Origin of the sequence: Actinoplanes sp. NPDC024001 (assembly GCF_040638955.1) — a bacterium.
Taxonomy (GTDB): domain Bacteria; phylum Actinomycetota; class Actinomycetes; order Mycobacteriales; family Micromonosporaceae; genus Actinoplanes.
In genome coordinates this window covers 1-55,543 of the sequence record NZ_JBEZZB010000050.1, presented here as the reverse complement: position 1 = coordinate 55,543, position 55,543 = coordinate 1, and the positions used below count along the sequence as shown (strand labels likewise).

The window sequence follows — 55,543 nt, the reverse complement described above, 5'->3', positions numbered from 1 at the left end:
TCCGGGACGCGCACACCGTCACGGCCACCGCCGACGAGGACGCGGTCTTCGTCTCCAGCCGGACCGGGGACCACCTGATCCGGATCGACACCGGCACCGACAAGGTCGCCAAGGTGTGGTCCGCCGCGGACGGGCTGCACGCGTTCCACGGCGAGTTCGCCGCCGGCCGTACCCGCTGATGGCCGACGTCCGCGCCGACGAGCTGGTGATCCGGCACCACGACGACCGGGTCACCCGCTACTTCGGCGTGCGCTACTGCCTGTGGTCCGGTGGCGTCACCGTCTACCGCGACAACGCCGAGATCGGCCGGCACGAGGACGTGGTCGACGTGCAGGCGCTGACGCTCGCCGGGCGGTGTTAGTTTGGTGCGTGCTGATCGCCGTCGGGATCATGACGATCGTGCTGCTCACCGCCGCCACGGGATATTTCGTGGCGCAGGAGTTCGCCTACGTTGCCGTCGACCGCGAGCAGTTGCGGGCGCAGGCCGACCAGGGTGACGCCGCCGCGGAGCGGGCGCTGCGGGTCACCCAGAAGTTGTCGTTCGTGCTCTCCGGCGCCCAGGTCGGCATCACCGTCACCGCGCTGCTGGCCGGCTACGTCGCCGAGCCGTTCCTGGGGCGCGGCACCGCCGAGCTGCTCGGCGCGACCGGCCTGTCGCAGGCCGTCAGCACCTCGGTGTCGATGGTGTTCGCGCTGCTGTTCGCCACCGTCGTGCAGATGGTCCTGGGCGAGCTGGCCCCGAAGAACCTGGCCATCGCCAAGCCGGACACCCTGGCCCGGGCGCTGTCGCGGTCCACGCTGGTCTACCTGGCGGTGGCCGGGCCGGTGATCCGGGTGTTCGACGCCACCGCGACCCGGCTGCTGCGGGCCGTCGGGATCGAGCCGGTCGAGGAGCTGCCGCAGGGCGCCACCACCGAGGACCTGGACCGGATCATCGCCACCGCGAGCAGCGAGGGCGCCCTCGACGAACGGGCCGCCCGGCTGCTCGACCACGGGCTGGACTTCCGGATCCGCAGCGCCGCCGAGGCGATGCGCCCCCGGGTCGACGTCACCACCATCCGCGCCGGTGAGCCGGCCTCGCGGGTGGTCGAGCTGCTGGACACCGGTCACTCCCGGTTTCCGGTGATCGGCGACGACGTCGACGACGTGGTCGGTGTGGTGGCGATCGCCGACGTGGTCACGCTCGAGCCGGCGGCCCGCGCCAGCACCGCGGTGCGTGAGCTGGCCACCGCGCCGGTGGCGCTGCCCGAGTCGGCGCGGCTGCCCGAGGTGCTGGACCGGTTGAAGGAGAACCACCGGCAGATGGCGATCGTCGTCGACGAGTACGGCGGTTTCGCCGGCATCATCACCCTGGAGGACGTGGCCGAGGAACTGGTCGGCGAGATCCGCGACGAGGACGACCTGCCGGAGCCGGTGATCGAGCGGACCGGCGACTCGTCGTGGACGGTTCCGGGCCGGGCCCGGGTGGACGAGATCGCCGAGGCGACCGGGGTGCGGCTGCCCGACGACGACGCGTACGACACGGTCTCCGGGCTGATCCTGGAGCGCCTCGGCCGGCTGCCGGACGCCCGCGAGCAGGTCGACGTGGAGCTGCCGCCGCTGGTCGACGAGGACGGCGAGCTGCGTTCGCAGGGCGTCGCGCGGCTGACCGTGCTCGCGGTGCACCGGCACGTCCCCGAGCAAGTGGCGCTCACGGTGATCGAGGACGGGCAGGTTCCGGCATGAGTTACCCGTGGGCGCTGCTCGTCTCCGTACTGTTGCTGGTCTTCAACGCGTTCTTCGTGGCCGCCGAGTTCGCGCTGGTCGCCGCCAAGCGGCACCGCCTGGAGCAGGCGGCCGCGGACGGCTCGCGCGGCGCGCGGGCCGCGCTGGCCGGCACCCGCCGGCTGTCGATGATGCTGGCCGGCGCGCAGCTCGGCATCACGCTGTGCACGCTGGGCCTGGGCGCGGTCGCCAAACCGGCGGTGGCGCACCTGCTGGAGCCGGTGTTCACCGCGGCCGGCCTGCCCGGGGGCGCGGCGTACGTGGTGGCGTTCGTCCTGGCCGTCGCGCTGGTCGGGTTCCTGCACGTGGTGGTCGGCGAGATGGCGCCGAAATCGTGGGCGATCAGCCACCCGGAGACGTCGGCGCAGCTGCTGGCGATCCCGTTCGTCGGTTTCACCACCGTGCTGCGCCCGGTCCTGGCGGCGCTGAACGGGCTGGCCAACGCCTGCCTGCGCCTGGTCCGGGTGACCCCGCAGGACGAGCTGGCCCAGGTGCACAACCCCGAGCAGCTGCGCATGCTGCTGGAGACCTCCAAGGAGCACGGCACCATCGCCGACGCCGAGCACGAGCTGCTCACCGCGATGCTGGCGGTGCAGTCGACCACGGTGCGCGAGGTGATGGTGCCGGGTGACCGGATCGTCGCGGTGCGGGCCGGCGACGACGCCCGCGCGGTGGAGCTGCGCAGCATCGAGACCGGCCGGTCCCGGCTGACGGTCGCCGAGGCCGACGGCACGCTCGTCGGGGTGGTGCACGTCCGCGACGCGGCGAAGGCCACCAGCTGCGGTACGGACGCGACCGCTCGTACGCTGATGACCGCGCCGCTGCCGCTGCCCGCCGGGACCAGCGTGCTGGACGCGATCGCCGCGATGCGCCAGCAGCGCGTGCACCTCGCCCTGGTGACCGACGACGGCACGACGATCGGCCTGGTCACCCTGGAGGACCTGCTGGAGCAGGTGATCGGCCAGTTCGACGACGAGACCGACCCGGTGATCGACGCCGCCCGCCGGGCCGGGCGCACCACCGGCGGTACCCGGTAACCGCCGGTTCCTCAGGACGGCGGCGCGCCGGGCGATAGTGCCCTCGTGCGCTTGCCAGGGACGTCCGGACCGCGCCCCTCGGGGGTGACGGGCGGTTTCGTGCTGCTGGCGGCCGGTTTCGCGGTCGGTCACCTGACCGGTCCGCCGGTGGTCCGGCTGGCCCTGTTGCTCGCCTCCGGGCTGGTCGCCGCCGTCGCCGTGCTGGTCGGCGTGCACGTCAACCGGGTAGCCGACCGCCGCCCCTGGATCCTGGTGATCATCGCGCTGGTGTCGCTGAGCGTGGTGAACGCGGCCTGGCTGGCGACCGCGGTGCTGCCCATGCCGTGGCCGCAGCCGCCCGCCTGGCTGGTCGCGCCGCCGCAGATCGGCGGGTACGCCCTGCTGCTCGCCGCCAGCCTGATGATCGTGCTGCGGCACGCTCCGCGCGACGGCAGCGGCACCATCGACGCGGCGGTCGCCGGCATCGCGGTGGCCGCGCCGGTGTGGGAGTTCGTCTTCCGCCCGCGCCTGCTGCACGAGCACGCCGGCATCGGCCAGCAGCTGATCGTGCTCACCCAGATCCTGGTGCTGTTCGGCATCTGCGGCGCGCTGCTGCGGGTGGCCCGCACCTGCGGAGCGGGCCGGCCCTGCCTGGCCTACCTGTTCGCCGCGCTCGGCTGCACGGTGGCCGGGATCGCCGCGGTCAACGCCATGCCGTCGGCCGCCGAGCACCAGGCGACCGTGCCGGCGCTGTTCTTCGCCCTCGGCTATCTGTGCCTCGGCGCCGCCGGCCTGCACCCCAGCATCCTCGGGCTGATGGAGCCGAGCGTGCCGCCGGCCGGCCGTACGCCGCGCCTGCAGCTGGAGATGTTCGGCGCGGCCATGCTGGTCGTGCCGGTGGTCGGCGGCATCGGCCAGCTGCTGGGCGCGCCGCCGGACGGGCTCCTGCTCACCCTCGCGCCGATGCTGACCATCCCGCTGGTGCTGGTCCGGATCGGCCGGCTGAACGCGCAGCGCGCCCGCGACCAGCGGGCCCTGGCCCATCAGGCGGCGCACGACGAGCTGACCGGCCTGATCAACCGGCGCCGGCTGTTCGCGGTGATGGAACGGGCGATCGCCCGGCACGCCCGCGGCGAGGCCGGCGACCTGGCGCTGATCTACTGCGACCTCAACGACTTCAAACCGGTCAACGACCGGTACGGCCACGAGGCCGGCGACGAGATCCTGCGGGCCACCGCGACGCGGATCAGCGCGACGGTACGGACCAAAGACGTGGTCGCGCGGATCGGCGGCGACGAGTTCCTGGTCTTCTGCCCGGACACCGACGAGGCGGCCGCGACCGCGCTGGCCGCCCGGATCGCCGGCGCCGTGGCCGAGCCGCTGCCCTGGCACGGCCACGCGCTGCGGGTCACCGCCGCGGTGGGCACCACGCTCTGGGCCGAACGCCGCGCGGTCGCCCCGGACGTGCTGCTCGCCACCGCCGACGCCCGGATGTACGCGAACAAGCGAGCCCGCAAGAACCTCGCCGCGTGAACCCGGCGTGCGGTAGAACCTTGACCGTGACACTGACCCTCTGCACCGACCTCTCCCCCGCCGACTGGATCGCCGGCAGCGAGCTGCCCTGGAACGACCTGGTGACCTTCGGGCCCGCCGGCTTCGGCGCCTACGCGCGGCTGCGGTTCCTGCCCGATCCGGTGCGCTCCGGTCAGAACGAGAACGACGCCGAGGGGCAGGAGTGGCGCGACGAGCAGCTGCCCCGGCTGTTCGAGGTGCTGGCCACCGCGACGACGACCCCGGGCGACTGCTACTTCGCGGTCTGGGACGGCTTCGCCCGCGCGGTGCCCCGGGTCACCGTCGCGGAGGCCCCCAAGCTGGAGGTGCCGGCCCGCGACTACTGGCTGTTCCGCGGACCGCTGGCCGAGGCCGGCAACTGGGGCGCCGCCGCCGGCTGGCCCGGGCACTACGATCTCGACGACGAGGAGCCGGCGTTCGTCTGGCCGGCCGACCGGGCCTGGTGCGTGGCCAGGGACGTCGATCCGCACTGGGCCGGCATCGGCGGCGACGCGGCCCTGATCGAGCGGCTGGTCGCCGACCCGCGGCTCGACGTGGTCGCCACCGAGCACGGCGACGCGCCGCTGCCCTACCGGTGACGCGCCGGGCAGGCCGCCGGTTCCGGAACCGGCATCCATGGTGCACGATCCCCCGGCGGCGTTAGCGTGATCGGAACATGGACATCCGCCGGGCACGCATCGCCACCTCTCTGGTCTTCCTCCTGTTCGGAACGGCGCTCGGCGTGTGGACCGCGCGCATTCCGACGGTCAAGGAGAATCTCGGTCTCAGCGACGGGCGGCTGACGTTCGCCCTGCTGTCCTTCGCGGCCGGGTGCATCCTCGGCATGCTCGCGCTGGGCCGGCTGACCGACCGGTTCGGCAGCTCGCGGGTGCTGATCCCGGCGGCCTTCCTGGAAGGGCTGCTACTGATCGCGCCGGGGTTCAGCGGCGGCCTCGTCGCGCTGTCCATCGCGCTGTTCGCGTTCGGTGCGGCGCACGGCACGCTGAACATCGCGATGAACGCGAACGCGATCGAGGTGCAGCGCGCCTGGGGCCGCCCGATCATGTCGTCGTTCCACGCGATCTACAGCATCGGCGGGTTCCTCGGCGCGATCACCGGCAGCGTCTTCGCCCACCGGGGCGTCGGCGTCGGGACCACCTTCCTCGCGGTCGGCGCGGCGGTGCTGGTGCTGGCGGCCTGGGCGTCCCGCTGGCTGCTGCCGGGCGCGCCGGCCGCCGCCGGGGAGCCGGGCCCGGAGGTGGACGGCGCACGCCCGGGCGGGCGGTCGCTGATGCTGGTCTTCTTCGGTGTGCTGGTGCTGTGCACGCTGGTCGGCGAGGGCGCGGCGGCCGACTGGAGCGCCGTCTACCTGCGCGACAACCTGGGCGCGTCGACCGGGTTCGCGGCGTACGGCTACGCCGCCTTCTCGATCATGATGACGGCCGGCCGGCTCTTCGGGGACCGCCTGGTCACCGCCCTGGGCCCGGTGCTGCTGGTCCGGCTCAGCGGCGCGCTGGCCGCCCTCGGTCTCGGCACCGCGCTGGTGCTGGACCATCCGTGGGCGGGCGTGGCCGGTTTCGGGCTGCTCGGCGTGGGCCTGTCCTGCATCGCCCCGCAGGTCTTCTCGGCCGCCGGCAACCTGGACCCGCAGCGGGCCGGGCGCGCGTTGTCGCTGGTGGTGAGCATCGGCTACGCCGGTTTCCTGCTCGGCCCGATCCTGATCGGCGCGGTCGCCACGGTGGTCGGCCTGCCCGCGGCGCTGTGGATCCCGGTGGTGCTGGCCCTGTTCGTCGCCGCCAGCGCGGGTGCGATGCGGACGACGACGGCGGCCGATCATGGATCGCGTCCCGGCCGGTTCAGCCGGACGGGTGCTCCCGGCGCGCCAGGAAGCCGGCGATGACCTCGGGACTCTCCAGGTAGACCTCGTGGCTGCCGGCGCCCTTCACGGTCAGCGGCGGCCGCCCGGTCACCTCGGCGAGACGGTCACCGATGGCCTGGTGCAGCGGGTGGGGCGTCTCGCTCAGGGCGACGACGGCACGGCCGGCCGGGATCTCGCCGGCGCCGAAGGTGCGGGCCGTGATGAGCGGGCCGTCGTCACGCAGGATCGCCTCGGCGTTCGCCTCGGCCTGCCGGACCGTCGGCGAGTCGAGGTCCGCGGCACCCTGGGACAGGGTTCGCAGCAGCACGTGATAGGCCCCGCGCCAGTCGCCCGGATGCTCGCGCAGGTGCCGCTCGTAGGGCTCGTGCAGCGCCACCCGCAGCTGCTCGCCGTCGGGCAGCATGCCGACGGCCGGGGGCTCCCAGGCGATCACCTCGGCGACCAGGCCGGGGTGACGGGCGGCCAGGGCGAGAGCGACGATCCCGCCGGAGCTGAAGCCCAGCACCGTGGCGGGCGCCGCGTCCAGCTCACGCAGGAGCGCGGCGGCGTCGTCGGCGTGCTGGTCGGCGCCGGAGCCGGGCCAGTCGTCGCGGGTGCTGCCGCCGGTGCCCCTGCGGTCGTACCAGATCACCCGGCGACCGCGGGCGGCGATGGCCCGGGCCTGCCTGGTGAGCATGGTGGCGTCCTCGGCGCCGCCGTGGATGAGCAGAACCGACGGCCCGTCGCCCGCGGTCCGGTAGGCGAGACGCATGGTGGTGTCCTTTCGCTTCAGTCGAACTGAATCCAATGCAGGCTAGAGTAAGCGAATGACCGCGCCCCGCCGCTACGACGCCAGAAGCCGACAGTTGCAGGCTCGCCAGACCCGGGAGCGGATCCTGGAGGTCGCACGGCGGCTCTTCGTCGAGCAGGGCTATGCCGCCACCGCGATCGAGCAGATCGCCACCGCGGCCGGAGTCTCCGGGCGGACCGTCTTCGCCGGCTTCGGCTCCAAGATCAATCTGTTGAGGCAGGCAGTGGACACCGCGATCGCCGGTGACAGCGACGACGTCCCGCTCGCCCAGCGGCCGGCCATGCTGCTCGTGCACCAGGCGCCCACCGCGGCCGAGGCCTTCGAGCGGCTCGCCGACGCCTACGCCGAGGTCGTGCAGCGGGCCTACGGCATCTACTCGGTGGTGCACCGCGCCGCGGACGCCGATCCCGAGATCGCCGAGCTGGAGCGGCTGATCGAGGCGCAGCGCCTGACCGGCGCCGGGCAGCTCGCCGCCACGCTGGCCGGCCGGCTCGGCGTCACCGACCCGGAGGCGATCGCCTACATGCGAGACGTCCTGTGGACCGTCGGCTCACCGCTGCAGTACGGGCTGCTGGTCCACGGCCGCGGCTGGACCGTCGACCGCTACCGGGACTGGTCCGCCCGCGCGCTCGCCGCCCTGGTCCCGCCGTCAGGCGTCGCGGCGTAACCGCACCAGGCAGGTCGGCGCCACCACCATCAGCGCGCGGAACGTGCCGCTGATGACCTGCTGCCAGTTGCTGTTCACGTTGCCGACCTGGTTGATCAGGTCTGGATGACGCCGAGCAGCAGCACCCCGGCGACGGTGCCGGTCAGCAGGGTCCCGCAGAGCGGCCCGTCCGGAGAAGCCGGGGCGCCTCGACCGGGACCGCGGAACCAGCGCTTATATTCTAGTGCTAGAATAGCGCCGTGGAGCTGACATCCGCCGAGCTGACCGTGCTGGGGCTGATCATCGAGCGGCCGCAGCACGGCTATGACCTGGAGCGGGTCATCGAGCAGCGCGGCATCCGGCAGTGGACCGACATCGGCTTCTCGTCGATCTACTACCTGCTCGCCAAGCTGGAGAAACGCGGCCTGCTCCACACGCCGCACGGGCCGGCGACCGGGAAGTCCCGCCGGGTCTTCCACGCCACGCAGAGCGGGCGCGAGGTCGCGGCACGCACGGCCCTCGCCCTCGTCGCCGAGCCGATGCCGGTCGCCAACCCACTGCTGGTGGGTGTGGCCAACCTGCCGTTGCTGTCCGATCAGGACTATGCGCAGGCGCTGCGTGACCGACTCGGGAAGATCGAGGCGCGGATCGCCGCGGTGCGGGCGGCGCAGCACGTGCAGGGTCCCCTCCCGCGGGCGGCGCGTGAGGTGTTCTCGTTCTCGCTGAGCCTCCTGGAGGCAGAAAGGCAGTGGCTCGCCTCCCGAGTCCAGGTGCCCGATGACACTCAAGACCGACTTCAAGAAGGACCTCGACAGCTACCGGGCGCGACGGGGTGAGTTCCGGATCCTGGAGGTGCCCGCCCTGCGCTATCTGATGATCGACGGCCACGGCGATCCGAACACGTCGCCCGAGTTCACCCAGGCGGTCGAGGCGCTCTACCCGGTGGCGTACCGGATGAAGTTCGCCAGCAAGAACGACCTGGGCCGGGACTACACGGTCCCGCCGCTGGAGGGCCTGTGGTGGGCCGACGACATGGACTCGTTCACCACGGCGCGCGACAAGTCCCGGTGGGACTGGACCATGATGCTGATGGTGCCGGACTGGATCGACGACGCCATGGTCGCCGCCGCCGTCGAGCGCGCCGGGGCGAAGAACAGACCGGCACGGCTCGGCGACGTCCGGCTGGAGACCCTGTCCGAGGGCTGTTGCGTGCAGACGCTGCACGTCGGCTCCTTCGACGACGAGGCGGACGTGCTGCAGCGGCTGCACCACGATGTCATCCCCGGGCAGGGCCTGACGATGACCGGGAAGCATCACGAGATCTACCTCAGCGACTCTCGCAAGGTCGCGGCGGAGAAGCGGCGCACCATCCTCCGGCAGCCGGTGAAGGCAGCCGGCGAAGGCAGCCGATGAAGGCAGCCGGCGACTAGGTGATCCGGGCGGTGAAGCGCAGCCAGGCGGCGCGCACCGAAGCGGGTGAGTGGACGACGACGTCGGCGTCGAGGAAGGCCAGACCGGGCAGCAGCCACTGCCAGGCGTCGACCGTCACCACGGCGCGGGTGCGGTCGGCGGACAGTGCCGTCAGGTCGGCCTCGTGGTGGCGCAGGGCGTCGGCGACGGCGGTGAGCGGCGCGTGCACCGTCAGCACCACCCGCTGACTGTCCTTGCCGAGGCCCTGCCGCAGGTAGTCGAGACCGGTCCGGGCGGGCAGCGGCCGCTCGGCATAGGGATGGCCGGTGTCGACGGGGTCGGTGATCCGGTCGATGCGGAACACCCGCCAGTCGTCGCGCCCGGTGTCGAAGGCGAGCAGATACCAGCGCAGCCGCAGGTGCAACTGCCGGTACGGCTCCACCCGGCGCAGCTCGCCCGCGTACCGGAAAGTGATCTGATGCCGGTGGGCGATCGCCTCGGCGAGCAGGCTCATGGTGGCCGCGCTGGTGCTCGGCGCCGGCGTGCGGCCGGCCTCCAGGCCGGACCGCAGGGCGCTCACCCGGTGCCGCAGCCGCCGCGGCAGGAACTGGTCGAGTTTGCCGTAGGCGCGGGCCGCCGCGTCGTCGACGCTGCCGCTGCCGGCGCTGCCCGACGCCGCGAGCGTGGCCAGGCCGAGCATGGCCGCCACCGCCTCCTCGTCGTCGAGCAGCAGCGGCGGCATGACGGTGCCGCGGGACAGCCGGTAGTAGCCGCCGGGGCCGGGCTGGGTCTGGACCGGGTAGCCGTAGCCGCGCAGCTTCTCGATGTCGCGGCGCAGCGTGCGCGGACTGGTGCCGAGCCGGCCGGCGAGCTCGTCGCCGCTGAACGCCCGCCCGGTCTGCAGGGTGGCCAGCAGGGCGAGGACGCGTTGCGTGACGTCGGCCATTCCCGCAGTCTGCCGGTAATCGCGGTCATTTTCCGGCCACATCTGCTCGTAGCGTCGGCGCATGTCTTCCCCGCAGCGCACGATCAGCATCCGCCAGGCCCGGACCAACAACCTGAAGGCGCTCGACCTGGACGTGCCCCGCGGGCGGCTCGTGGTGTTCGCCGGCGTGTCCGGATCCGGCAAGTCGTCGCTGGTGTTCGACACCATCGCGGCGGAGGCGAGCCGCCAGCTGTCCGAGACGTTCCCGCCGTTCACCCGCAACCGGCTGCCGCGGTGGCGCCGGCCGGACGTGGCCCGCATCGACGGGCTGTCCCCGGTGGTGGTGATCGACCAGCGGCGGCTCGGCGGCAACGCCCGGTCCACGGTCGGGACGGTCACCGGCGCCTGGAGCCACCTGCGGCTGCTCTTCTCCCGGCTGAGCACCCCGCACGTCGGCGAGTCCCACCGGTTCTCCTTCAACGACCCGGCCGGCATGTGCCCGGTCTGCTCCGGCCTGGGCGAGACGGTGGTCACCGACGTGGACCGGGTTCTCGACCTGGACCGGTCGCTGCGCGACGGCGCGATCCGGCTGCCCGGCTTCGGCGACGGCGGCTACTGGCAGAGCAAGTACGCCGGCACCGGCAAGGACACCCCGCTGCGGGACTGGACACCGGAGCAGCGCGAGACTCTTCTCCAGGGTGTCGTTCAGCGGTTCGAGCGGATCTACCTGCACACCACCGCCGAGCTGTCCGACCGCAAACGCGACGTGATCGCCCGTTTCACCCGGTCCCAGTCGTGCCCGGAATGCCGCGGCGACCGGTTGAATCCGGCCGCCCGCACCGCCACGGTCGCCGGCCGTACCATCGCCGAGCTGGCCCGAACGGAGATCACCGAGCTGGTGGAATGGGTCGCCGGCATCCGCGACCCGGCGACGCTGCCGGTGGTCGAGTCGCTGCGGGAGCGGCTGGCCGCGATGGTCGCGATCGGTCTCGGCTACCTGCACCTGGGCCGGGCCACCGCCACCCTGTCCGGCGGCGAGTCGCAGCGGGTCAAGACCGTGAAGCATCTCGGCAGCAGCCTGATCGAGATGCTGTACGTGTTCGACGAGCCGACCGCCGGCCTGCATCCGGCCGATGTGGACGCGATGATCGCGCTGCTGCTCCGGCTGCGCGACGCCGGCAACACCGTGCTGGTGGTCGAGCACGACCCGGCGGTGATGGCGGTTGCCGACGAGATCGTCGAGATCGGGCCGGGCGCCGGCGAGAACGGCGGCGCCCTGGTCTTCCAGGGCACGTTCGCCGAGCTGACCCGGGCCGGCACACCGACCGGCGCCGCCCTGGCCCAGCCGCCGAACGGCGACCGCCGCCCCCGCTCGCCGCGCGGCACGATCCCGGTCACCGGCGCCAACCGCAACAACCTGCGCGACGTGAGTGTCGACCTGCCGGCGGGCGTGCTGACCGTGCTGACCGGGGTCGCCGGCTCCGGCAAGTCCAGCCTGGCCGCCGACCTCGTGGCCCGGCACGACGCCGTGGTGATCGACCAGCGGCCGGTCAGCACGAACAGCCGGTCGACGCCGATCACGTACACCGGCATCGCCGCCGCGATCCGCAGGCTGTTCGCCGCGCGCAACCGGGTGCCGGCCGCGCTGTTCAGTTCGAACTCGGCCGGCGCCTGCCCGGCCTGCGACGGCCGCGGCGTGATCGTGACCGACCTGGCGTTCCTGGCCGGCCAGGAGACGGTCTGCGAGGTGTGCGGCGGGCGCCGGTTCACCGCCGAGGTGCTGCGGCACCGGGTCGACGGGCTGTCCATAGCGGACGTCGACGAGATCACCATCGCCGAGGCCGTGCACCGGCTGCCGGATCCGGCGATCGCCCGGGCCCTGCGGCAGCTGGACGAGATCGGCCTCGGCTACCTGCGGCTGGGCCAGCGGATGAACACCCTCTCCGGCGGCGAGGCGCAGCGCGTGAAGATCGCCAAGGAGCTGCGCGACGCGGCCGGCCCCACCCTGTACGTGCTGGACGAGCCCACCACCGGCCTGCACCTGCACGACGTCGGCGTGCTGCTGCACGCGCTGGACCGGCTGGTCGGCGACGGGCACACGGTGGTCGTCATCGAGCACCATCGGGAGGTCGTCCGGCACGCCGACTGGCTGGTCGACCTCGGCCCGGGGCCGGGCCGGCACGGCGGCCGGGTGCTTTACGCCGGCCCGGTCGCCGGCATCCCGGACACCCTCACCGGCCGTGCCCTGCGGTGACGCCGGGCACCGCAATCGTCTGTCTTTTGTGGAATCGTGGGGCCATGGTCAAACTCGGTGTCAGCCTGCCCCAGTTCCAGCACTACACCCCCGGCAAGGACGTGGTCGCCGCCGCCCGCGCCCTGGAGGAGATCGGCTTCGACAGTCTGTGGGCCTTCGAGCGGGTCCTGGTTCCGGAGGACCAGAGCGGCCCGCACGGGCTCTACGGCGTGCCCGGCCTGCCCTGGCCGGACGTCTACCGCGGCGTCACCGACGCGCTGACCACCCTGGCCATGGCGGCCGCGGTGACCGAGCGGATCGAGCTGGGCACCGGCGTGCTGGTGGTGCCGCTGCACCTGCCGCTGCGGCTGGCGCGGCAGCTGGCGACGCTGGACTCGGCGAGTGGCGGCCGGGTGATCGCCGGCCTGGGCGCCGGCTGGTCGCCGGACGAGTTCGCCGCCACGACCGAGGTGCCGCTGCGCGAGCGGGGCCGGGCGCTGGACGACTTCCTGGACATCGCGGCCGAGGTGTGGGGGCCGAACCCGGTCAGCTTCAAGACCCGGCGCTACGAGGTGGCGCCCGCCGACATCGGCCCCAAGCCGGCCCGGCGCATCCCGGTGCTGCTGGCGGCGAGCTCCGACCGCGCCCTGGCCCGGGTGGCGCGGCGGGCCGACGGATGGCTGCCGACGGCCGTCCCGCCGGCGCAGGTGGGTGCGACGCTGCGCCGGCTGCGGGAGATGGCCGAGGAGAACGGCCGCGACCCGCGGGAGATCACCTGCACGGTGCAGATCGGCACGGGCGACCTGACCGAGTCGGCCGAGCAGCCCCGCCCGCCGTACGCGGGGAATGTCGCCCAGCTGGCCGAGGACGTGGCGGCGCTGGCCGAGGCCGGCGCCGACCATGTCTACGTGACGCTGCCGGCGGCGACCCGCGACGTGCACGAGCTGATCGACCGGGCCGCCGAGTTGCACGCGGCGGTGCGTCAGCAGAACGCCTGATCGAGCAGGGCGTCGACGGCGTCGTCCGGGTCACCGCGGAAGTTCGGCGTGATCGCCACGGTGACCTGGCGGCGCCGGTCCGCCGTGCCGTAGGACCAGGTCTGGTAGGTGAGGGCGTCGCCGTCGTTGCCGAACAGCTCGACGCCGCAGACGGTGACGTGCCGGGCCAGCCCGAGGCCGTGCCGGGAGCCCTCGACGCCCGGCTCGCGCATCTCGGCGAGCAGGTGGGCGGGCAGCAGGCGCCCGCCGAGCAGGGCGTCGAAGAACCGGCGCAGGTCCGCCGCCGTGGAGATCATCTCGCCGGCCGCGCCGAACAGCGACGGGTTCATCTCGGTGAGGTCGACCAGGCCGTCCGGGCCGGGCACGTAACCGCGCGAGTGCGGGCCGCGGATCCACGGCGACGTGCCCGGCATCGTGGTGCCGTGCAGCCGCAGCGGCCGGATGATGCGCCGTTCGATCTGGTCGCCGTAGGAGCCGCGGCCCGCCTTCTCGACGACCTGGCCGAGCAGCAGATATCCGGTGTTCGAGTACCGGTACGCGGAACCCGGCTTCGGGAAATCCGGTGGCTGGGTCAGGGCCCGCTGGATCAGCTCGGTGGCGGTCCAGGTGCGCCACCGGTTGGCGAAGAACTCCGCCGACGGCGGTTTCGGCACCACGGGCAGCACGTCGGGCAGCCCGCTGGTGTGGTTCAGCAGGTGCCGCAGCCTGATCGCGGAACCGTTCGGGACGACGCCGGGCAGCCAGTTCTCCACCGGGTCGTCCAGCCCCAGCTTCCGCTCGGCGGCGAGTTGCAGCACCACTGTCGCGAGGAACGTCTTGGTGATGCTGCCGGCCCGGAACCGCCCGTGCGCCGGGACCGGCCTGCTCGTGCCGAGGGCCGCGACACCACTGGTGCCGCGCCAGGTGCCGTGCTCGTCGCGTACCTCGAGGGAAGCGCCGACCGCGCCGGCCGCCACCACGTCGTCCAGCTCGCGCTGCAGGGGATGGTGCGGCGCGGCGGCGGCCGCGGCCGGCGCTGCCAGCACCGCCAGCGCCGTCGCCATGCTCAGGAATGCTCGTCTCATGGATCAAGCCAACCGCTCACCGTCGGCTGTGGACATCCGGGAGCGCCCGGAGGCGTCCCCCTCAGGGTTGCGGCTCGCCGATGGCGAGGTGATGTCTCGCACGCCACAGCGGTAAAGCTCAGACCCTTGACCGGGTTGCCGATCGGGTGCCCATGCGACTTCTCCGCCGCCTCGGGCCGGTTCTCGGCGCCCTCGTGGTCTGCGTCCTCGGCTTCCTTCTGCTGCGGCAGGTCGCCACGTCCGCCTTCGACGACCTGGAGGCTCGGCAGGTGGCGCAGGACGCCGACCGGATCCGGATCGGGCTGGACGGCCAGGCGCGCCTGCTCACCGTCTTCGGGGTCACCAACAGCATCTGGGACAACAGCCACCTCGACGTGGCGCGCGGCGACCGGGACGCGTTCGCCGCGGACTTCCCGCCGGCCTCCCAGCACACCGACAACGACCTGGACGGCATCCTCGGCGTCGGGCCGGACGGCACGCTGCGCGTCGGCGGGCTGACCAGCGGCGGGGACGAGTTCACCGCGGTACCGGCCGAGTTGTCCGACCCGGCCCTGCTCAAGCGTCTCTACGACGCGGACGCCCCGGCCGGCACCGCGGTCTGCGGGCTGCTCGCGGCCGGCGGCGGATATCTGTTCTGCGGACTCGGCGCGTTCCCGAGCAGCGGCGAGGGCGAGCCGTCCGGCGGGCTGATGCTGCTCAAGCAACTCTCCGCGGAACGCCTCGCCGCACTCGGCGCCGACCTGGGCCTGACCGTCACGGCCGTCGGCGGCACCCGGCCGGGCGCCACCGCGCAGCCGGCGCTGACCAGCCTGGCCGGCCCGGTGAACGTGCACACCGCGGTGCTCGGCGACGACCGGATCGCGGTCGACGCCGGCATCGCCACCGTCGACGGCGCGACCCTGACCCTGGAGGCGGTGCAGCCGCGCCCGATGTACCAGGCGGCGACCAGCACCGCGCAGCGCCTGTTCGCGCTGATGGCGGTCGCCACCGTGGCGCTGGTGCTGCTGATGCGCTGGTCCACCCGGCGGGCGCTGCGCAACCGGGTGCGGCCGCTGCGGCACACCACCGAGCAGATCATCGCCTCCGGCGACCACACGCTGCGGATCAACGCCACCGGCACGGACGACATCGCGGCGCTCGGCAAGGCGGTCGACACCATGCTCGACAAGATCAGCACGAACGAGGAGCTGCTGCGTACCGAGCAGGAGCAGCGGCAGGCGGAGCTGCGCCGCGCGCACGAGGAGCAGACCGCGGCCCAGCAGGCTGCCCAGGAGGCCGCGCGGGAGCTGGTCACCGGCACGTCCACGATGGTCAGCGCGCAGCTCACCGGCGTCTCCGAGCGGGCCGGCACGGTCGGTTCGGCGGCGGCGCGCATCGAGAGGCAGGTCGCTGACGTACGCGCGGCCGCCGCTCGCCTGCTGGCCGGCAACGCGACCGCCGGCGAGGCGGTCGGCACGCTGCACGACAGCCTGCGCAAGGTCGACGAGGTGGCCCGGTTCATCGGCGGCCTCGCCAAGCAGACCAACCTGCTCGCCCTGAACGCCACCATCGAGGCGGCCCGCGCCGGTCAGGCCGGCGTCGGCTTCGCGGTGGTCGCCGACGAGGTCAAGACGCTCGCCGCGACCACCGCCGAATCCACCGAGACGATCAGCGTCACGCTGGACGAGCTGAACGCGCACATCGAGGCGGTCGTCGCCATCATGGCGACGATGACCGCGGCGATCACCGACATCGACACGACGACCGCGCAGGCGCAGTCGATGACCGCGGAGCAGGCGGGCACCCTGACCGCCCTCGACGAGGAGGTCGCGGCGGCGATCAGCCGGCTCGCCCGCCTGCACGGCTGAGCGAAGCGTGCAGGAAGGTGGCGGCGGTGTCGGCGGCCTCGGTGACGTACGGCTCCACGTCGTACAGGTCGATGTGCTGCTTGGCGTCGAGCCAGTGGATCCGCTTGGGGCCGGCCGCCTCGGCGTGCACGGCCGCGGCCAGCTCCGGGGAGCAGTAGTCGTCGGTGCGGCCGTGCACGACCAGCAGCGGGGTCTCGCCGAGCAGGGGCGCCGCGCCGAGGGCGTCGAAGGTCATCAGCGCGTGCAGCGAGCCGTGGGTGACCCGGTTCTCCCAGTGCGCCGCCGCCGAGCGCGCCGTGCCGTAGTAGGCGTACGGCTCGTCGCCGGGCATCGCCGCCGTGCCGCCGCCGGGAGCGACCGCGGGCAACTCCTCGTCGTAGCGCTCGATGAAGGAGCGCAGGGCCCGGCGGTAGCCGGCCGGGTCGCCGGCGCTGAACCGGGCCGGGCTGTTGTAGGCGCCGGCGATGCCGACGACGGCGCGGATCCGCGGGTCGGCGGCGGCCGCGCGGACCGCGTATCCCCCGCCCAGGCAGATGCCGACCGCCGCGATCCGGGCCCTGTCCACCGCCGGGTGCGCGGCGAGCAGCGAGACCGCCGCGCGCAGGTCGGCGAGTTTGCCCTGGCTGTCCTCGTGCGCCCGGCGCCCGCCGCTCTCGCCGAAACCGCGATGGTCGAAGGCCAGCGTGGTGATGCCGCGCTCGCGCAGCCGCGCCGCGTATCCCCCGGTGACCTGCTCCTTGACGCCGGTGAAGGGTCCGGTGAGGACCACCGCCGGAGCGCCGTCGCCGGCGACGGCGAGGTGCCCGGCCAGCGTGATCCCGTCGGCGGTGAAGGTGACTCGTTCCACGGCGGTTTCCTCTCGACGTCTATCGTTCGACTCGACGCTAGGCCGCGCGCCGCGCGTCGGACAGAAGGCACTTCGCGGTGCCCTTCGACGGATCCCGGGGGAAGCTCATGGCGCTGGTCGTTCCGGACGTGCTGGAGGAGGGCTGCACCACCCGGCAGGCCCTCGAGCGGCTCGCCTCCAAGTGGCGGGTGCTGCTGATCTACGCGCTGCTGGCCGGGCCGCAGCGGCACGCCGAGCTGCGCCGCCGCGTTGCCGGGATCAGCCAGAAGGTGCTGACCGAGACGCTGCGCGAGATGGAACGCGACGGGCTGGTGCACCGCCGCGTGCTCAAGGAGTCGCCGCCGCAGCACGTCGAGTACGAGCTGACCGCTCTCGGCAAGTCCCTGCAGGAGCCGCTCGCCGCGATCTGCGACTGGGCCGCGCGGCACTGACATTTGTCACTGCCGGAGCGTGCGGCGGTCATCGAGACCGGTGTGTGACGGCACTGCCCCGGTCGCTGCCGCTCGCCGAGACTCGAAGGCATGAACGCATCAGTCACCGCAGCAGCGGTCGAGGTGGAAGCGGTGCACCGCCGGTACGGCGGCGCACACGGATTCGAAGCGGTCCGCGGCGTCTCCTTCGAGGTGCGCCGCGGCGAACTGTTCGCCCTGCTCGGCACCAACGGCGCCGGCAAGACGTCCACGATGGAGCTGGTCGCCGGGTTCAGCCGCCCGCAGGCCGGCACGGTGCGGGTGCTGGGGCACGACCCGCACAGCGAGCGGGCCGCGGTCCGGCCCCGGCTGGGCATCATGCTGCAGGAGGGTGGCTTCCCGCCCGACCTGACGGTCACCGAGACGGCGGCGATGTGGGCCGGCACCCTCACCGATCCGCGCCCGGTCACCGAGGCCCTCGAACTCGTCGATCTGGAGCATCGCAGCGGCGTACGCGTCCGGCAGCTCTCCGGCGGCGAGCGCCGCCGCCTGGATCTCGCCCTGGCCGTGCTGGGCCGCCCGGCCGTGCTGCTGCTGGACGAGCCGACCACCGGCCTGGACCCGGAGAGCCGCCGCAACGCCTGGCGGATGGTCCGCAACCTGCTGGCCGACGGGGTGACCGTGCTGCTCACCACGCACTACCTGGAGGAGGCGCAGGAGCTCGCCGACCGGCTGGTGATCATGCACGAGGGCGTGGTCGTGGCGGCCGGCTCCCCCGCCGAGGTCGTCGCGGGCCTGCCCGCGCGGATCACCTTCCGGCTGCCCGGCGGGATCGGCGCGGACCGGTTGCCGCCGCTGCCCGGCGCCCGCTCCGGGCCGGATCGCGCCGAGCCGGGCCGGCCGGTGACGATCCGCACCGACGCCCTGCAGAACACCCTCACCGAGCTGCTCGGCTGGGCACGCCGGCACCAGGTCGAGCTCGCCGGCCTGGAGGCCCGGCCGGCCTCGCTCGAAGAAGCTTTCCTCGCGGTCGCCGACCACGACAACCCCCTGGAGGTACGGGCATGAGCACCATCCGCCTCAACCGGTTCCGTTCGGTCAGCGTCGCGGAGCTGAGGCTGTTCGGGCGTAACCGCAGCGCGATGTTCAGCGCGCTCGTCCTGCCACTGCTGCTGGCCGTGGCGGTCTCCGGCTCCGGGATCGAGGATTCCGGCGAGTCCGCGGCCGGGACGGTGGTCACCTCGCTGCTCGGCTACGTGCTGCTCGCCGCCGTCTACTACAACCTGGTCACCACCTATGTGAGCCGGCGCGAGGAGCTGATGCTCAAACGCCTGCGCTCCGGGGAGCTGTCCGACACCGAGATCCTCACCGGCATCGCCAGCCCGATGATCGTCGTCGCGCTGCTGCAGATGGCCGTCTTCGTCGCCGCCGGTGCGGTGCTGTTCGGTCTGCCCGTACCGGTCAATGTGTTCCTGCTGCTCGGCGGCGCCCTCGGCGGTGTGGTGGTGTTCGTGCTGCTCGCCGCGATGTCCACGGAGTTCACCCGGACCACGGAGGCGGCGCAGGTCACCACGCTGCCGGTGATGCTGGCCTGCCTGATCGGCTCGATGATCTACACGACTCTCGACGACGCGCCCGGCGCGCTGGTCGCGGTGCTGCGCGCTCTGCCGCTCACCCCGGTCGTCGACCTGATGCGGCTGGGCTGGCTGGGCACCACCGGCACGTCCGCCGCGGAGGGATTCACGGGGGTGCTCGACGACGCGCTGATCCCGGCCGGGATCCTGGTGGCGTGGATCATTGTGGGCGTGGTCGCGGTCCGGCGGCGGTTCCGCTGGGAACCCCGGCGCTAGAGGGACGGAATCGATGGTGGCACTGAGCCGGGCGTCCCGTGTGGACTGGTACCTGCGGGGCTCCATGTACGTGTTGTACGCGGCGGTCCCGCTCGCCATCGGGGGGTGGCTCGGATCGGCGCTCGGCCCGGTGGCACTGATCAGCGTCGGCCTCGGGACGGCTCAGGCGATCACCGCGGCCTTTCTCCTGAACGCCGCGCTCGACCACCGCCTGGGCCGCCGGCCGCGGCCGACCCGGCTGATGATCGTCGTCGTGGTGCTGGGCGTGCTGACCGTCGCGGCGGGCTGGCCGGCGTACGACGCCGCCGAGCCGGGCTTCGCGTTCATGGTGGTGGTGACGCTCACCTCGTTCCTCGCCGCGATCGCCCCGATGGTGTCCACGCTCACCGTGACCTGGCTGGCGCTCGCCGGCTGGCTGGTGGGCGCCGCGCCGCAGATCCTGCACGAGGGCAACAAGTTCTTCCCGCAGCTGGGCCTGCTGTTCGTCGTCGGGGCGGGGATCTTCACCAGCCGGACCACCGCCTGGATGCTGGATCTGGTGTGGCAGCTCGACGACGCGCAGAACGTGCGGGCCGAGCTGGCGGTGGCCGAGGAGCGGCTGCGGTTCGCCCGGGACCTGCACGACGTGGCCGGGCGGGCCCTGTCCGTGGTGGCGCTGAAGGCCGAACTCGCCGCGAAGCTCAGCAGCCGTGGCCGCCCGGAGGCGGCCGGCGAGATGCTCGAGGTGCGCCGCATCGCCCAGGACTCCCTGGCCGAGCTGCGGGCCGTGGTCAGCGGGCTGCGCACCGCCCAGCTCGACGAGGAGCTGGCCGGCGCCCGGTCCCTGCTCACCGCCGCCGGGATCACCTGCCGGGTGATCGGCGCGGCCGGCGGGCTCCAGCCCCGCACGCAGTCCGCGCTGGGCTGGGCGGTCCGCGAGGCCACCACCAACGTGCTGCGCCACAGCGAGGCGCACGAGTGCACCATCGAACTGAACCGGACAGCGGACGGTACGGTGTCTCTGATCATGACCAACGACGGCGCCGGCGGCGGACGGGTCCGGCACGGCAACGGCCTGACCGGGCTCACCGAGCGCATCACCGCCGTCGGTGGCACCGTCTCGGCCGACCGCCAACCACCGGACCGCTTCCGGGTCGAGGTCCGGCTGCCCGTGGAGGTCGCACACCCGTGATCCGGATCCTTCTCGCCGACGACGAGCACCTGATCCGCGGCGCGCTCGCCGCCCTGCTCGCTCTGGAGGACGACATCACCGTGGTCGGTCAGGCCGCCACCGGCGCCGAGGCGATCGCCGCGGCCCGCGCGCTGCGCCCCGACGTCGCCGTGATCGACCTGCAGATGCCCGACCTCGACGGGGTCGCCGTCGCGGCCCGGCTGCTCACCGAGGTGCCCGACTGCCGCACCATGATCGTCACCAGTCACGGCCGGCCCGGCCACCTCAAGCAGGCCCTCGCGGCCGGCGTCCGGGGTTTCCTGCCGAAGACCGTCTCCGCCGACGACCTGGCCATGGTGGTGCGTACCGTGCACGGCGGCGGCCGCTACGTCGACCCGCAGCTGGCCGCCGAGGCGATCAGCGCCGGCGACAGCCCGCTGACCGCCCGCGAGGCGGACGTGCTGCAGCTCGCCGCCGAGGGCGCGCCGGTGGAGGAGATCGCCCGGCGGGCGTCGCTGTCACCGGGGACCGTGCGCAACTACCTCTCCTCCGCGGCCGGCAAGGTCGGCGCGGTCAACCGGCACGAGGCGGCCCGGATCGCCCGCAAGCACGGCTGGATCTGAGCGCCGAAAAATGTCGTACCCCCGGCATAGCGTGAGCGATGAGTCCACCACAGCTCGCTGGTCCTACTCACAGAAGCAGTAATCCGGAGGAGGAGATCACGATGACCATGCTCACCGCCGCTCGCGCCGAGGCCCTGTTCACCAGCTACCTCTCGACCGGCTCCAGCCCGTCCTACGCCGTCGTCGACACCGAGATCCAGCGCGCGCGGTGCGCGCCCACGGTGGGGTTCGCGGCTGCGCCGCCGACGTCGCCTCGGAATACGGCGATCACCCGGAGACCGCCGCCCCTCGCATGCGCTGGGCACGTGCCCTCGTCGAGGAGCTTTACGGGGCACGCCGCGCGGTGCACCGCTCCCGCGACGAGTGGGCGCTGGTCGCCTGACTCAGTCCCAGCAGTTGAAGATCGTCCGGCCGACCGTCTCCGGCTTCCACGAGCGGATCTGTGTCCAGTCCGGCCACCGCAGCGCCGAGGTGTCGACGTCGCTCAGCGGCGCGCCGAGCACCGCCCGGCTGAGCACGGTGAATCCCAGGTCGCCGAAAACGCCGGTCCAGGCCGGCGGATCCACGAACACCCGGGGGTCCGCCCAATTCCCGGTGCCGTCCTCGGTGACCGCGACCCACGGGTGATGCGCGTGGCCGAGGATCCTGAACCGCTCGGTGGCCGTGGTGACGACCGCGGCGTGAAACGTGCCGGGATAGGTCCGCTCGGTGATCCCCTCCAGCGTTCCGCCGGCGGCACGCGCCGCCAGGTGGCAGCCGGTCCGGAAACCGCGCAGGTCGATCCGGGGCAGCTCCGGCTCCCGGCCGGCCCCGAAGCCGGTCGATCCTGGCTCCAGCCGGAACACCGCGTCCCTCTCCCCTAGGCGGGCGCCGGCTCTCCGGGCTCCTCGACGACGAACTCACCGTAAAGGTTCGTCACCTCCAGCACCATGCGCACCATCGGCCCGGGAGACCGCAGCCGCAGGGTGGCGCCCTGCGCCTCGGCGGCCCGGCGGGCCGCCACCAGCATCCCCAGCCCGGACGAGTCCAGGAAGGTCACCGAGGACATGTCGACCTCGATGTGAGCGGTGTCCCGGCGGTCCAGCACCTGCTGCAACACCTGACGGAGCACCGCCGCGTTGTCCATGTCCAGGTCACCCTCCGGCAGGACGACCAGGGTGTCGCCGGTGCGCTCGATGGTGCAGTCGAACGACATGGACCCACTTCCCTCCACAGATGTTCCCGCTGCTGTTGATCAGCGCGCCGCACGCGTACCCATCGACGGCCTTGCCGAAACCCCTCTTTCCGCGCCCTCCCCGCGGGCCCTGGTGAAAGGATCGGGCGAGATCGTAACCGGTGGAGGGGACGAGACGGATGCAGCGGATCAACGAGCGCCTGGTGAACTGGGCCAGCCTGATCGAGGAGGACACCCTGCGGCAGGCCGAGAAGGCGTCGCAGCTGCCGTTCATCCATCCGCACATCGCCCTGATGCCGGACGCGCACCTCGGCAAGGGCGCCACGGTCGGCTCGGTCATCCCGACCCGGGGCGCGCTCATCCCGGCCGCGGTCGGCGTCGACATCGGCTGCGGGATGGCCGCCGTGCGCACCCAGTTCCACCGCGACGAGCTGCGCCCGAGCCTCGGCCCGCTGCGGCTGGCGATCGAGCGGGCGGTGCCGCTGTCAGCCGGCGCCTACAACACCAAGCTCACCGGCTCGGCCCGCGAACGGGTCGACCGGCTGGCCGCCTCCGCCGGCTTCGACCCGGGCCGCTACGCGAAGAACTGGCAGCTGCAGCTCGGCACCCTGGGCTCGGGGAACCACTTCATCGAGGTGTGCCACGACGAGGACGGCACGGTCTGGCTGTTCCTGCACTCCGGCTCCCGCGGCGTCGGCAACAAGATCGCCAGCCACCACATCCGGGTCGCGCAGGAGGTGATGGCCCAGCGCCGGATCAGCCTGCCCGACCGCGATCTGGCCTACCTGACCGAGGGCACCGAGGAGTTCGCGGCCTACCTGCACGAGCTGCGCTGGGCGCAGAGCTTCGCCCTGGCCAACCGCGACGAGATGATGGACCGGGTCGTCGCCTGCTTCGCCGAGTTCACCGGCACGCCGGTGCGGGAGCTGGAGCGGGTGCAGTGCCACCACAACTACACCGAGCAGGAGACCCACTTCGGTGAACAGGTGTGGCTGTCGCGCAAGGGCGCGATCAACGCGGCCGCCGGGGTGCCCGGCCTGATCCCCGGCTCGATGGGCGACGCGTCCTACGTGGTGACCGGCAAGGGCAACGCGACGGCGCTGAACTCGTCGCCGCACGGGGCCGGGCGGGCGTACTCGCGGTCCCGGGCCCGTAAGACGTTCACCCGCGAGCAGCTGCGGGAGGCGATGAAGGGCATCGAGTTCCGCGACACCGACGCCTTCCTCGACGAGATCCCGCAGGCGTACAAGCCGATCGACGTGGTCATGCGCGACGCCGAGGATCTGGTCGAGATCCGGCACACGCTGCGCCAGCTGGTCAACGTGAAGGGCGACTGAGCACCGGTTCGGCGGCCCGGCCCAGGGTGCGCACCGCCGGGACGAGCAGCAGCACCGTGGACCCGAGCAGGCCGACCAGCACCGACACGCCCAGCACCCGTTCCGCGCCGACCACCCCGGCCACCGGGCCGGCCAGGGCCTGCCCGATCGGCAGGCTGCCGGTCGAGCCGAGCACCTCGTAGGAGGTCATCCGGTTCAGCATGTGCTGCGGCACCTGCGTCTGCACGCTGGTCTGCCACATGATCGACCAGAACGCCCAGACCACGCCGTTGACCGCGGCCGCGGCCAGCAGCAGCGGCAGCGACACGTGCAGGGCGATGGCGAGCGGCAGCAGCACGAAGCCGAACATGCCGACGGCGCCGGCGGCCAGCGGCCGCCGCGGCTTGAGCCGCAGCGCGGCCAGACCACCCAGCACGGTGCCGGCGCCCAGGGCGGACTGCATCCAGCCGTACGCCGGGGCACCCAGTTCGGCGCTGACCGTGACCGCGCCGAGCGGGATCAGCGGACCGAACAGGAAGATGCCGTAGAACACCCAGACCAGGATCACGCTCCAGATCCACTGCCGGGCCCGGAACTCGTGCCAGCCGGCGACCAGGTCCCGCAGGGTCGACGACGCCACCCGGGGCACCTTCTCCAGGCGCAGCCCGGCCAGGCAGGCGGCGCTGATCGCGAACGTGGCGGCGTCCACCGCGTACACCGGGCCGGCCCCGAAGAAGCCGAAGATCAGTCCCGCGGCTGCTGGGCCGAGCATCTCGGCGATCGCGTTCGCCACCCGGATGGTGGCGTTGGCCCGGTGCGGGTCGCTGCTGACCAGCGGCACGATGCCGTTCACGCCGGGCTGGAACATCGCCGCGGCGGCCCCGCTCACCGCGGAACACGTGACCAGCAGCCACAGCGACGGGGTGCCGGCGAAGAACGCGACAGCCACGGCGCCCTGCGCGAGCAGGCGGACCAGGTCGGCGCCGAGCATCAGCGGGCGCGCCCCGATCCGGTCGGCGAGGACGCCGCCGAACAGGATGAACCCGAGGAAGGGGATCATGTGCGCGGCGAGCACGACGCCGACGCCGGTCGCGCCGTAGACCTGCCCGATGGCCAGGGCCGCCGCCACGATGAGCATCGCGTCCCCGAAGGCGGAGACCGAGCGGGCTACGAAGAAGCGGGTGAAGTCGGCGGTCCAGAGCACAGTTCAGAAACTTAACTGTTTCCCTCGGGGCGGGCCACACGATTTCCGGCGCGGGTCCCCGGCCCGGCACCGCAGGTGACGCAAGTCCCCTATCGCATCGCGAGTGCCGAGATGGGGCGAACGGCCGGGATCCATCCGAAGACGTTGTTCAACCGCCAAAACGTCTGCTCACCCCGAGATCCACGGAGAACCTGGGTCATAGGAATCACCACCTCGAGCCGAAGGAGCGCGGGTGATGGCGGCCGACCGGCTCAAGAAGGTGTTCACCGACGTTCTCGGCATCAGCCCGGACACCGACTGGGACGCCCTGCGGTACCGCGGCGTCGAGCAGTGGGACTCGGTGGCCCACATGCAGCTCGTCGGCGAGATCGAGGAGACCTTCGACGTCATGCTGGAAACCAGCGACGTGCTGGCGATGAGCAGCTTCACCGAGGCGGTCACGATCCTGCAGCGGCACGGGGCGGACCTTGACTGACCTGCTGGACCTCACCGGCAAGGTCGCGCTGGTGACCGGTTCGACGCGCGGGATCGGCTGGTGCACCGCACAGCTGCTCGCCGCGCACGGCGCCACCGTGATCGTCAACGGCCGTACGGACGCCGACGCCGTCCAGGCGCGGGCCGGCGAGCTGGAGAGCACCTACGCCCGGCCGGCCGCCGGCGTCGTCTGCGACGTGGCGGATCCGGACGAGATCCGCGGGACCTATCAGCTGATCTTCCGGGAGCACGGGCGGCTGGACGTCCTCGTCAACAACGCCGGCATCCTCGACGACGCGCTGCTCGGCATGGTCTCCGACGACATGATCGAACGCTCGTTCCGGGTGAACACGTTCGGGGCCATCCACCATCTCCAGGCGGCCGCGCGCCTGATGCAACGCAAGAAGCGGGGCTCGATCGTCAACCTCAGCTCGATCATCGGCGTGGTCGGCAACGAGGGTCAGACGGTCTACTCGGCCACCAAGTCCGCGCTGATCGGCCTGACCAAGTCGGCCGCCAAGGAGCTCGCGCCCCACCAGATCCGGGTGAACGCCATCGCGCCGGGCTTCATCGACACGGACATGACGCGCGCCCTCCCACCGGAGAAGTTCGAGGAACGCGCGGCCGGCATCAAGATGGGCCGCACCGGCACGCCGGAGGACATCGCCCGGTCGGTGCTCTTCTTCGCCTCCGACATGTCCACGTACGTGACCGGCCAGGTGCTCGGGGTCGACGGCGGAATGCTCGTGTGAGATGAGGCCCTAGTGCTCCTGCACCACGATGACGCCCACCCGGCGCTCATCGACGCCCACACCGGCGACGTGGAAACCTACGCGGCCCTGCGCCGGCACGTCGCGGCGTTGCAACCGCTGCTCGGCCACGACCGGTCGCTGGTCTTCCTGTTCGCGGACAACTCGGTGACGACCGTCCTGCGATACCTCGGTTGCGTCGAGAACGGCCACGCGGTCGCCCTGCTCGACGCGGAGCTCGCCCCGAGTCTCGCCGCCCGGCTGCTGGAGACGTACCGGCCGGAGATCGTCGTCCACCCGCCCGGCCGGGCCACGCCGCTCCCCGGCGAGTACGCCGAGGTCACCGAGGGTGTGTGGAAGCGGAGCGGCCAGGACGCTCAGCTCCATGACGAGCTCGCCCTGTTGCTGACGACCTCGGGCAGCACCGGCAGTCCGAAGTTCGTGCGGCTCTCCCGGTCGAACGTCGCCGCGAACGCCACGGCGATCGCGCAGTCGCTGGGCCTCACCCGCGCCGAACGGGCCTACACGTCCATGCCGTTGCACTACAGCTACGGGATGTCGGTGCTCCACTCGCATCTGATCACCGGCGCCGGCGTGGTGGTCGGCAAGGCGGACCTGCTGTCGCCGGGCTTCTGGGAGTCGCTGTCGGTCTTCGGCGTCACGTCGATGGCGGGTGTTCCCCTGACGTTCCACACGCTGCGGCGGATCGGTTTCGGGGCGATGGAGCTCCCGCACCTCAAGACGCTGACCCAGGCCGGTGGCCGGCTCGAGGACCGGCTGATCCGGTACTTCGCCGAGCTGATGCGGGATCGCGGCGGCCGGTTCTACGTCATGTACGGGCAGACCGAGGCCGCTCCCCGGATGACGTGCCTGGACCCGGACCGCCTGCCGGACAAGCTGGGCTCGGTCGGCACCGCCCTGCCGGGAGGTGAGCTGTTCGTCCGCACCGGGAACGGCAGATATGCCCGCCCGGGAGAGTCCGGAGCCGTCCACTACCGCGGGCCCAACGTGATGATGGGCTACGCGCAGAACCGGGACGACCTGGCGCTCGGCGATGTCACCGGAGACGTCCTCGACACCGGCGACCTGGGCTTTCTCGACGAGGACGGCTACCTCTTCGTCACCGGCCGGACCAAGCGCATCGCCAAGCTGTCCGGCGTCCGGGTCGGCCTCGACGAGGTCGAGCAGATGCTCGTGGAGCACGGTCCGGTCGGCGTCGTCGCGCTGCCCCCCGATCAGCTGGGGATCTACTGCGCGTGGGGGGACGACGAGCAGTTCTCGACCGTACGGCGCGAGCTGTGCCGGACGCTGAGGGTGCCGCCGGGATCGCTGCGGTTCGTGCGCGTGGACGCCCTGCCGGTCCTGCCCAGCGGCAAGATCGACTATCCCGCTCTCGGACGGTGACGGTGAGCCTCGACGACCTGCTCGCACGCCGGCAGTACAGCCTCCACCAGATCGAGAAGGAGCGGCTTCTCGGGGCCGAACTCGCCGCGCTCACCGAACGGCACCGGCGCGCGTGCGCCGCGTACGCACGGATCCTCGACACGTTCCCACCGTCCGCCGAGGCCGGGAAGCTCGCGGACGTGCCGTACCTTCCGGTGTCGCTCTTCAAGACCCACCACCTGGCGAGCGTGCCGGACGAGGAGATCTTCAAGACGATGACCTCGAGCGGAACCACCGGGCAGGCGGTCAGCCGGGTGGTGCTGGACCGGGAGACGGCGGACCTCCAGACGCGGGCGCTGGCCGCGATCATGACGACGCTGCTGGGACCCCGGCGCCTTCCGATGGTCATCGTGGACGGCCGGCACGTGGTCCGCGACCGGGAGAAGTTCAATGCCCGCGCCGCCGGTGTTCTCGGCATGGCGAGCTTCGGCCGGCAGCACTTCTACGCCCTGGACGACGAGATGACCCTCGACCGCCGGGGCCTGGCCGACTTTCTCGGCCGCTTCGCCGGCGAGCCGATCCTGATCTTCGGCTTCACCTTCATGGTGTGGCAGTACCTGGTCCAGCAGCTCGGGCCGGGCGAGGCGGACCTCTCGAACGCCACCCTGATCCACAGCGGCGGGTGGAAAGCGCTGCAGGCCCAGGCCGTGGACAACGCCACCTTCAAGCGGACACTGCTCGAACTGACCGGCCTGACCCGCGCCCACAACTTCTACGGCATGGTGGAACAGGTCGGCAGCGTGTTCCTGGAGGGCCCGGACGGCCACCTCCACCCACCGAACTTCGCCGACGTGATCATCCGTGACCCGGCGACGTGGGACGAGGCGCCGGTGGGCCGGACCGGCGTGATCGAGGTGGTGAGCGCCCTCCCGCGCAGCTACCCCGGGCACGCGCTGCTCACCGAGGACCTCGGCGTCGTGCACGGCATCGGCGATCCGGCCACCGGCTGGGGCGGCAAGCAGCTGGAGGTGCTCGGCCGCGTGCCGAGAGCCGAGCTGCGGGGGTGCGGCGACACCCACGCCGGCGAGAGCGCCCGGACGGCGATGCCGGTATGACCACGGTCCGCCGGCTGCTCCCGGAAGCCGCTGACGCCGACGTCGCCGACCTGCTGCGGGAGCTGACGGCCACCCGCGCCGAGGCGCCGTTCCGTGCCGAGGCGATGGACTTCTGCGCCGACTTCGCCCAGCGGCTGCGGCGCGAGGCACGAGGGCTGCCCGAGGCGCAGGCCCTCGCGTTCTGGCTGCGGGGCGCCGGGATCCGGCGCCTGGCCGGCCACTTCGCGGAGCTGGGCGGCGACGGTGTCGTGCTGGTCCCGCGAGGGACGGCCCTGCACATCCCGCCGGCCAACGTCGACACCATCTTCATGTACTCCTGGCTGCTGTCGACGCTGGTCGGGAACCGCAACGTCGTGCGGCTCTCCGACCGGGCCGGCGAGCAGGCCCTGCTGATCGTCGACGTGCTCCGCGACCTGTTCCGCGCCGGCAACCACCCGTCCGTCCAGGCGTCGACCGCCGTGGTCCAGTACGGCCACGACCGGCAGATCACCGATGCGCTGTCGGCGGCCTGCGACCTTCGCGTCGTCTGGGGCGGCGACGCGACGATCACCGAGATCAGGCGCAGCCCGCTGCCGCCGCACGCCACCGAGCTGACCTTCCCCGACCGGTTCTCGCTGGCGGTGTTCCGGGCCGGCAGCTACCTCGCCCTGGACGACGCCCGGCGGGACCGCCTGGCGCAGCGCTTCTACAACGACGCCTACGCCTTCGACCAGCTCGGATGCTCGTCGCCGCGGCTGGTGGTCTGGGTCGGCGACCAGGCCACCGCCGAGTACGCCGGCGCCGACCTCTTCGACCGGCTGGCCGAGGTCACCCGCGAGCGCGACTACGCGGTCGCGACCTCCACCGCGATCGCCAAGCTCGCCTACACCCGCCGGGCCGCGATCGACTGGCCCGTCGGCCGGGCCCGCTCGTACGGCAGCCGGCTGACCGTTCTGCCCCTCGACCGCTACGCCGACGTCCGGGGCGAGTTCTGCGGCGGCGGCGTCTTCTTCCAGTTCCGGGTCGGCTCGCTGGGTGACCTGGCGTCCCGCATCGACCGCCGCGACCAGACGCTGGTCCAGTTCGGATTCGAGGCGGCGGAGCTGACCGGCCTCGTGCGGGAGCTCAACGGCCGCGGGATCGACCGGGTCGTCCCGGTCGGCGAGGCCCTGACGTTCCACCACATCTGGGACGGGCACGACCTGCTCCAGTCGTTCACCCGCCGGACGACCATCGACCTGACGGAGGCGCACCTAACATGACGCAGCTCGACCTGGTCATCGTCGGCGCCGGAGGATTCGGGCGCGAGGTCCTCGGCTACGCCACCGACGCGTTCGCCGGCGAGCCGGCGCACCGGGTGGCCGGTTTCGCCGACGACAATCCCCGGGCCCTCGACGGGTTCGACCTCGCCGTGGGGGTGCTGGGCAGTGTCCGCGACGTGCCGATCTCCGCGACGACGCGGTTCGTCGTCGCGGTCGGCGACGCCGCTGTCCGCCGGGCGCTCGCCGACGTGGTGCGGGCCCGGGGCGGCCGCCTGCTGACCGTCGTTCATCCATCGGCGTACATCGCCCCCGGCGCACGGCTGGGTGACGGATGCGTGCTGTGCCCCTTCGCGTTCGTCGGCACCGCGGCGATCCTCGGCGCGAACGTCGCGGTCAACGCCCACGCCTCGGTGGGCCATGACGCGATCATCGGCGCCAACTGTGTGTTCTCGCCCTACTCGGCCGTCAACGGCGCGGCCGAACTCGGGGACGAGGTGTTCCTCGGGACCCATGCCACGGTCTTCCCGCGGCGGCGGATCGGGCACGGCGCCAAGGTGAGCGCCGGCGCGGTGGTGCACCGCGACGTGCCGGCCGCGGCCCTGGCGGTCGGCAACCCGGCCAAGTCGCGGGTCATGTTCGCCGAGGCCGCGGCGAGCCGTTGCTAGACGATCTCCACCGGCTCCTCGCGGAGCTGGGTTACGACGAGACCCGCCGGCCGGGCGGCGACATCGGCATCGGCGTGGACATCGAGGAGGTCGCTCGCTGGCGCCGCCCGGACGAACGTCTCTTCACCGACGCCGAACGCGGCCACTGCCGCGCGACGGGACGACCGGCGGAGAGCTACGCCGGGCGCTGGTGCGCCAAGGAGGCGACGCTCAAGGCCGTGTCGCCGTTCCTGGCGGTCGGCCTGCGCGATGTCGAGATCATCGCCGCCCCTGACGGCTGCCCGCAGGTGCGGTTGACAGGCGCCGGCGCCGGCTGGGCGGGAACCGTCCGGGTCAGCATCGCGCACAGCCCGTCGCTCGCCGTCGCGGTCGCGGTCGCGAGCCGGCACCGCGGAGAACGGGAGACATCGTGAGCGCCTGTGTCGCCTGCGGGTCGGATGAGCGCCGCCCGGCCGCGTCGATGCGGAACACCACGGTGGTCAGATGCGCCGGGTGCGGTCTGGTCCGCTGCGATCCGCTCCCCCGGTTCCACTCGCCGTCGTCGGGCGAATCGAGCATCCTGACCGAGGAGGCCTTCACCGCGCACATGGTCAGCGGCTCTCCCCGGCGGGCGCAGCGGTACCGCGCGCTGGCGAACGCCCGGTACCACCACTACGCCGCGACGCTCGGGCGGGCGAACTTCCGGATGCTGGAGGTCGGCTGCGGCGAGGCGGGCATGGCCGCGGAGATGGCCGCGCGGGGCGCCGAATACCACGGCATCGACATCGATCCCCGGCCGATCGCGGTGGCGCACTCCCGGGGGATCGAGTCCTGCCGGGTCGGCGACATCCTGTCGTGCGACGAGGACGGGAGATACGACGTCGTCTTCATGTCGCAGGTCCTGGAGCACATCACCCGCCCGCGGGACCTGCTCGAGAAGGTGAGCGCCCTGCTGGCGCCGGACGGCATCCTGCACCTCGACGTGCCGAACCACGACGGGCTGGCCGGCATGCCGTCACGCGCCGTCGGCGGCATCGGCAACCGGTTCGGGGCGATCGACTGGCCGCACCACTCGATCGCCTACGACCGGCGCAGCCTCGTCAGGCTTCTCGGCCCCCGGTTCGCGGTCCGCGCCTTCACCGCGACGCCCGACGATCCGCTGTGGGGGCAGGCGGTGGTCCCCACGATCACGACCCGGCTGTACTACGCGGCGACCCGCGTCCTGAGGGCCAGGAGCCTGCTCGTCGCGTTCTGCCGGCCGCTCGGCTAGACGGTGGCCGGCAGCAGCAGGCGCAGCAGCGACACCAGTTCGCCGGGGTGCACCGGCTTGTCGACGTACTCCACCGCGCCGGAGGCGAACGCCGAGGCGATCTCGGCCTTGGAGGCGCGGCCGCTCATCATGACCACTGGGACGCCGGCCGTGGCGGCGTCGGCCTGGATCCGGGTGCAGACGCCGACGCCGTCGAGGCCGGGCATCACCATGTCCAGGACGACCAGGTCGGGGCGGGTCTCGGCGAGCGCGGTCAGCGCCTGCGGGCCGTCGGCGGCGGTGAGGCACCGGTAGCCGGCCCGGCCCAGCAGGAAGGAGATCAGGTCCCGGACGCCCTCGTCGTCGTCGACGACCAGGACCGTGGCGCGGTTCGGCACCGGCATGTCGCGAACTCCCCAGAACTCGGACCGGGACACCGGTCGACTGCCTGAGCAATCGGCCCGCACGCGGCGCCGAACAGCAGAACCGGGTTGCGGGCGGGGAGTTGACGCGGCGGGCCGGCCCGCGCAGCACGCGGACCGGCCCGTCGGGCGGTTGCGGTTACTCGCGCTCGGCCTCGAGGGTGCGGCCGTTCGCGTCGGCGTTGCCGGCACGCAGCCCGGCGGAGCCGAGCTTGGCGAGCAGGGTGGTCAGGTCGACCCCGGTCAGGTCGCTGCCGAGCTGCAGGCCCTGGGCCACGTTGTTGGCGACCGACTTGGTCAGCGAGGACGCGCCGTCGGTGGAGATGACGGTCATCTTGTCGATCGCGCCCATCGGGGCGGCGGCCGCCTCGACGACCTGCGGGAGCACCTTCACCAGCAGGTCGAGGACGGCGGCTTCACCGTACGCCGAGAAAGCGTCCGCCTTCTTGGCCATCGCCTCGGCCTCGGCCTGGCCGCGGGCGAGGATGGCCGCGGCCTCGGCCGCGCCCTCGCGCTCGATCGCCTCGGCGATCGCGGTCCGCCGGCGCTGCTCGGCCTCACCCTCCTTGGCGCCCTCGATCGCGTGCGCCTCGGCGAGCGCAGCCCGGCGGGCCCGCTCACCCTCACCGGTGAGCCGCGCCTGCTCGGCGGAGGCCTGCGCGGCCGCGATGGTGGCCTGCCGCTGCGCGTCGGCGCCGATGACGGACGCGTTGCGGGCCGCCTCGGCCTCCTGCTCCACCTTGTACCGCGCGGCGTCGGCCGGCTTGCGCACCTCGGTGTCGAGCTGGCGCTGCTTGAGCTCGGCGTTCTGCTCGGCGACCTTCTGCTGCTCGGCGAGGATCTTCTGGTCCCGCTCGGCCTGGGCGAGCGGGCCGGCCGCCGCCGACTGCGCCTTCGCCGCGTCGATCTCGGCCTGGATGGCGGCCTGCTTCAGCGCCAGGTTCCGGTTCGCCTCGGCGATCGCCTCCTCGGCGAGCAGGCGCTCCTGCTCGGCGGCCTGCCGGGCGCGGGCCTCGGCGATGGCCGCGTCCTTGAGCACGCGGGCGGCCTCCGGCCGGCCCAGGTCCTGCAGGTAGGAGCCCTCGGCGAGGATGTCCTGCAGCTGGAACGTGTCGAGCACCAGACCCTGGTTGGTCATCGAGTGCTCGGCCTCCTCGGCGACCGCGCTGGCGAACGCCGCCCGGTCCCGGATGATCTCCTCGACGGTGAGCCGGCCGACGATCGAACGCAGCGCGCCGGCGAGCACCTCACGGGTGAAGTCCTCGATCTCGGCCTGCTGGTGCAGGAACCGCTGGGCGGCCGCCCGGATGGCGTCCTCGGTGCCGCCGACCTTGACGATCGCGACGCCGTGCAGCTCGGCCCGGATGCCCTGCTTGGAGACGGCGCCCTTGATGCTGACGTCGATGCGGCGGCTGGACAGGTCGAGCGACTGGAGCCGCTGCACGACCGGCATGACGAACACCGAGGCGCCCATCACGACCTTCTGCCCGGACAGGTCGGTGCTGCTGGTGCCGTCAGCCGACTGGGTCACCCGGCCCTTGCGGCCGGTGATGATAAAGGCCTCGTTCGGCCCGGCCACCTTGATCCGGGAGAGCACGAAGAGCACGAGAAGGATGACCAGCAGCAGCGCGCCGCCGATCGCGAACAGCAATGGTGACATTTATGCCCTTCCGGGGGTTGGCGTCGCCTCGACGACGACGGAGGTGTCCGTGGGTGCTTCCACCACGAAGATCGGGGTGCCGGCCGGCAGCGCCTGGTCGGCCCGGGCGTTGAGCTTGACCGGCTGGCCGCCGAGCCGGATGCGCACCTCGCCGTAGCCGGTGCCGGCGGGCACGGCGGTGACGACCACGCCGAGGGTGCCGATCAGGTGCTGCCGGGTGGGGGTGGCGTCGGTGCGCATGTTGCGGGCGGCGCGCGACAGGCGCAGCGCCAGCCAGGCGGCGACCAGGGCGGCCACCGCGCCGACGGCCGCGGACAACACGATCAAAGCCGGGGTACGGGCGTCGAGCAGCTCCGCGGTGATGGCGCCGGCGAAGCCCAGCGCGCCGAGGAAACCGGCGATCGCCTCGAGGGAGACCAGCCCGTCCGCGCTGATGTCGCCGAAGTGCAGCAGCTCGCCGCCGAGCAGGGCAACCGCGAGCAGCGCGATCCCCACGCCGCCGATCACCAGGAACACCACGGTCGCCGCCGTCACCCGCGCATCCTCCCCCGCTCGCCCCGGTCATCGACCGGCCGCCACAGGGTATGACCCGCCCGCTACCCGCACCAGCGCCGAGTGGCGGATCTTGCATCACCGATGCGGGCGGGCGAGGTGCAGCAACTCCACGGCGAGCAGGGCCCTGCGGACGGCCCGGTCGAAGACCGCCGGGCCGGCGAAGAGCCCGTCGCGCGGCTCGATCGTGAACAGCTCGCCGCCGCGCACCGTCCACAGCGGGATCCGCCCGTCGAGGAAGGCCTCGCGCACCTCGGGGTCGGTCTGCCGGGGCCAGTCACCGACGAACCGGTACGGCAGCCGCAACCCCATCTCCGGCGCCTCCCCCGGCAGGCCGACCACGACGAAGACACCGCGCCCGGCACGGGCCAGGACCGCCCCGGCGAGCGCGCCGCCCGACCAGCGGATCTCCCCCACCGTGACCGGCAGGCCGGCCACCTCCCGGGTCCAGGCGCGCGGCACCCGGATGTCACCCTGACGGCGCAGCCCGTCCCACGGCCAGACCCGGCCGGCGGGGGTCCACCCGGCCGCCCAGGCCCGGACCCTTCGCCGCACCACTTCCCGGTGCGCGAGCAGGCCGGCGACGATCAGCAGCAGCGCGACGGCGAGCACCAGCAAGGCCCAGCCGGGGTACGAGTCGGCGGCCGCCCGCCAGGCGAAGATCAGCACACCGGCGACCGCCACGCCTGACGTCGCCCTGACCGGTGCCCGCTTGAAGACCATCGCCGATCATTGTCGCGCCCGCCGGCCAGTCGCCAGCCGCACCAGGCCGCTGCCGACGGCGAAGGTGACCAGCACGCCGACGACGCCGGAGAGCCCGGCCACGCCGTAGTCCGCGAACGGGCTGCCGGCCAGCTCATGCCCGGTCTCGCCGAGCGCCATGCAGACGCCGCCGGTGATCTCCCCGCTGCCGTCCAGCGTGCAGCCGGCGCGCGCGGCGTGGTCCAGGCCGTCCGGGCTGGCCGACGCGAAGTTGCTGACCACCCCGGCGAGCAGGAGCGCCACCAGCAGGCCGGCGCCGAGGAACCAGCCGAGCCGCCGGGTCATGCCGCCGCTCCGATCGTGGGCGCGGGCGCGGACCGGCGCAGCGCGTGCACGAGGTCGGGCCGTACCCGCGCGACGGTGGCCACGGTGACCGCGGCGATCAGGCCCTCACCGATCCCGATCAGCAGGTGGGTGCCCGCCATCAGGGTCGCCACCTCGGCGAACGGCAGCGCGGTGGTGCCGCCCAGGGCGTACTGCAGCACGAACCCCTCGGCGGCCGCGACCACACTGACGACCGACGCGATGAAGGCGGCGAGGCCGAGCCCGGCGGGCGTGCGCGGCAGCACCCGCAGCAGGGCGGCCGCCACCAGGAAGCCGGCGCCGGTGGCGACGACCGCCATGTTGACCACGTTCAGGCCGATCGCGGTCAGGCCGCCGTCGGCGAACAGCAGCGCCTGCACGACCAGCACGGTCGCCACGCACAGCGCGCCCAGCCAGGGGCCGACCAGGATCGCCGCGAGGGCCCCGCCGAGCAGGTGCCCGGAGATGCCCGCGGCGATCGGGAAGTTGAGCATCTGGGCGGCGAAGATGAACGCCGCCACCAGGCCCGCCATCGGGGCGAGCCGGTCCTCGAGGCCGGCGCGGGCCCGCCGGGCGCAGACCGCCAGCGCGGCCACCGCGACGACGATGAACAGGGCCGACACCGGCCCGTCGACGATCCCGTTGGCGATGTGCATCGCCTGCGTTTCCATGGCGTCCCTCCCGGACTCGGCCGGGCGGGCGCCCGGTCTCCCCGGTGATTCGCGCCCGGACGCCCACCGGATGCCGCCACGCACCGTGGTGATTCCCGGCGCCGTCCGCGCCCGCGATCACCACGCTCAGGCCGGGCAAGCGAAACGGCCGGCCCTCCCGAGGAGAGCCGGCCGTCCGAGACGGTGCTGAAGGGTCACACGTCGGTGCGCCGCCGCGACCGGACCAGCCACAGCATCGCGGTGCCGACCAGCACGGCGCCGACGCCGCTGGAGACCACGAGCAGCAGCGAGGTGCCCGACGGGCCGGTCGTCGGCAGGGCCTCGTCGGAGTCCCCGTCCTCGGAGTCGTCCGAGTCGCCGGAGTCGCCGCCGCCCGAGCCGCCGTCGTCGCCGTCACCGGAGTCGCCGTCACCGACCACCTCGACCACGGTGGTGACCGTGACGCCGGAGGTGAGACCGGTCGCCACCAGCGTGGCGTTGCCGACCTCGGTCAGCGGCACCTCGACGCTGAAGCGGCCGTTCTCGTCCGCGGTGGTGGTGATGGTGACCCGCTGCGGGAGCGCGGCGGCCGCCAGCACGAGCCCGTCCGAGCGCCGCTCCCGCTCGCCGAAGAACGCGGCGTTGTTGTCCGAGCCGTCGTAGCCCACCTCGATCGAGATCCGTTCGAAGGGCAGGAAGCCCTCACCGGAGAACGTCACGGTGCCGCCCGGCTGGACGGTGCCGTCGGACACACCGGAGTCCGGCGGCTCCACCGGGTAGGGCTCCGCATGGGCGGCCACGGGCGCCGCCAGCACCATGGCGGCGACGAGGACGAACAACCTCAACATTCGACGGAAATACATAGAACCCTCGCAACCATGGCATAGGCACATGAAAGTAATTTCTCGGCTGAGGCGAATCTATCGAGTTCGCGGACATCCGTCCCCCGAATGGATCATTCGATATCCACGAACCGATCCGGCGCCGCCGGCTCACCCGCGCCCCGGAGCGCCCCCTCCACACGCGCGCTCCGTTGATGCGATTTGTCGGCGTTTACCGTTATCAGATCTTATAGCCTTATATCTTCTCCGAGGGCGGTTCGCGGCACAGACGGGAGGGGACCATGCGCTTGACGATCGCGGCAGCACGGCGAAGCAGGCGCTCCGGCCGGCCCTCAGTGACCGTGCGGTGATCCCGGCGCTCCTCGATCGAGCCCGGCTCTCGACGCTGGTCGGCAAGGACAGCCTGGGCCGCGCCTCGATGCTCAGCGCGCTGGGATCCGGCGCCGGGCGCGCCGCCGGCCTCATCGCCGGCCTGGGCGCCGCCGCCGTGCTGGGTTCCGCCGAGTTCGGCGTTTTCACCTATCTGACGGCCACTGCCGCGCTCATCAGCATGCTCGGCGTTCTCGGTTTCGGCCCGCTCGTCACCAGGGCCGTGGCGGCCGGACCGGACACGCTCGAGGTGCGCCAGATCGCCGCGGCGGTCCTGCTGGTGACGACCGCGCTACTGGCGGTGGCCGGGTGTGCGGTGGCCGCCGTCGCGAGTGTCACCCCGATCGGCATGCTGCACGGCTCCGGCCTGGTCGCCGCTCTGCTGTGGGCACTGGGCCTCGGGACGTCCACCGTCGTCACCGCCGTCCTGACCGGTCATCGCAGGTTCACCGTCGTAACGGTCCTCACCGTGGTGCGCGCCGTCGCCTCCGGGTCCGCCGTCTACGCCGCATCGGTGACCACCGCCGACGCCGCGGTCGCGGCACTGGCAGCGGGTACGGCCGAGACGTTGCTTGCCGCGGTGGGAGTCCTGGTCCTCATCCAGCGCCGGTACCTGGCCACCTTTCCGGCCCGGCTCCTGTGCTCGCGGGTCACCGGCCTGATCACACCCGCGGTGTCCGCGGGCATCGCCGGGCTGGCCATCTACGGCGTCGGCTGGCTGGTACAGATCACCCTGCTGCTGCGGCCGGACGGGCTCGCCGAGAACGGCGCGTTCGGGCTGGCCTGCCGGCTGAGCCTGATCGGCAGCTTCCTGCCGTCCACACTGGCCGGCGCCGCGGTGCCGTACCTCGGCAGGCAGTCCCCGCCCGCCGCCCGCGCCCTGGCGCGCCGCATCGTCCGCTTCGGCCTGGGTACCGCGACGCTGGTTTCGCTCACGCTCGCGGCCGCCTCACCGATGCTGAACGAGGCCTTCGGGCCGAGCTATGCCGGATATGCCGCCACCACCGCGCTGATGGCCTGCGCGAGCCTGACCGTCTCCGCGAATGCCCTGCTCAGCAGCGTGGCGGTCGGCCTCGGCCGCCTCCGCCACTGGATCGTCAGCGACCTGGTGCTCGCGGCGGTGATGGCGGCGGCCGCCCTGGTTCTGGTCCCGGCCCTCGGCGCGTCCGGCGCCGCCGCCAGTCACTTGATCTCGTACGCGGTGTCCGCCGCGTACCTGGCCGTGCGCCTGCGGTCCAGGGCGGAGTCGCAGCCATGAGCCGCAAGCGCGGAATCGGCCACCACGTCGCCGGCGACCACGACACGAAGGAGCAGCCCCGGTGCGGATCACTCACATAGGCACGTCGGACGTGCCGGTTCTCCACCGTTACGGCGGTGCGCTGGGACGCCGGATCATCGAGATGGCGCGCCTGCAGGCAGCGGCCGGCCATGAGGTCCGCGTCCTCACCCCGGCCGTGCGGGACGGTGTCGAGGTGGTGGACGGCGTCGAGGTGCACAGCATGCGCCTGCGCAGCCGCCGCCCGGCCCGTGACTTCGAGTTCCTGGCCCGCGCCCGGCGCTGGGCGCACGGCCGGCGGGCGGGCGGGGTGCTGCACGCGCATGGCGCGCCGATGGCGGCAACCGCGCTGCGCAAGCAATTCGCCGCGGCGGTGCACTCGGTGGACTACTTCGCCTATCGCGGCACCCATCTGCGCTGGGCCCATCGGTGCTACGAGTCGCGGCTGCTCGCCTTCGACCTGCACATGGCCGCGTCGGCGTACTGCGCCGCCGAGTTCAAACGGTTCTACCCCCGGGCCGCGGCCCGCACCCGCGTTCTCTACAACGGAGTGAACCGGCAACAGTTCCGTCCCGATCCCGGCGCGGCCGAGCACGCCCGTCAGGCGCTCGGCCTGCCCCCGGGTCCGCTGGTCGTCTATCTCGGCCGGGTGTGCCTGCAGAAAGGCTCGGACCTGCTGGTCCCGCTGGCCCGCCACCTGCGCGAGGCCGCGCCGGACGCGGTCGTGGTCGCGGCCGGGCCGCCGGAGCGATTCACCCGCCGGGAGCCGTCGGCGCTGATGACCCAGCTGTCCGATCAGGGCGTCCGGTGCCTCGGCGCGGTGGACGAGTCGTTGCTGCCCGGCCTGCTCGGTGCGGCCGCGGTCAGCGTGCTGCCGACCCGTCAGGCCGAGATGTTCGGTATGGCCGCCCTGGAGGCTCTCGCCTGCGGCGCGCCCGTCGTGGCCGCCGACCTCGGCGGCATCCCGGAGGCGGTGGGGCCCGGCGCCCTGCTGTTCCCGCCGGGCGACGCGGCCGCGTTCACCCGCCAGGTCACCCGGTTGCTCAGCGAGCCGGACCTCGCCCAGCGCCTTGCCCTGGCGGCGAAACAGCACGTGGCGACGCTGGACTGGGCAGCGATCGTCGACCGCAGCATGGACCACTACCGCGAGGCGTTGCGATGACTCCCGAGATCACCGTCCTGATCCCCACCCTGCCGGACGCGGCCTGGCTCGGCCAGGCGACGGAGAGTCTGCTGGCGCAGAGCTATCCGGCCTGGAACCTGATCGTCGTCCTGGACGGCGACTGCGACCACAACCGCGCCGTGCTCGAACGCCAGGAACTGCGCGGCCGGGTGAAGATCAAAGTGCTGCCCGCCCGCTCCGGCGTCGTCAAAGCCCTCAACGCCGGCCTGGCCGAAGCCTCCACCGACCTGGTCGCCCGCCTCGACGCCGACGACGTCTGCGAACCCGAACGATTCGAAACCCAGATCCAAGCCCTCACCGAACGACCGGACCTGCTGCTGATCGGCTCCGGCGCAACCGTCATCGACCAGCACGGCCGAACCATCGGCGCCAAACCCGCACCCGTCGGCCCGGACCGGATCCGGCGACGCCTGGCCTGGCACAACATCATCGTGCACTCCTCGGTCATCTACCGGCGGCAGGCCGTCCTCGACGTCGGCGGCTACCACCCCGCCTGCCGCATCGGACAGGACTACCAACTCTGGCTGCGACTCGCCAAGATCGGCCCACTCGACAACATCGCCGCCCCACTCGTGCGCTACCGCGTCCACGACGGCCAGCTCAGCCGCCCTCTGGTCGATCCGGCCGAAACGGCTGCGATCCGTGCCGCGCGCCGCCGCCTGAGCACCGTGCCGCTGCTGGGACCGGCATACGCCGACCTGCGCCACCTCACCTGGCTCTCCTACCAGCACCTGCAGGACCGGCGACGGCGAACGGCACTCGCCGCCGCGTGACGCCGGCAGGTGCCTATCGGGTTCTCGGACAGCCGCTCCCGGACCGGATCTTCAGGTCCCAGGGAGTCAGGCCGGGCGTCGTCCACAACCGGGGCGTGACGGTCTCGCCGTACCCGCCGGCGGGCACCCCGGTGAGCATCGTGACGTCGAGCGTGCGCCGCGTACCGGGCTTGAGGTCGACGGTGACGATGCCGACCGCGCGCCGCCGGTCCCGGCCGGCGCCGAACGGCTGCCGTGCGCCGTCCAGGCGCATCCCGGCGATCGCTCCGCCGGTCGGGCTGTAGACCGACACATTGGTACGGATGGTGTACGGGTCCCCGGCCAGGCCCATCCCGAGCACGTTCGCCGACAGGCCCGACTTCGGCGCGGTGGACCCGAGCACGACCCTCAGGGTGATCTCCCGGCGGCCGTCCGTGCGGCACACCGGCTGCACGGCGACCTCAGCGGCGTGGGTCAGGTAGTAGCCGAGCTTCGCGCCGCTCCCGTCGTTCAGGAACACCCCCACGGTCGGATCGGCACCGTCGCTGGCAGGCATCACCCCGGCCAGCGCGGTGCCCGCCACCAGCTGGTTCTCCACGGCACGCGTGCTCCACATCAGCATCCGGCGCTCCTGGGCCGCCTGGACCAGCGCACCCATCAGGGCAGCCGGATCGACCGGCCGCTCGAGAAGCGCCCGGAAGGTGGCCCTGGCCGCCGCGGTGAAGTACCGGTCCTGCCGTTCCAGGGAGACGTCGGAGGCATAGATCCGCGACAACAGGACCGGCACCGCGCTGTCGCCGGTCAGCGGCTCGCCGCCAGGGACCGGCACCGGTCCCAGCGCACGCAGCACGTATGACAGGGCCACCGGGTCGGTGGAGAACACGCCGTCGACTGCATTGCCGGAGCGCCGCCGGTACATCTCCCGGGCCAGCGCCGCGGTGGTCGGGAAGTCCGGCGTCACGTTGACGTTGGCGGGGAACCGGCCGAGCTTGTCGGTGTAGAGCGCCCGATCGGCAGCACGCAACGGCAGCACCGGCTTCTTGAACGACCGCAGGTCCGAGGCGGCCATCCCCTGATCGACGATCGCGACCCGGCCGCGATCCGCCCTGATCACGACGTAGGCGCCCGGCATCCCGCCGGTGGCCCGCACCTCGGCGAGATTCTGGAAGAGGACGAGATAGTTCCGTGGCCCCGCGCTGCCCAGCATCGGCGGGAGAAGGGTGGCGGCACGCGCCGCGATCGAAGTCGTCTCGGATGCCCGGCGCAGATCCTGCTGCAGCCCGGTCACCGCGGACCGAACCTGCGCGACCAGGCCCTCGACCCGGATCGCGCCGACCCGGTCACGCACCCGGCGCACGACCGCGTCCGCGGCGGACAACCGGGCGGCGGACAGCTGGATCGGCGCCAGATCGAACCGGCCGTTCCGGGGCGCCAGGGTGGAGAGGTCCACCCGGCTCGCGGTCTCGATCAAGGGCGTCACCCCGTTGCGGGACAGGTCGTCCAGTGCGTCAGCGACGCTCTGCACGGCCAGCAGATCGTCGCCGATCGCCGGCGCGTGAGTTCCCAGGCGCCACGCCGGGTCCGCGACGTCCGCGCGCGCGGCACGCGTCTCGGCCCGCAGCAGGTCGAGGGTCTCCATCGCCATCGGATCCCGGGCTCGCACCTGGTCCCGCAACCGGCTGACCAGGTCAGCGGCCTGCTGAAGATGATCACGCGCGCTCACCGCGCGGACCCCCACCCAGGCCGTGGACCCCACGGCCAGGGCCAGGAGCACAAAGCACAGCAAGACGGTACGCGCGAGGAGCCGCCTCCGGCGGGGGCGCCGATGGCGAGCCTGCGGATCCTCGTCCGCCGACGCATCAGCCAGCTTCGTCATGCGCCCATTTTGTCACCGTTTCTCCAATAGAAAGGCTTATACGCGTATATCGTACGCCTATCGACAGGGGCGGCAGATCCAGGAGGAACCGTGCGCGCGGCGACTGCAGCGTTGGGGCTCGTGGAGCGACACCGATGACCGGGGACATCACTGTCCTGATCCCGGCCACTCCCGCCGCGGCCTGGCTCGATCAGGCGATCGAGAGTCTGCTCGTGCAGAGCTATCCGGCCTGGAACCTGATCGTCGTCCTGGACGGCGACTGCGACCACAACCGCGCCGTGCTCGAACGCCAGGAACTGCGCGGCCGGGTGAAGATCAAAGTGCTGCCCGCCCGCTCCGGCGTCGTCAAAGCCCTCAACGCCGGCCTGGCCGAAGCCTCCACCGACCTGGTCGCCCGCCTCGACGCCGACGACGTCTGCGAACCCGAACGATTCGAAACCCAGATCCAAGCCCTCACCGAACGACCGGACCTGCTGCTGATCGGCTCCGGCGCAACCGTCATCGACCAGCACGGCCGAACCATCGGCGCCAAACCCGCACCCGTCGGCCCGGACCGGATCCGGCGACGCCTGGCCTGGCACAACATCATCGTGCACTCCTCGGTCATCTACCGGCGGCAGGCCGTCCTCGACGTCGGCGGCTACCACCCCGCCTGCCGCATCGGACAGGACTACCAACTCTGGCTGCGACTCGCCAAGATCGGCCCACTCGACAACATCGCCGCCCCACTCGTGCGCTACCGCGTCCACGACGGCCAGCACAGCCGCCCCCTCGTCGACCCCACAGTGACGGCTCCGATCCGTGCCGCGCGCCGCCGCCTGAGCACCGTCCCCCTGCTGGGACCGGCATACGCCGACCTGCGCCACCTCACCTGGCTCTCCTACCAGCACCTGCAGGACCGGCGACGGCGAACGGCACTCGCCGCGTGACGCGGCTGCTACGAGTGCGTACCGGCCGCGCTCTCCACCTGGCACTGGGAACGACCGCCGCGCTGGCGGCGATCGTCATCCTGCGGACGGCGATCCTTCAACTGCCCCTCTCCGGGGTGGGGACGGTCGCGGCCCTCGTCACGTTCGCCGGTCTGACGGTCCTCGCCGTTCTGGCCCCGCGCCGCCTGTTGTCCGCCGGGTTCGTCTACGGCCTGATGCTCTGCCTCTTCCACCTGAGCATTCCGATCCTGCGCACGTTCGGCGCCGCCATGCCGGTGCGGTACTCGGCCTACATCAACAGCTGGTTCGAACTGAGCTACGCGACCGAGGCGGTCTACCTCTCCCTGCTCAGCTTCACGGCGCTGACCACCGCCTTCGCCTGGGTTCAGGTGTTCCGCCAGCGCACCGCCGAACCCGGCGACGAGCCGGCCCCTCCGGTGGCGCCGCACGGATTCGCGTGGACCGGCGCCGGGCTGGTCATCGCGGGCGTGGCCGGCTACCTGGGTGTGCTGGGGTTGCACGCGCCCGAGTTGCTGGCCGGCGGCACCTACCGGCGGTACCTCGACACGGTGGGTGGTTCCGCGGCGATCGCGGGCTGCACCCTGCTGGTCGCCATCGGCCTCTGCGTCGCCTCGGCGAGCGGGCGGAGCCGCGCACGGGCCGTCGCCTGGCAGGCGTTCGGGCTGTTCGCGCTGATCACCATGTCGTTCGGGAGCCGTACCGCGGCCATGTTCGCGGCGGTCGCCGGGGCCGTCGTGGTGGCGGCAACCGCCAGGCGTGTGCCGCGGACCAGGATCGCTGTCGGCATCATCCTGGGCGCCCTGCTCTCGATCACCGTCGTGCAGCAGGTCCGCGATACCGGAGTCTCCTCGACAACGGTGACCAGCGTGAGCATCAACCCGGTCGGATCCCTCGCGGAGACGGGGGGCACCGTCCGCACCGTGGCCGAGGTGGTGAAATGGCGGCGCACCTATCAGGAGCCGCCGTACAAGGGGATCACGTATGCGGCCCCCGTGCTCCGTCTGTGGGAACGGCTCACCGGCCAGCCGCGACCGGAGGGATTCGAGGATCGCCGCTACGCGGGAGTGCTGCTCAACCAGCGCGTACCCGAGTACCAGCTGGGCTTCTCGCCGGTCGCGGAGGCTTTCCTGAACTTCGGCACGATCGGCGTCCTGTTGATCTTCGCGGCCTTCGGGGTGCTGCTGGGCGTCTTCGACGCGCGCCGGCTCGGCCATCTCGGCGCGGCACGGCTCGGTGTGTGCATGTACGTCCTCGCCTACACCGTCCGCAACGCGTCCAACTTCGTCCCGATCACGCTCGCGGCCGGCTTCCTGATCATCTGGCTGGCGAACCGCCTGGTGGCCCGGCCCGCCGCGTCAGGATCCGAACCCACTGACGGGCGTCCCGGTAGCGCGAAGTCCTTTGTGCGCAAACATGAGCTAAAGCCCGACTTGTCCCGCGTAGCGTGATGCACATGTGGAAATCGTTGTCGCAAGGGTTGGGAGCCGTCGTCCTGCACACCGGCTCCGGACCGCTGACCGTGGCGCTGAGGAAGGTGTTCCGGTTCCGGCGGCGCTGGATCACGACGCCGCAGGGCCGCTTCCTCGTGGATCCGTTCTCGTACTTCGGGTTCCACCTCGTGCGCAACGGCATCTACGAGCCGGACCTGCTCCGGTTCCTGGAGACCCATCTCGAGCCCGGTGACGTGGTCGTCGACGCCGGGGCTCACGAGGGCTACTTCGGGACGGTCGCCGCCCAGATCGTCGGGCCCACCGGCCGGGTCGTCGCCATCGAGCCGCAGAGCCGGGTGCGCCCCATCCTGCAACGCAACATCGAGGCCAACGGCCTCACCAACGTCACGGTCGCGCCCTGTGCCGTCTCCGACGTGCAGGGCACGGCGCAGATGCATCTGGACATGGGCTGGAACACCGGCGGCACCAGCATCATCAAACAGTCCCGATTCCGGCTGCCGACCGAGCTGGTCGCCACTCGCCGCCTGGTCGACATCCTCGACGAGGCCGGGGTGGACCAGGTGGCGCTGATCAAGTCGGACATCGAGGGCTTCGAGTACGAGATGATCCTCGGTTCCCCGGAGCTGTTCCGGGACCGCCGGGTACGAACGCTGGCGTTGGAGCTGCACGGGAACCACCTCCGGGCCCGGGGCAGGAACCCCGACGACATCAACGACTTCCTGCTCGACTGCGGCTACGTGCTGGACCGCGCCGAGTCGAGCAACCTCGGCAGCCACTACGCGACGATGATCTATGTGCTGCCGCCGAGCACCGGCTCCGATCAGCGGATCACGGCCGCGACGTGTGCGGGCGCGGACACTGCCCGCCCCCGGCTCGCACGCCACTCGTCCCGCGCCGGCCGAACGGCGGCCGGCGCCGCATCACCGATCGAGGAGGAGACATCCCGATGAGGATCATGCCGCACCGGCTCGGCAGCGGGCCGGCACTCGAATCACCACGGGCGGCGCGCCTGCGGTCCCACGACGAGGCCGGGTCATGAAGGTGATGGTCGCCGGCGGCGTGTTCCGGCACTCCGCCGAGGAACTCGCCCGCCGGCAGGCGGCTCCGGAGATCGTGCTGGCTGAGGGCCTGCGCAGCCGGGGGGTCGAGGTGTACACCTCACCGCTCGAGGACTGGCCCCGGATCGCGGTGAGCCGCGGCTGCGACGTCGTGCACGTTCATCACCTGTCGAAGGCAGCGCTGGCGGTGGCCCTCTCGCCGCGGTCGAAGCCCTTCGTCTTCACCGAGCATGCGACCGGCCGCTCCCGGTTCCGCACCCGCCGGGTGGCGCAACGCACCGTGCTGTCCCGCGCCTCCGCCGTCGTCTGCCTGAGCGAGGCGGAGGCCAGCGAGAAGCAGGCGGCATACCGGCTGCCCACGTCCAAGGTGAACGTCATCCGCAACGGCATCGCCCCGCCGCCCGGGACCGGCCAGCCGCCGGTCCGGGAGACCGACGGCCGCATGGTGCTGCTCTACGTGGGCCAGCTGACGCCCTGGAAGCAGGTGCACCGTGCCATCGAGGCGCTGGCCAGCCTTCCGGACCGCTTCGTTCTGCGCCTGGTCTACCACAACGACGAGGCCCTGGAGGATCTGCGCGCCCGGACCCGGGCGCTCGGCGTCACGGACCGGGTGACCTTCGTCGGGCAGCTGGCCGGCGCTGCCCTGGCCGAGGAGTACCGCCGGGCGCACCTGTTGCTGCTGCCGTCGGGATCCACCGAGGCCCTGCCCAGCGTGGTCACCGAGGCGCTGCTGCAGGGGCTGCCGGTGGTGGCGAGCGCGATCGGCGGCGTGCCCGAGCAGATCGCCGACGCCGGGATCCTGGTGAGCCCGGATGCCGGCGAGAGCCTGATCCCGGCGATCACCGCGGTGGCCGAGGACTACCACACCTACGCCCAGCGGGCGCTGGCGCGCGGCGCGGCGGTGGCCGAGGAGTACACGGTGGACCGCATGATCTCCCAGCACCTGGCGCTGTACGAGAGCCTGAGCAGGTGAGACGGTCCGGCGCTGCCCACGCGGCAGCGCCGGATCACGCGTGGGCGGTGCCCACGCCGGCCGGATGCCCGAGCTCTTCCAGAATGTGTGCCGTGTGGAAGTCCACGACGGTCTGACGAGCCCAGGCTTCCGAGATCGAGGAGAGCATCGTCGTCGAGGGCGCCCGCAGCCGTTCCACCAGGGCCGCCGCCACCTCGTCCGGCTGACCGGGAGTCAGCGAGATGCCCACGCCGGCCTGCTCCGCCACGGCCCGGCTTCCACGGTTGGCGACCGCCACCACGCGCGTTCCCAGCACCAGGGCCTCGGCCAGGGTCATCCCGAATCCCTCCCGCCGGCTCGTGGACAGCAGCACGTCCGCCTGGGCCAGCTCGCGGCCCGGCGCGTCGGTCCACGAGCCGGTCGTGATGCCGTGCTCGTCCGGCGGGTGCCAGGGCAGTTCGCCCGGCATGGTCGAGCCGACGATCCGCAGCTCCAGCCCCGGAACCTGGGCGCGAGCCGCACGCCAGGCCGCCACGGCCAGGTCGAGGTTCTTGTCGGGAGTCAGCCGGCCCAGGGCCAGCACCCGGGGCGGGCGCCCCGGCATCGCGGCCCGGCTCGCCGCGTCCGCGCGGAGCCGGTCGATGTCGATGCCGGCGCCACCGCACGGCGCCAGCTTCACCCGGCTGCGTGGCGCCAGGCGCCGGTAAGAGTCCCTGTCCTGACCGTTGACGGTGACGTAGGTGCGGGTCAGCCAGGCCGTGGCGCCCTCGACGAGACTGAACAGCCGGGCGGCCCGGCCGGGCTCCTCGAAGAACGTGCCGTGGATGACCGCGATGTGCGGCGTACCGGTGAGGCGAGCGACGACCCGGCCCAGCGCGACGGCGTACGGCGTGTGGAGGTGCATCAGGTCCGGCCGGGTGGAACGGACGACACGATGCAACTCGGCGCCGGCCCGCGCGATGGCCCGCAGGGAGCCGCGCCGGAACGCCGTCACCTCGTGGATCTCGTCGAAGCAGGCCGCCATGCCGGGCGGGACGCTGTCCCGCCCCACCACCGCGATCCGGCGGACGCCGTGTTCGGCGAGTGCGGCCGAGACCGGGGCCACGAACAGGTTCAGAGTCGCGCCGATCGCCGAGTGGAACAGGACGCAAGGACTGCGGCGAGTCATTTCCGCGGCACCGCGCCGGCCCGCCCACGCAGCGGACCACTTCTCTTGGGCATCCGTCGTCTCCTGATCCACCGGACCCGTCGCGGCCGGGTACGGCGCGGCGATGCGGGTGCGGGTCACCTCCAGTAACAAAATGGATGTTAACCACACTCGACAGTCAATTCCGAAATATCACGAGATTGTTTGGCGACCCTCGGCGATGGAGGGTTACCGCTCTCGGGCCACTACCGCGATCGGAAGGCGTACCGCATGACGGGGAACCGGTTCGACATCCTGTTTGTCTGCCACGCCAATCTGTGCCGGTCGCCGATGGCCGAGCTGCTGGTGCGGCACGCCATCGGCAACACCGGGATCCGGGTGCACAGCGCGGGGACGCACGCCCGGGAGGACCAGCCGATGCACCCGCTGACCGCCCAGGTGCTGCAGGAACGCGGCGCCGACCCGGAGGGCTTCCGCACCCGGCGGCTGACCGCCGCCCTGGTCGCCGGCGCCGGCCTGGTACTCACGGCGACCAGGCAGCAGCGGGCCGCCTGCGTGGTTCTCCAGCCCGCGGCAGTACGCCGCACGTTCACGATCACCCAGTTCGGCCGGTACGCCGAAGCTGCCGGGGCCGGCGACGGCTCGCCGCAGGAGCGTCTGCGCGACCTGATCGACCGCGTCCCCCTTCTCCGCGGCGGGCTGCCCTCGGCCCGGCCCGAGGAGGAGGATCTGGCCGACCCGGTGAATCAGCCGATCGACGCCTTCCGCCGCTGCGGCGCGGAGCTTCAGCGAGTCGCCGACGCGCTGACGACCGTCATCGCACCGATGCCGCGTGCTTCGCTGACGCCGGCTCCCCCGGGGTCTCGCAGCTGAGGAGATCGGCCAGCCCGGACCCCTTCGGCGCGTACTCGTCGTAGTAGTAATAGGCGTCCGGGCCCTTCGCGGCGACCATGTTGAGCACGCAGCCGAGCAGCCGGGCGTCCACCGAGCGCAGCGCCTTGACGGCTGTGGTGATCTGCGCGCTGGTCGTCTTGCGGGACCGCGCCAGCAGCAGGGCGCCGTCGGCCCGGGCCGCGACCACCGCGGCGTCGGTCACCGGCAGCAGCGGTGGGCAGTCCACAATGATCGTGTCGAACTGTTCCCGCAGCTCACTCAGCAGGTCGGCCATGTGCCGCGACCCGAGCATCTCGCTGGGGTTCGGCGGGAGGAACCCGCTGGGCAGCACCCAGAGGTTGACGCCGTAGCGCTGCAGGACGTCGTCGATCTCCGCCTGGCCGGCGAGCACGGTGGTCAGGCCGACCGCACCCTCCAGGCCGAGGTAGTCGGCGATCCGGGGGCGGCGCAGGTCAGCGTCCATGATGAGCACGCGCTGCCCCGCCTCGGCGAAGAGCATCGCGAGACCGCAGGCCGTCGAGGACTTGCCCTCGCCGGGCACCGCGCTCGTCACCACCATCGTGTTGACCGGCTTGTCGACGTCCACGTACTGCAGGTTGGTCCGCAGCTGCCGCAGCGCTTCGGCGCGGGCCGAGTGGCCTTTGCCGCTCACGTTCAACGGGCCCGACTTGGCATCGGTGTCGAACGGCACCCCGGCGAGAACCGGCGCCGACGCCAGGTCCTGCAGCGCCTCCGGGCTCTTGATGGTGGTGTCCAGCAGCTCCCGCAGGGCGGCGGCGCCGCATCCCGCGATGATGCCGAGCAAGCCGGCGAGCAGGAGGTTGCGCAGCGGCTTGGGGGCCACCGGCTTGTCGGTGGTCTTCGGACCGGCCGCGACCTCCACCTTCACCGCGGACAGCCGCTTGCCGGGCGGGGTCTCCAGCGACTCCACCAGCCGCTTGAAGCGGGCCGCGAGCGTCGTGGCGATGAGCTTGGACCGCGCAGGCTCGCTGTCGGTGACCGTCGCCTCCAACAGGACCGTCTCGGGAACCGCCTGCGCCGAGATCCGCTTCCGGATTTGGTCCGCGGAGAGTCCCAGTTCGGTGCTCGCCGCGACGAGCTGGGCGAGCCGGTCGCTGGTCAGCAGGGTCTGGTACGACTTCACCCGCTGCTGGGAGAAGAGGCCACCCTGGTACGCGTCCGTCACCCCGGTGTTCGGTGTGGTGATGAAGAAGGTCACCGACGTCGCGTACTGCGGAACGGTCTGCACCGTGATGATCCCGGCCACACCGAGTGCGCCCAACAAGCCGGTCAGCACCATCCACCAGTGCTTACGGGCGACTCGGATGTAGTTGCGCAGATCCACGCGGAGCCTCCTGTGACCGTGAACATCGTCACGATATCCACCCTTAGGTCACGAAGAGAGGGAATGAATATTTTGTCTGCTCCTACCCGCAAATGTTCCTATGCTCGGCGCAGTGGACGAACCGAGGAGGGGCGCAGTGGCGGAGCGGGACCGGAACCGCGCGGACACCATCCGCCCCGGCGGAGTGCTGCCCGAACTGGTCGACGGCGCGGCCTGGTCAGTCGGTCTGAGCGCGGCCGTGTTCACCCGGTACGAGTTCGCGCTGACCGCACGGCAGCTGACGGCCACACTGGTCGTCATCCTGGCCGCCTGCGTGCTGCACGCCGCGATCGGGCGCTTTCACTTCCTGCACCCCAGCCGGCATCGCTACGCCAGCTTCGAGGAGGTACGCGCCGTCTCGCTCACCGTCTGCATGACCGCCGTGCTGCTGCTCGCCGGCGACCTGCTCGTCGTCCCCCGTCCCGTGCCGGCGAGCGGTCCGGTCGTCGGCGGCCTGATCGCGCTGGTGGTCATGCTCGGCGTCCGCTGCCTCCAGCGGGCCCAGCACGAGCGCAGTGTCCGGCCCGATCCGCGAGTAGCCGTACCCGTGCTGCTCTTCGGCGCCGGAACCGCCGGCCACCTGCTGCTGCGCTCGCTGCTCTCCGATCGCCGCGGCGGCTACCTGCCGGTCGGTGTCATCGACGACGACCCGGACAAGCGCCACCTGCGGGTGCACGGGGTGCCCGTGCTCGGCCACCGGGAGAACATCCCGGCCGTGCTGGAGCAGACCGGCGCCCGCGTGGTCATCTTCTCGGTCTCCAACGCCGACGCCGCCCTGGTACGCGAGATCCGCGCGATCACCGTGGCAGCCGGCGCCGAGTTCCGCGTCGTGCCCTCGGTCAGCGAGCTGATCAGCGACGACGCCCAGGTGACCGACGTCCGCGAGGTGCAGATCACCGACCTGCTCGGACGCCGCCAGATCGACACGGACCTCGACTCGATCGCCGGCTACCTGACCGGCAAGCGGGTGCTGGTCACCGGCGCCGGCGGCTCCATCGGCTCGGAGCTGTGCCGGCAGATCTCCCGCTACGCCCCGGCCGAGCTGATGATGCTCGACCGCGACGAGTCCGCGCTGCACGCCGTGCAGCTGTCGCTGGACAAACGCGCGCTGCTCGACGACCCGTCGGTGATCCTGGCCGACCTGCGCGACGCGGCGGCCATCCGGGCGATCTTCCGGGCCCGGCGCCCGCAGGTGGTGTTCCACGCCGCGGCGCTCAAGCACCTGCCGCTGCTGGAGCGGTTCCCGGGCGAAGCGGTGAAGACCAACATCTGGGGCACGCTCACCGTGCTGGAGGCCGCGGCCGGGGTCGAGCGGTTCGTCAACATCTCCACCGACAAGGCCGCCAATCCGTGCAGCGTGCTCGGTTACTCGAAGCGGATCACGGAACGGCTCACCGCGTACACGGCGGCGGTGACCGGCGCCTCGTTCCTGAGCGTACGGTTCGGCAACGTGCTCGGCAGCCGCGGCTCGGTGCTGACCGCGTTCAGCGCCCAGATCGCCGCCGGCGGCCCGCTGGTGGTCACGCATCCGGACGTGACCCGCTACTTCATGACCATCCAGGAGGCGGTCCACCTGGTCATCCAGGCGGCGGCGATCGGCTTCGGCGGCGAGGCGCTGGTCCTGCAGATGGGCGAGCCGGTGCGCATCGCCGAGGTGGCCCGGCAGATGGCCCAGCTGGCGCCCGTACCGGTCGGCATCAACTTCTCCGGCCTGCGCCCGGGCGAGAAACTCCACGAGGAGCTGTTCGGCGCCGGCGAGATCGACCGGCGGCCGCTGCACCCGCTGATCTCGCACGTGGACGTGCCCGGGCTCGACCCGGCGGAGGTGCGCTTCCTGGACAGCCACGGCGAACCGGCCGAGATCATCGCCCAGCTCGCCGGACTGTGCGTCGCCCGGCACGGTGCGGGCGCCGAGTCCGGCGCGGTCGAGGTGCACGGCGGGCTTCGGTGAGCACCCGCTCGAAGTCCTGAAACAGCAGGTCGCGGTCGAAACGGTCGCGGCCGAGAGCGCTCGCCGCCTCCCGCGCGCCGGTCATCGCCGCGCCGTCGCGCACGAACGCCGCCACCGCGGCGGCTGCTCCCTCGGGGTCGTCCGGCGGCAGAACCAGGCCGGCGGCGTTCGCGGCGATCAGATCGGCGATCCAGCCCCCGTGGGTCACGGCGACCGGCCGCCCGGCCGCGAAGGCGTCGAAGACCTTGTTCGGCGAGTTGTTGCGCAGCTCGGGAATGTTGACGAACGCCGACACTGCCAGGTCGCAGGCGCCGAAGAAGGCCACCACCTCGGACTTGGGAACCGGCCCGAGCATGAACAGATTGCGGTCCAGCACGCCCAGCTCGGCGGCGAGGTCACGGATCTGGTCCCGCATCATGCCGTCGCCGAGGATCACGACCCGCACGTCGGGGTCCCGGTCGGCGAGCCGGGCGGCCATCCGTACGAGATAGTCGACGCCGTTGGCCCGGCCGAGAGTTCCGGCGTACAGGACCAGCGGCCGGTCCCCCAGCCACGGCGTCCTCCGGCGCACCTCCTCGCCCGCCCGGTCGGCTCCGGCGAACAGGGCCCGGTCGGAGCTGTTCGGCACGACGGTGACCGTCACGTCGGGGAAGCGGCGCTGGATGCTCTCGGCCATGCCCGGCGAGAGGGCGATCACCCGGGCCGCCCTCCGGTAGGCCCAGGCCTCGAGGCGCAGGGCGGCCCAGCGGCTCGGCGGCGAGCGGAGCGCGCCGAGCGCGATCGGCGTCTCCGGCCAGACGTCACGCACTTCCAGCACCATCGGCACCCGCCTGCGCAGCGCCGCGTACGCGCCCGGGATCGCCACCGTCAGAGGCGTGCTGGTCGCGAAGACGAGATCATGCCGCAGGCGCCCGGCCACCGCCGCCGCCCGGCGGACGAAGTCGAAGAACGACCAGAGCCGCCGACCGTAGGTCATCGAGTTGTCGTAGTTCACCGGCAGCCAGTGCACCACGATGCCGGACTCCGTGCTGATCCGCGTGCGGTCGCCGTCGGGGTGACCGGTGATCACGTGCACCTCGTGGCCATGTTCGACCAAGCGCCGGGCGAACTCGTAGGACCGCGTTCCGCCGGCCATCGCGGGTGTCTTGAAATGCTGATGTATATACGTGATGCGCATTGATCCTCCCCGTTTGCTCGCCATCGTGTGGTGGCACCGACGGCGTCACGCACCCCCCTCGTGTCTCTCGCCGAGGTGTCTCGTGCCGCGGAACTCGGGCATCGTCGGGTCGCCGGGGGCCGTGATGCCATGCCGGCGGAAGATGACCAGGGCGGTCTGCGCACAGATCCGCAGGTTCAGCGCGAGGGATCGGTGATCGACGTACCAGACGTCGAGCGCCAGCCTCTCCTCCCAGCTCAGCGCATTGCGCCCGCGGACCTGCGCGAGCCCGGTGACGCCCGGCCGCACGAGATGGCGGCGCGCCTGTTCCGGTGTGTAGAGGTCGAGGTAGCGCATGAGCAGCGGTCGTGGCCCCACCAGGCTCATCTCTCCGCGCAGGACGTTCCACAGGGTCGGCAGCTCGTCCAGGCTGGTCGCACGGAGAGCACGGCCCAGACCGGTGAGCCGGTCGCCGTCGGTGATCAGGCCGCGCTCCTCGTCCACGTCGAGCATCGTGCGGAACTTGAGCAGGGTGAACGGCCGGCCGCGCAGGCCCGGCCGCTGCTGGCGGAACAGCACAGGCCGGCCCAGCTTGACCGCGACCGTGACGGCCACGACGAGCAAAACCGGGGAGAAGACGACGAGGACCGCAGCGGCGACGCCGATGTCGATCGCCCGTTGCGCCACCTCGCCGGCACGGGTCACCGGCGGCCGCCCAGGAAGTCCCGGACGAGGCCGACGACGCGGTCGACCTCGCCGCCGGACAGCGCCGAGCCGCTGGGCAGGACGAGGCCGTTCTCGTAGAGCCGCTCGGCGGCGCCGCTCAAGGCGGCGCGGGCTCCCGCGAAGACCGGCTGCAGGTGCATGGGCTTGAAGATCGGCCGGGTCTCCACACCCCTCTCCGCCAGGTGCGCGGCCAACTCACCGGCCTTCCAGCCGGCCCGGTCCGGGTCGACCACGATGCTGGTGAGCCAGCAGTTCGTCGCCGTGGTGCCGCCCAGCAGGCGAACCCCGTCGACGCCTGCGAAAGCCGCGGTGTACCGGTCGCGCACAGCCCGGCGGCGTCCGATCATCGCGTCGAGGCGGTGCAGCTGCGCCCGGCCCAGCGCCGCCAGCAGATTGCTCAGCCGGTAGTTGTAGCCGGTCTCGGCATGCTCGTAATGCGGTACCGGCTCCCGGGCCTGCCCGGCCAGGTGCTTCGCCCGGCTCGCGAGCCCAGGGTCGGCGGTGAGCAGCATCCCGCCACCGGACGTCGTCATGATCTTGTTGCCGTTGAACGACAACGCCGCCGCCCGCCCGAACGACCCGGCCGCCCGGCCACCGTCGACCGCGCCCAGCGCCTCCGCGGCATCCTCCACGACCGGCACACCGGAGCGCTCACACAACGGCAGGATCCGCCGGTAGTCGGCGCAGAGCCCGTACAGGTCGACGGTCAGCACCGCGCGGACCGGAGCGCCCTCGCGGGCCAGCGTGGCCAGCAGGCCGGCCAGCAGGTCGGCGTCGATGTTGCCGGTGGCCGGATCGCAATCGACGAAGACCGGCGTCGCACCGGTGTAGGTGACCGCGTTCGCCGTGGCCACGAACGTGAGAGTCGGCACCACCACGACATCACCCGGGCCCGCGCCCACACCCAGCAGAGCCAGGTGCAGAGCGGCGGTCCCGGAATTGACCGCGACCGCGTGCGGCACGCCGACCCGGGCGGCGATCTCGCGCTCGAACAGGTCGATGTCCGGCCCGGCCGGCGCCACCCAGCCCGAACGGAGGGCCGCCAGGACGTACTCCTCCTCCAGGTCCCCGACATCGGGACCGGACAGCAGAACCCGGTGGCTCTCGGCGTCCACGTAGAGCCTCCTCCAGACGATCAGAATTACGATATCGACCCTTAGTACGGAAGGAGAAAGAACAGCTATTTTGCTGGCCTGGATCCACGAGTTGCCTCCGGTGTGGTTGCCGGGTATCAGCCCTGCGCACGCCTAGGGTTGAGCCCGCTATGACTGCACCGGATGCCGAAACCGAAACCCGCCCCTGCGCCCACTGCGGCCGCCCCGTCCCCCAGCGCGCCTCCGCCGGCCGCCCGTTCCGCTACTGCCGTGACAACGACGGCGAGTGCCAGCGCGCCTCGCGCAACGTGCGGATGCGGCACCGCTCCTCCCCCGGCCTGGCCGGGTCGGTGGCGCGGACCTGGGAGGTGGTGGACCGCCTGGACACCCTGGTCGGCACCCTCACCGAGGCGCTGCACTCGGAGATGTCGCCGGCCGGCGTCGAGCGCCAGGTGGCCGAGGTTCGTGCGGAGACGTCCCGGCAGGTGGCGGCGGCGCACGCGGAGCGGGACGACGCGCGCCGCGACGCGGAGCAGGCGGCGACGGCGACCGCGGCCGCCCAGCAGATCGCGGTGGCCGCG

The 55,543-nt window shown here is 72.4% G+C and carries 57 protein-coding genes and 1 pseudogene (1 of these 58 cut by a window edge); 38 read left to right on the top strand and 20 right to left on the bottom strand.

What is annotated here, in order from left to right; genetic code table 11:
• The 7 genes from AB0F81_RS20955 to AB0F81_RS20925 form a co-directional block, all read left to right on the top strand.
• On the top strand, positions 1 to 179 hold the 3' end of the coding sequence (locus AB0F81_RS20955; RefSeq protein ID WP_360199638.1) for a hypothetical protein. It extends 1,036 nt beyond the left edge of the window; only the last 179 of its 1,215 coding nucleotides appear in the window; its start codon lies beyond the left edge, outside the window; the stop codon is at positions 177 to 179.
• Positions 179 to 361 carry a hypothetical protein gene (locus tag AB0F81_RS20950; protein ID WP_360199636.1) on the top strand — a complete coding sequence of 61 codons (183 nt, stop codon included), beginning with the start codon at positions 179 to 181 and terminating at the stop codon, positions 359 to 361. Before AB0F81_RS20955 ends, AB0F81_RS20950 begins: the two co-directional genes overlap by 1 nt.
• A gap of 8 nt (positions 362 to 369) precedes the next feature.
• Positions 370 to 1,725: a hemolysin family protein gene (locus tag AB0F81_RS20945; protein WP_360199634.1), complete on the top strand. Its 1,356-nt coding sequence runs from the start codon at positions 370 to 372 to the stop codon at positions 1,723 to 1,725.
• Positions 1,722 to 2,801: a hemolysin family protein gene (locus AB0F81_RS20940; RefSeq protein ID WP_360199632.1), complete on the top strand. Its 1,080-nt coding sequence runs from the start codon at positions 1,722 to 1,724 to the stop codon at positions 2,799 to 2,801. Before AB0F81_RS20945 ends, AB0F81_RS20940 begins: the two co-directional genes overlap by 4 nt.
• 45 nt (positions 2,802 to 2,846) lie before the next feature.
• Positions 2,847 to 4,313, top strand: coding sequence for a GGDEF domain-containing protein (locus AB0F81_RS20935; RefSeq protein ID WP_360199630.1), 1,467 nt, complete (start codon positions 2,847 to 2,849; stop codon positions 4,311 to 4,313).
• A gap of 26 nt (positions 4,314 to 4,339) precedes the next feature.
• Positions 4,340 to 4,930 carry a hypothetical protein gene (locus AB0F81_RS20930; protein WP_360199628.1) on the top strand — a complete coding sequence of 197 codons (591 nt, stop codon included), beginning with the start codon at positions 4,340 to 4,342 and terminating at the stop codon, positions 4,928 to 4,930.
• Between the two features lie 77 nt (positions 4,931 to 5,007).
• On the top strand, positions 5,008 to 6,231 hold the full coding sequence (locus AB0F81_RS20925) for an MFS transporter (protein WP_360199626.1): 1,224 nt from the start codon (positions 5,008 to 5,010) through the stop codon (positions 6,229 to 6,231).
• Here the strand turns inward: AB0F81_RS20925 and AB0F81_RS20920 are convergent.
• Positions 6,188 to 6,961, bottom strand: coding sequence for an alpha/beta hydrolase (locus AB0F81_RS20920; RefSeq protein ID WP_360199624.1), 774 nt, complete (start codon positions 6,959 to 6,961; stop codon positions 6,188 to 6,190). The genes AB0F81_RS20925 and AB0F81_RS20920 overlap by 44 nt on opposite strands.
• A gap of 55 nt (positions 6,962 to 7,016) precedes the next feature.
• Here AB0F81_RS20920 and AB0F81_RS20915 point away from each other — a divergent pair, with 55 nt between their 5' ends.
• From AB0F81_RS20915 to AB0F81_RS20905, 3 genes are all read left to right on the top strand, one after another.
• Positions 7,017 to 7,667, top strand: coding sequence for a TetR family transcriptional regulator (locus AB0F81_RS20915; protein ID WP_360199622.1), 651 nt, complete (start codon positions 7,017 to 7,019; stop codon positions 7,665 to 7,667).
• Positions 7,668 to 7,906: 239 nt separating this feature from the next.
• The gene (locus tag AB0F81_RS20910) at positions 7,907 to 8,482 is read left to right on the top strand and encodes a PadR family transcriptional regulator (protein ID WP_360199620.1); all 576 of its coding nucleotides are present in this window, start codon (positions 7,907 to 7,909) and stop codon (positions 8,480 to 8,482) included.
• On the top strand, positions 8,424 to 9,059 hold the full coding sequence (locus AB0F81_RS20905; protein WP_360199618.1) for a GyrI-like domain-containing protein: 636 nt from the start codon (positions 8,424 to 8,426) through the stop codon (positions 9,057 to 9,059). The genes AB0F81_RS20910 and AB0F81_RS20905 overlap by 59 nt, the downstream gene beginning before the upstream one ends.
• Positions 9,060 to 9,072: 13 nt before the next feature.
• Here AB0F81_RS20905 and AB0F81_RS20900 read toward each other — a convergent pair whose 3' ends face one another.
• Complete coding sequence (locus AB0F81_RS20900; protein WP_360199616.1) at positions 9,073 to 10,002, bottom strand: WYL domain-containing protein; 930 nt, start codon at positions 10,000 to 10,002, stop codon at positions 9,073 to 9,075.
• Between the two features lie 61 nt (positions 10,003 to 10,063).
• Here AB0F81_RS20900 and AB0F81_RS20895 point away from each other — a divergent pair, with 61 nt between their 5' ends.
• Together AB0F81_RS20895 and AB0F81_RS20890 are read left to right on the top strand one after the other, a co-directional pair.
• A complete protein-coding gene (locus tag AB0F81_RS20895; protein WP_360199614.1) occupies positions 10,064 to 12,235 on the top strand; it encodes an ATP-binding cassette domain-containing protein in 2,172 nt (723 codons plus the stop codon).
• Between the two features lie 44 nt (positions 12,236 to 12,279).
• The gene (locus AB0F81_RS20890) at positions 12,280 to 13,212 is read left to right on the top strand and encodes a TIGR03619 family F420-dependent LLM class oxidoreductase (RefSeq protein WP_360199612.1); all 933 of its coding nucleotides are present in this window, start codon (positions 12,280 to 12,282) and stop codon (positions 13,210 to 13,212) included.
• On the opposite strand, the gene AB0F81_RS20885 is transcribed toward AB0F81_RS20890, so the two are convergent.
• Positions 13,197 to 14,276, bottom strand: a complete 1,080-nt coding sequence (locus AB0F81_RS20885) for a serine hydrolase domain-containing protein (protein ID WP_360199610.1) — start codon at positions 14,274 to 14,276, stop codon at positions 13,197 to 13,199. The genes AB0F81_RS20890 and AB0F81_RS20885 overlap by 16 nt on opposite strands.
• A 152-nt stretch (positions 14,277 to 14,428) precedes the next feature.
• Here AB0F81_RS20885 and AB0F81_RS20880 point away from each other — a divergent pair, with 152 nt between their 5' ends.
• Positions 14,429 to 16,123: a methyl-accepting chemotaxis protein gene (locus tag AB0F81_RS20880; RefSeq protein ID WP_360199608.1), complete on the top strand. Its 1,695-nt coding sequence runs from the start codon at positions 14,429 to 14,431 to the stop codon at positions 16,121 to 16,123.
• Here AB0F81_RS20880 and AB0F81_RS20875 read toward each other — a convergent pair.
• Entirely contained in the window at positions 16,095 to 16,970 is an 876-nt protein-coding gene (locus AB0F81_RS20875; protein WP_360199606.1) for an alpha/beta hydrolase, read from the bottom strand. The genes AB0F81_RS20880 and AB0F81_RS20875 overlap by 29 nt on opposite strands.
• A 107-nt stretch (positions 16,971 to 17,077) precedes the next feature.
• On the opposite strand from AB0F81_RS20875, the gene AB0F81_RS20870 reads away from it, so the two are divergent.
• The 6 genes from AB0F81_RS20870 to AB0F81_RS20845 all read left to right on the top strand — a co-directional run bounded on the left by AB0F81_RS20870 (position 17,078) and on the right by AB0F81_RS20845 (position 21,385).
• Complete coding sequence (locus AB0F81_RS20870) at positions 17,078 to 17,401, top strand: helix-turn-helix domain-containing protein (RefSeq protein ID WP_360199604.1); 324 nt, start codon at positions 17,078 to 17,080, stop codon at positions 17,399 to 17,401.
• 90 nt (positions 17,402 to 17,491) lie between these two features.
• Complete coding sequence (locus AB0F81_RS20865; protein WP_360199602.1) at positions 17,492 to 18,448, top strand: ABC transporter ATP-binding protein; 957 nt, start codon at positions 17,492 to 17,494, stop codon at positions 18,446 to 18,448.
• On the top strand, positions 18,445 to 19,230 hold the full coding sequence (locus AB0F81_RS20860) for an ABC transporter permease (RefSeq protein WP_360199600.1): 786 nt from the start codon (positions 18,445 to 18,447) through the stop codon (positions 19,228 to 19,230). Before AB0F81_RS20865 ends, AB0F81_RS20860 begins: the two co-directional genes overlap by 4 nt.
• A 13-nt stretch (positions 19,231 to 19,243) precedes the next feature.
• Positions 19,244 to 20,401 (top strand): sensor histidine kinase, encoded by a 1,158-nt coding sequence (locus tag AB0F81_RS20855; protein WP_360199598.1) that lies wholly within the window; start codon positions 19,244 to 19,246, stop codon positions 20,399 to 20,401.
• Entirely contained in the window at positions 20,398 to 21,003 is a 606-nt protein-coding gene (locus AB0F81_RS20850; RefSeq protein WP_360199596.1) for a response regulator transcription factor, read from the top strand. Before AB0F81_RS20855 ends, AB0F81_RS20850 begins: the two co-directional genes overlap by 4 nt.
• Positions 21,004 to 21,211: 208 nt before the next feature.
• Positions 21,212 to 21,385, top strand: coding sequence for a hypothetical protein (locus AB0F81_RS20845; RefSeq protein WP_360199594.1), 174 nt, complete (start codon positions 21,212 to 21,214; stop codon positions 21,383 to 21,385).
• Position 21,386: 1 nt separating this feature from the next.
• Here the strand turns inward: AB0F81_RS20845 and AB0F81_RS20840 are convergent, their stop codons facing one another.
• On the bottom strand, positions 21,387 to 21,848 hold the full coding sequence (locus AB0F81_RS20840; protein WP_360199592.1) for a hypothetical protein: 462 nt from the start codon (positions 21,846 to 21,848) through the stop codon (positions 21,387 to 21,389).
• 14 nt (positions 21,849 to 21,862) lie between these two features.
• Complete coding sequence (locus AB0F81_RS20835) at positions 21,863 to 22,198, bottom strand: STAS domain-containing protein (protein ID WP_360199590.1); 336 nt, start codon at positions 22,196 to 22,198, stop codon at positions 21,863 to 21,865.
• A gap of 158 nt (positions 22,199 to 22,356) precedes the next feature.
• Between AB0F81_RS20835 and AB0F81_RS20830 the strand changes: the two genes are divergently transcribed.
• Positions 22,357 to 23,514 (top strand): RtcB family protein, encoded by a 1,158-nt coding sequence (locus AB0F81_RS20830; RefSeq protein WP_360199588.1) that lies wholly within the window; start codon positions 22,357 to 22,359, stop codon positions 23,512 to 23,514.
• On the opposite strand, the gene AB0F81_RS20825 is transcribed toward AB0F81_RS20830, so the two are convergent.
• Positions 23,495 to 24,697, bottom strand: coding sequence for an MFS transporter (locus tag AB0F81_RS20825; protein WP_360199586.1), 1,203 nt, complete (start codon positions 24,695 to 24,697; stop codon positions 23,495 to 23,497). The genes AB0F81_RS20830 and AB0F81_RS20825 overlap by 20 nt on opposite strands.
• A 235-nt stretch (positions 24,698 to 24,932) precedes the next feature.
• Between AB0F81_RS20825 and AB0F81_RS20820 the strand changes: the two genes are divergently transcribed.
• The 8 genes from AB0F81_RS20820 to AB0F81_RS20785 are packed head-to-tail and all read left to right on the top strand — an operon-like array spanning position 24,933 to position 31,573.
• Positions 24,933 to 25,172 carry an acyl carrier protein gene (locus tag AB0F81_RS20820; RefSeq protein WP_360199646.1) on the top strand — a complete coding sequence of 80 codons (240 nt, stop codon included), beginning with the start codon at positions 24,933 to 24,935 and terminating at the stop codon, positions 25,170 to 25,172.
• A complete protein-coding gene (locus tag AB0F81_RS20815) occupies positions 25,165 to 25,923 on the top strand; it encodes an SDR family NAD(P)-dependent oxidoreductase (protein ID WP_360199584.1) in 759 nt (252 codons plus the stop codon). The genes AB0F81_RS20820 and AB0F81_RS20815 overlap by 8 nt, the downstream gene beginning before the upstream one ends.
• Positions 25,924 to 25,935: 12 nt before the next feature.
• Positions 25,936 to 27,324: an AMP-binding protein gene (locus tag AB0F81_RS20810; protein WP_360199582.1), complete on the top strand. Its 1,389-nt coding sequence runs from the start codon at positions 25,936 to 25,938 to the stop codon at positions 27,322 to 27,324.
• A 2-nt stretch (positions 27,325 to 27,326) separates the two neighbouring features.
• Positions 27,327 to 28,418 (top strand): acyl-protein synthetase, encoded by a 1,092-nt coding sequence (locus AB0F81_RS20805; protein WP_360199580.1) that lies wholly within the window; start codon positions 27,327 to 27,329, stop codon positions 28,416 to 28,418.
• Complete coding sequence (locus tag AB0F81_RS20800) at positions 28,415 to 29,659, top strand: acyl-CoA reductase (RefSeq protein ID WP_360199578.1); 1,245 nt, start codon at positions 28,415 to 28,417, stop codon at positions 29,657 to 29,659. Before AB0F81_RS20805 ends, AB0F81_RS20800 begins: the two co-directional genes overlap by 4 nt.
• Entirely contained in the window at positions 29,656 to 30,324 is a 669-nt protein-coding gene (locus AB0F81_RS20795) for a NeuD/PglB/VioB family sugar acetyltransferase (RefSeq protein ID WP_360199576.1), read from the top strand. Before AB0F81_RS20800 ends, AB0F81_RS20795 begins: the two co-directional genes overlap by 4 nt.
• Positions 30,318 to 30,737 carry a holo-ACP synthase gene (locus AB0F81_RS20790; RefSeq protein ID WP_360199574.1) on the top strand — a complete coding sequence of 140 codons (420 nt, stop codon included), beginning with the start codon at positions 30,318 to 30,320 and terminating at the stop codon, positions 30,735 to 30,737. Before AB0F81_RS20795 ends, AB0F81_RS20790 begins: the two co-directional genes overlap by 7 nt.
• Complete coding sequence (locus AB0F81_RS20785) at positions 30,734 to 31,573, top strand: class I SAM-dependent methyltransferase (RefSeq protein WP_360199572.1); 840 nt, start codon at positions 30,734 to 30,736, stop codon at positions 31,571 to 31,573. The genes AB0F81_RS20790 and AB0F81_RS20785 overlap by 4 nt, the downstream gene beginning before the upstream one ends.
• Here AB0F81_RS20785 and AB0F81_RS20780 read toward each other — a convergent pair.
• The 7 genes from AB0F81_RS20780 to AB0F81_RS20750 all read right to left on the bottom strand — a co-directional run bounded on the left by AB0F81_RS20780 (position 31,570) and on the right by AB0F81_RS20750 (position 36,749).
• Positions 31,570 to 31,989 carry a response regulator gene (locus tag AB0F81_RS20780; RefSeq protein ID WP_360199570.1) on the bottom strand — a complete coding sequence of 140 codons (420 nt, stop codon included), beginning with the start codon at positions 31,987 to 31,989 and terminating at the stop codon, positions 31,570 to 31,572. The genes AB0F81_RS20785 and AB0F81_RS20780 overlap by 4 nt on opposite strands.
• A 124-nt stretch (positions 31,990 to 32,113) precedes the next feature.
• Positions 32,114 to 33,634: an SPFH domain-containing protein gene (locus tag AB0F81_RS20775; protein WP_360199568.1), complete on the bottom strand. Its 1,521-nt coding sequence runs from the start codon at positions 33,632 to 33,634 to the stop codon at positions 32,114 to 32,116.
• Positions 33,635 to 34,168: an NfeD family protein gene (locus tag AB0F81_RS20770; RefSeq protein ID WP_360199566.1), complete on the bottom strand. Its 534-nt coding sequence runs from the start codon at positions 34,166 to 34,168 to the stop codon at positions 33,635 to 33,637.
• A gap of 96 nt (positions 34,169 to 34,264) precedes the next feature.
• On the bottom strand, positions 34,265 to 34,909 hold the full coding sequence (locus tag AB0F81_RS20765; protein ID WP_360199564.1) for a hypothetical protein: 645 nt from the start codon (positions 34,907 to 34,909) through the stop codon (positions 34,265 to 34,267).
• A gap of 6 nt (positions 34,910 to 34,915) precedes the next feature.
• Positions 34,916 to 35,233: a PDGLE domain-containing protein gene (locus tag AB0F81_RS20760; RefSeq protein WP_360199562.1), complete on the bottom strand. Its 318-nt coding sequence runs from the start codon at positions 35,231 to 35,233 to the stop codon at positions 34,916 to 34,918.
• Complete coding sequence (locus AB0F81_RS20755; RefSeq protein WP_360199560.1) at positions 35,230 to 35,922, bottom strand: energy-coupling factor ABC transporter permease; 693 nt, start codon at positions 35,920 to 35,922, stop codon at positions 35,230 to 35,232. Before AB0F81_RS20755 ends, AB0F81_RS20760 begins: the two co-directional genes overlap by 4 nt.
• Before the next feature lie 194 nt (positions 35,923 to 36,116).
• Positions 36,117 to 36,749 carry a hypothetical protein gene (locus tag AB0F81_RS20750; RefSeq protein ID WP_360199558.1) on the bottom strand — a complete coding sequence of 211 codons (633 nt, stop codon included), beginning with the start codon at positions 36,747 to 36,749 and terminating at the stop codon, positions 36,117 to 36,119.
• A 340-nt stretch (positions 36,750 to 37,089) separates the two neighbouring features.
• Here AB0F81_RS20750 and AB0F81_RS20745 point away from each other — a divergent pair, with 340 nt between their 5' ends.
• From AB0F81_RS20745 to AB0F81_RS20735, 3 genes are all read left to right on the top strand, one after another.
• Positions 37,090 to 38,370: an oligosaccharide flippase family protein gene (locus AB0F81_RS20745; RefSeq protein ID WP_360199556.1), complete on the top strand. Its 1,281-nt coding sequence runs from the start codon at positions 37,090 to 37,092 to the stop codon at positions 38,368 to 38,370.
• A 61-nt stretch (positions 38,371 to 38,431) separates the two neighbouring features.
• Positions 38,432 to 39,550: a glycosyltransferase family 4 protein gene (locus AB0F81_RS20740; RefSeq protein ID WP_360199554.1), complete on the top strand. Its 1,119-nt coding sequence runs from the start codon at positions 38,432 to 38,434 to the stop codon at positions 39,548 to 39,550.
• Complete coding sequence (locus AB0F81_RS20735; RefSeq protein WP_360199552.1) at positions 39,547 to 40,344, top strand: glycosyltransferase; 798 nt, start codon at positions 39,547 to 39,549, stop codon at positions 40,342 to 40,344. Before AB0F81_RS20740 ends, AB0F81_RS20735 begins: the two co-directional genes overlap by 4 nt.
• 13 nt (positions 40,345 to 40,357) lie before the next feature.
• Here AB0F81_RS20735 and AB0F81_RS20730 read toward each other — a convergent pair whose 3' ends face one another.
• Positions 40,358 to 42,046: a DUF4012 domain-containing protein gene (locus AB0F81_RS20730; protein ID WP_360199550.1), complete on the bottom strand. Its 1,689-nt coding sequence runs from the start codon at positions 42,044 to 42,046 to the stop codon at positions 40,358 to 40,360.
• Positions 42,047 to 42,333: 287 nt separating this feature from the next.
• Here AB0F81_RS20730 and AB0F81_RS20725 point away from each other — a divergent pair, with 287 nt between their 5' ends.
• The 4 genes from AB0F81_RS20725 (at position 42,334) to AB0F81_RS20710 (ending at position 46,631) form a co-directional block, all read left to right on the top strand.
• Complete coding sequence (locus tag AB0F81_RS20725) at positions 42,334 to 43,128, top strand: glycosyltransferase (protein ID WP_360199548.1); 795 nt, start codon at positions 42,334 to 42,336, stop codon at positions 43,126 to 43,128.
• Positions 43,125 to 44,597: an O-antigen polysaccharide polymerase Wzy gene (gene wzy / locus AB0F81_RS20720; protein WP_360199546.1), complete on the top strand. Its 1,473-nt coding sequence runs from the start codon at positions 43,125 to 43,127 to the stop codon at positions 44,595 to 44,597. Before AB0F81_RS20725 ends, wzy begins: the two co-directional genes overlap by 4 nt.
• Before the next feature lie 5 nt (positions 44,598 to 44,602).
• Positions 44,603 to 45,550, top strand: coding sequence for an FkbM family methyltransferase (locus AB0F81_RS20715; protein WP_360199544.1), 948 nt, complete (start codon positions 44,603 to 44,605; stop codon positions 45,548 to 45,550).
• Between the two features lie 85 nt (positions 45,551 to 45,635).
• The gene (locus tag AB0F81_RS20710; protein WP_360199542.1) at positions 45,636 to 46,631 is read left to right on the top strand and encodes a glycosyltransferase family 4 protein; all 996 of its coding nucleotides are present in this window, start codon (positions 45,636 to 45,638) and stop codon (positions 46,629 to 46,631) included.
• Between the two features lie 34 nt (positions 46,632 to 46,665).
• On the opposite strand, the gene AB0F81_RS20705 is transcribed toward AB0F81_RS20710, so the two are convergent.
• On the bottom strand, positions 46,666 to 47,778 hold the full coding sequence (locus AB0F81_RS20705; RefSeq protein ID WP_360199540.1) for a glycosyltransferase: 1,113 nt from the start codon (positions 47,776 to 47,778) through the stop codon (positions 46,666 to 46,668).
• 249 nt (positions 47,779 to 48,027) lie between these two features.
• On the opposite strand from AB0F81_RS20705, the gene AB0F81_RS20700 reads away from it, so the two are divergent.
• Positions 48,028 to 48,630: a low molecular weight phosphatase family protein gene (locus AB0F81_RS20700; RefSeq protein WP_360199538.1), complete on the top strand. Its 603-nt coding sequence runs from the start codon at positions 48,028 to 48,030 to the stop codon at positions 48,628 to 48,630.
• Here the strand turns inward: AB0F81_RS20700 and AB0F81_RS20695 are convergent.
• Entirely contained in the window at positions 48,572 to 49,996 is a 1,425-nt protein-coding gene (locus tag AB0F81_RS20695) for a polysaccharide biosynthesis tyrosine autokinase (protein WP_360199536.1), read from the bottom strand. The two genes, AB0F81_RS20700 and AB0F81_RS20695, sit on opposite strands and share 59 nt — an antisense overlap.
• Before the next feature lie 136 nt (positions 49,997 to 50,132).
• Here AB0F81_RS20695 and AB0F81_RS20690 point away from each other — a divergent pair, with 136 nt between their 5' ends.
• Complete coding sequence (locus AB0F81_RS20690) at positions 50,133 to 51,986, top strand: nucleoside-diphosphate sugar epimerase/dehydratase (RefSeq protein ID WP_360199534.1); 1,854 nt, start codon at positions 50,133 to 50,135, stop codon at positions 51,984 to 51,986.
• Here the strand turns inward: AB0F81_RS20690 and AB0F81_RS20685 are convergent.
• The 3 genes from AB0F81_RS20685 to AB0F81_RS20675 are packed head-to-tail and all read right to left on the bottom strand — an operon-like array spanning position 51,898 to position 54,983.
• A complete protein-coding gene (locus AB0F81_RS20685) occupies positions 51,898 to 53,163 on the bottom strand; it encodes a glycosyltransferase family 4 protein (RefSeq protein WP_360199532.1) in 1,266 nt (421 codons plus the stop codon). The two genes, AB0F81_RS20690 and AB0F81_RS20685, sit on opposite strands and share 89 nt — an antisense overlap.
• Before the next feature lie 45 nt (positions 53,164 to 53,208).
• Entirely contained in the window at positions 53,209 to 53,847 is a 639-nt protein-coding gene (locus AB0F81_RS20680; protein WP_360199530.1) for a sugar transferase, read from the bottom strand.
• Entirely contained in the window at positions 53,844 to 54,983 is a 1,140-nt protein-coding gene (locus tag AB0F81_RS20675; protein ID WP_360199528.1) for an aminotransferase class I/II-fold pyridoxal phosphate-dependent enzyme, read from the bottom strand. Before AB0F81_RS20675 ends, AB0F81_RS20680 begins: the two co-directional genes overlap by 4 nt.
• 149 nt (positions 54,984 to 55,132) lie before the next feature.
• Between AB0F81_RS20675 and AB0F81_RS20670 the strand changes: the two are divergent.
• A pseudogene (locus AB0F81_RS20670) lies at positions 55,133 to 55,543 on the top strand (serine/threonine protein kinase); the annotation flags it as partial.

Excerpts from the sequence above, each read along its gene's own strand:
- AB0F81_RS20865 (WP_360199602.1), top strand. The coding sequence starts at position 17,492 with ATGAACGCATCAGTCACCGCAGCAGCGGTCGAGGTGGAAGCGGTGCAC.
- AB0F81_RS20950 (WP_360199636.1), top strand. The coding sequence starts at position 179 with ATGGCCGACGTCCGCGCCGACGAGCTGGTGATCCGGCACCACGACGAC.
- AB0F81_RS20725 (WP_360199548.1), top strand. The coding sequence starts at position 42,334 with ATGACCGGGGACATCACTGTCCTGATCCCGGCCACTCCCGCCGCGGCC.
- AB0F81_RS20735 (WP_360199552.1), top strand. The coding sequence starts at position 39,547 with ATGACTCCCGAGATCACCGTCCTGATCCCCACCCTGCCGGACGCGGCC.
- AB0F81_RS20715 (WP_360199544.1), top strand. The coding sequence starts at position 44,603 with ATGTGGAAATCGTTGTCGCAAGGGTTGGGAGCCGTCGTCCTGCACACC.
- AB0F81_RS20915 (WP_360199622.1), top strand. The coding sequence starts at position 7,017 with ATGACCGCGCCCCGCCGCTACGACGCCAGAAGCCGACAGTTGCAGGCT.
- AB0F81_RS20855 (WP_360199598.1), top strand. The coding sequence starts at position 19,244 with ATGGTGGCACTGAGCCGGGCGTCCCGTGTGGACTGGTACCTGCGGGGC.
- AB0F81_RS20885 (WP_360199610.1), bottom strand. The coding sequence starts at position 14,276 with ATGAGACGAGCATTCCTGAGCATGGCGACGGCGCTGGCGGTGCTGGCA.
- AB0F81_RS20760 (WP_360199562.1), bottom strand. The coding sequence starts at position 35,233 with ATGACCCGGCGGCTCGGCTGGTTCCTCGGCGCCGGCCTGCTGGTGGCG.
- AB0F81_RS20890 (WP_360199612.1), top strand. The coding sequence starts at position 12,280 with ATGGTCAAACTCGGTGTCAGCCTGCCCCAGTTCCAGCACTACACCCCC.
- AB0F81_RS20710 (WP_360199542.1), top strand. The coding sequence starts at position 45,636 with ATGAAGGTGATGGTCGCCGGCGGCGTGTTCCGGCACTCCGCCGAGGAA.
- AB0F81_RS20750 (WP_360199558.1), bottom strand. The coding sequence starts at position 36,749 with ATGTTGAGGTTGTTCGTCCTCGTCGCCGCCATGGTGCTGGCGGCGCCC.
- AB0F81_RS20795 (WP_360199576.1), top strand. The coding sequence starts at position 29,656 with ATGACGCAGCTCGACCTGGTCATCGTCGGCGCCGGAGGATTCGGGCGC.
- AB0F81_RS20705 (WP_360199540.1), bottom strand. The coding sequence starts at position 47,778 with ATGACTCGCCGCAGTCCTTGCGTCCTGTTCCACTCGGCGATCGGCGCG.
- AB0F81_RS20870 (WP_360199604.1), top strand. The coding sequence starts at position 17,078 with ATGGCGCTGGTCGTTCCGGACGTGCTGGAGGAGGGCTGCACCACCCGG.
- AB0F81_RS20800 (WP_360199578.1), top strand. The coding sequence starts at position 28,415 with ATGACCACGGTCCGCCGGCTGCTCCCGGAAGCCGCTGACGCCGACGTC.
- AB0F81_RS20685 (WP_360199532.1), bottom strand. The coding sequence starts at position 53,163 with ATGCGCATCACGTATATACATCAGCATTTCAAGACACCCGCGATGGCC.
- AB0F81_RS20905 (WP_360199618.1), top strand. The coding sequence starts at position 8,424 with ATGACACTCAAGACCGACTTCAAGAAGGACCTCGACAGCTACCGGGCG.
- AB0F81_RS20920 (WP_360199624.1), bottom strand. The coding sequence starts at position 6,961 with ATGCGTCTCGCCTACCGGACCGCGGGCGACGGGCCGTCGGTTCTGCTC.
- AB0F81_RS20820 (WP_360199646.1), top strand. The coding sequence starts at position 24,933 with ATGGCGGCCGACCGGCTCAAGAAGGTGTTCACCGACGTTCTCGGCATC.
- AB0F81_RS20775 (WP_360199568.1), bottom strand. The coding sequence starts at position 33,634 with ATGTCACCATTGCTGTTCGCGATCGGCGGCGCGCTGCTGCTGGTCATC.
- AB0F81_RS20755 (WP_360199560.1), bottom strand. The coding sequence starts at position 35,922 with ATGGAAACGCAGGCGATGCACATCGCCAACGGGATCGTCGACGGGCCG.
- AB0F81_RS20895 (WP_360199614.1), top strand. The coding sequence starts at position 10,064 with ATGTCTTCCCCGCAGCGCACGATCAGCATCCGCCAGGCCCGGACCAAC.
- AB0F81_RS20925 (WP_360199626.1), top strand. The coding sequence starts at position 5,008 with ATGGACATCCGCCGGGCACGCATCGCCACCTCTCTGGTCTTCCTCCTG.
- AB0F81_RS20700 (WP_360199538.1), top strand. The coding sequence starts at position 48,028 with ATGACGGGGAACCGGTTCGACATCCTGTTTGTCTGCCACGCCAATCTG.
- AB0F81_RS20835 (WP_360199590.1), bottom strand. The coding sequence starts at position 22,198 with ATGTCGTTCGACTGCACCATCGAGCGCACCGGCGACACCCTGGTCGTC.
- AB0F81_RS20900 (WP_360199616.1), bottom strand. The coding sequence starts at position 10,002 with ATGGCCGACGTCACGCAACGCGTCCTCGCCCTGCTGGCCACCCTGCAG.
- AB0F81_RS20860 (WP_360199600.1), top strand. The coding sequence starts at position 18,445 with ATGAGCACCATCCGCCTCAACCGGTTCCGTTCGGTCAGCGTCGCGGAG.
- AB0F81_RS20940 (WP_360199632.1), top strand. The coding sequence starts at position 1,722 with ATGAGTTACCCGTGGGCGCTGCTCGTCTCCGTACTGTTGCTGGTCTTC.
- AB0F81_RS20880 (WP_360199608.1), top strand. The coding sequence starts at position 14,429 with ATGCGACTTCTCCGCCGCCTCGGGCCGGTTCTCGGCGCCCTCGTGGTC.
- AB0F81_RS20765 (WP_360199564.1), bottom strand. The coding sequence starts at position 34,909 with ATGGTCTTCAAGCGGGCACCGGTCAGGGCGACGTCAGGCGTGGCGGTC.
- AB0F81_RS20830 (WP_360199588.1), top strand. The coding sequence starts at position 22,357 with ATGCAGCGGATCAACGAGCGCCTGGTGAACTGGGCCAGCCTGATCGAG.